At 70.4% G+C, this 57,671-nt stretch carries 45 protein-coding genes, 1 tRNA gene and 1 pseudogene (1 of these 47 only partly in view); 23 read left to right on the top strand and 24 right to left on the bottom strand.

The features are described from left to right. Window positions 1-1,604: the 5' portion of an acyltransferase family protein gene (locus tag AC4D12_RS04715; protein WP_490948733.1), read on the bottom strand. The gene continues 469 nt to the left of window position 1, outside the view; the window shows 1,604 of its 2,073 coding nt (coding positions 1-1,604); its start codon is at window positions 1,602-1,604; its stop codon lies beyond the left edge, outside the window. A 182-nt stretch (window positions 1,605-1,786) separates the two neighbouring features. Here AC4D12_RS04715 and AC4D12_RS04710 point away from each other — a divergent pair, with 182 nt between their 5' ends. Continuing rightward, window positions 1,787-6,103 carry an FtsK/SpoIIIE domain-containing protein gene (locus AC4D12_RS04710; RefSeq protein WP_490948732.1) on the top strand — a complete coding sequence of 1,439 codons (4,317 nt, stop codon included), beginning with the start codon at window positions 1,787-1,789 and terminating at the stop codon, window positions 6,101-6,103. On the opposite strand, the gene AC4D12_RS04705 is transcribed toward AC4D12_RS04710, so the two are convergent. Continuing rightward, window positions 6,066-6,488 carry a hypothetical protein gene (locus AC4D12_RS04705; protein WP_490948731.1) on the bottom strand — a complete coding sequence of 141 codons (423 nt, stop codon included), beginning with the start codon at window positions 6,486-6,488 and terminating at the stop codon, window positions 6,066-6,068. The two genes, AC4D12_RS04710 and AC4D12_RS04705, sit on opposite strands and share 38 nt — an antisense overlap. A 242-nt stretch (window positions 6,489-6,730) precedes the next feature. On the opposite strand from AC4D12_RS04705, the gene AC4D12_RS04700 reads away from it, so the two are divergent. Continuing rightward, window positions 6,731-6,979 (top strand): WhiB family transcriptional regulator, encoded by a 249-nt coding sequence (locus AC4D12_RS04700; RefSeq protein ID WP_055769355.1) that lies wholly within the window; start codon window positions 6,731-6,733, stop codon window positions 6,977-6,979. A gap of 151 nt (window positions 6,980-7,130) precedes the next feature. On the opposite strand, the gene AC4D12_RS04695 is transcribed toward AC4D12_RS04700, so the two are convergent. The 4 genes from AC4D12_RS04695 to AC4D12_RS04680 form a co-directional block, all read right to left on the bottom strand. Then, window positions 7,131-8,609, bottom strand: a complete 1,479-nt coding sequence (locus AC4D12_RS04695; protein ID WP_490948730.1) for a sensor histidine kinase — start codon at window positions 8,607-8,609, stop codon at window positions 7,131-7,133. 130 nt (window positions 8,610-8,739) lie between these two features. Beyond that, window positions 8,740-13,575 (bottom strand): NAD-glutamate dehydrogenase, encoded by a 4,836-nt coding sequence (locus tag AC4D12_RS04690; RefSeq protein ID WP_490948729.1) that lies wholly within the window; start codon window positions 13,573-13,575, stop codon window positions 8,740-8,742. 47 nt (window positions 13,576-13,622) lie between these two features. Beyond that, entirely contained in the window at window positions 13,623-14,951 is a 1,329-nt protein-coding gene (locus AC4D12_RS04685; RefSeq protein ID WP_490948728.1) for a CpaE/TadZ family protein, read from the bottom strand. Beyond that, window positions 14,948-15,601 (bottom strand): CpaB family protein, encoded by a 654-nt coding sequence (locus AC4D12_RS04680; protein WP_490948727.1) that lies wholly within the window; start codon window positions 15,599-15,601, stop codon window positions 14,948-14,950. The genes AC4D12_RS04685 and AC4D12_RS04680 overlap by 4 nt, the downstream gene beginning before the upstream one ends. A 189-nt stretch (window positions 15,602-15,790) precedes the next feature. On the opposite strand from AC4D12_RS04680, the gene AC4D12_RS04675 reads away from it, so the two are divergent. Next, a complete protein-coding gene (locus AC4D12_RS04675) occupies window positions 15,791-16,018 on the top strand; it encodes a helix-turn-helix domain-containing protein (RefSeq protein WP_490948726.1) in 228 nt (75 codons plus the stop codon). A 175-nt stretch (window positions 16,019-16,193) separates the two neighbouring features. Here AC4D12_RS04675 and AC4D12_RS04670 read toward each other — a convergent pair whose 3' ends face one another. Then, entirely contained in the window at window positions 16,194-16,754 is a 561-nt protein-coding gene (locus tag AC4D12_RS04670) for a hypothetical protein (RefSeq protein WP_490948725.1), read from the bottom strand. 121 nt (window positions 16,755-16,875) lie between these two features. Between AC4D12_RS04670 and AC4D12_RS04665 the strand changes: the two genes are divergently transcribed. After that, entirely contained in the window at window positions 16,876-17,727 is an 852-nt protein-coding gene (locus tag AC4D12_RS04665) for a LysM peptidoglycan-binding domain-containing protein (protein WP_490948724.1), read from the top strand. Window positions 17,728-18,288: 561 nt separating this feature from the next. Then, on the top strand, window positions 18,289-18,681 hold the full coding sequence (locus AC4D12_RS04660; RefSeq protein WP_490948723.1) for an Rv3235 family protein: 393 nt from the start codon (window positions 18,289-18,291) through the stop codon (window positions 18,679-18,681). Here the strand turns inward: AC4D12_RS04660 and secA are convergent, their stop codons facing one another. The 7 genes from secA to mtrA all read right to left on the bottom strand — a co-directional run bounded on the left by secA (window position 18,682) and on the right by mtrA (window position 29,246). Next, entirely contained in the window at window positions 18,682-21,390 is a 2,709-nt protein-coding gene (gene secA / locus AC4D12_RS04655; RefSeq protein ID WP_490948722.1) for a preprotein translocase subunit SecA, read from the bottom strand. 114 nt (window positions 21,391-21,504) lie between these two features. Next, on the bottom strand, window positions 21,505-22,710 hold the full coding sequence (locus tag AC4D12_RS04650) for a winged helix-turn-helix domain-containing protein (RefSeq protein WP_490948721.1): 1,206 nt from the start codon (window positions 22,708-22,710) through the stop codon (window positions 21,505-21,507). 152 nt (window positions 22,711-22,862) lie between these two features. Then, on the bottom strand, window positions 22,863-23,597 hold the full coding sequence (hpf, locus tag AC4D12_RS04645) for a ribosome hibernation-promoting factor, HPF/YfiA family (RefSeq protein ID WP_490948720.1): 735 nt from the start codon (window positions 23,595-23,597) through the stop codon (window positions 22,863-22,865). Window positions 23,598-23,716: 119 nt separating this feature from the next. Then, the gene (locus tag AC4D12_RS04640) at window positions 23,717-24,880 is read right to left on the bottom strand and encodes a ComF family protein (protein ID WP_490948719.1); all 1,164 of its coding nucleotides are present in this window, start codon (window positions 24,878-24,880) and stop codon (window positions 23,717-23,719) included. Between the two features lie 61 nt (window positions 24,881-24,941). Continuing rightward, window positions 24,942-26,693, bottom strand: a complete 1,752-nt coding sequence (locus AC4D12_RS04635) for an LpqB family beta-propeller domain-containing protein (RefSeq protein ID WP_490948718.1) — start codon at window positions 26,691-26,693, stop codon at window positions 24,942-24,944. Continuing rightward, window positions 26,690-28,597 (bottom strand): MtrAB system histidine kinase MtrB, encoded by a 1,908-nt coding sequence (mtrB, locus tag AC4D12_RS04630; protein WP_490948717.1) that lies wholly within the window; start codon window positions 28,595-28,597, stop codon window positions 26,690-26,692. The genes AC4D12_RS04635 and mtrB overlap by 4 nt, the downstream gene beginning before the upstream one ends. Next, window positions 28,569-29,246: an MtrAB system response regulator MtrA gene (gene mtrA / locus AC4D12_RS04625; RefSeq protein WP_490948716.1), complete on the bottom strand. Its 678-nt coding sequence runs from the start codon at window positions 29,244-29,246 to the stop codon at window positions 28,569-28,571. Before mtrA ends, mtrB begins: the two co-directional genes overlap by 29 nt. Before the next feature lie 189 nt (window positions 29,247-29,435). Between mtrA and AC4D12_RS04620 the strand changes: the two genes are divergently transcribed. The 7 genes from AC4D12_RS04620 to AC4D12_RS04590 all read left to right on the top strand — a co-directional run bounded on the left by AC4D12_RS04620 (window position 29,436) and on the right by AC4D12_RS04590 (window position 37,152). Continuing rightward, window positions 29,436-30,827, top strand: a complete 1,392-nt coding sequence (locus tag AC4D12_RS04620; RefSeq protein WP_490948715.1) for a DUF7847 domain-containing protein — start codon at window positions 29,436-29,438, stop codon at window positions 30,825-30,827. A gap of 46 nt (window positions 30,828-30,873) precedes the next feature. Further along, entirely contained in the window at window positions 30,874-31,536 is a 663-nt protein-coding gene (locus AC4D12_RS04615; protein WP_490948784.1) for a DUF4129 domain-containing protein, read from the top strand. Next, a complete protein-coding gene (locus AC4D12_RS04610) occupies window positions 31,533-32,834 on the top strand; it encodes a DUF4350 domain-containing protein (RefSeq protein ID WP_490948714.1) in 1,302 nt (433 codons plus the stop codon). Before AC4D12_RS04615 ends, AC4D12_RS04610 begins: the two co-directional genes overlap by 4 nt. After that, on the top strand, window positions 32,831-34,066 hold the full coding sequence (locus AC4D12_RS04605) for an AAA family ATPase (RefSeq protein WP_490948713.1): 1,236 nt from the start codon (window positions 32,831-32,833) through the stop codon (window positions 34,064-34,066). Before AC4D12_RS04610 ends, AC4D12_RS04605 begins: the two co-directional genes overlap by 4 nt. Before the next feature lie 148 nt (window positions 34,067-34,214). After that, entirely contained in the window at window positions 34,215-35,507 is a 1,293-nt protein-coding gene (locus AC4D12_RS04600) for a DUF58 domain-containing protein (RefSeq protein WP_490948712.1), read from the top strand. Next, complete coding sequence (locus AC4D12_RS04595; protein WP_490948711.1) at window positions 35,504-36,487, top strand: phosphotransferase family protein; 984 nt, start codon at window positions 35,504-35,506, stop codon at window positions 36,485-36,487. Before AC4D12_RS04600 ends, AC4D12_RS04595 begins: the two co-directional genes overlap by 4 nt. Next, window positions 36,484-37,152 carry a DUF4166 domain-containing protein gene (locus AC4D12_RS04590; RefSeq protein WP_490948710.1) on the top strand — a complete coding sequence of 223 codons (669 nt, stop codon included), beginning with the start codon at window positions 36,484-36,486 and terminating at the stop codon, window positions 37,150-37,152. The genes AC4D12_RS04595 and AC4D12_RS04590 overlap by 4 nt, the downstream gene beginning before the upstream one ends. A gap of 48 nt (window positions 37,153-37,200) precedes the next feature. Here the strand turns inward: AC4D12_RS04590 and AC4D12_RS04585 are convergent, their stop codons facing one another. From AC4D12_RS04585 to AC4D12_RS04570, 4 genes are all read right to left on the bottom strand, one after another. Further along, the gene (locus AC4D12_RS04585) at window positions 37,201-38,232 is read right to left on the bottom strand and encodes a uroporphyrinogen decarboxylase/cobalamine-independent methonine synthase family protein (protein ID WP_490948709.1); all 1,032 of its coding nucleotides are present in this window, start codon (window positions 38,230-38,232) and stop codon (window positions 37,201-37,203) included. Continuing rightward, window positions 38,225-38,617 carry a chorismate mutase gene (locus AC4D12_RS04580; RefSeq protein ID WP_490948708.1) on the bottom strand — a complete coding sequence of 131 codons (393 nt, stop codon included), beginning with the start codon at window positions 38,615-38,617 and terminating at the stop codon, window positions 38,225-38,227. The genes AC4D12_RS04585 and AC4D12_RS04580 overlap by 8 nt, the downstream gene beginning before the upstream one ends. Window positions 38,618-38,689: 72 nt before the next feature. Then, window positions 38,690-39,859: a tRNA 2-thiouridine(34) synthase MnmA gene (gene mnmA, locus AC4D12_RS04575; protein ID WP_490948707.1), complete on the bottom strand. Its 1,170-nt coding sequence runs from the start codon at window positions 39,857-39,859 to the stop codon at window positions 38,690-38,692. After that, window positions 39,856-41,082, bottom strand: a complete 1,227-nt coding sequence (locus AC4D12_RS04570; protein WP_490948706.1) for a cysteine desulfurase family protein — start codon at window positions 41,080-41,082, stop codon at window positions 39,856-39,858. Before AC4D12_RS04570 ends, mnmA begins: the two co-directional genes overlap by 4 nt. Before the next feature lie 103 nt (window positions 41,083-41,185). Between AC4D12_RS04570 and folP the strand changes: the two genes are divergently transcribed. Together folP and AC4D12_RS04560 are read left to right on the top strand one after the other, a co-directional pair. Continuing rightward, window positions 41,186-42,130, top strand: a complete 945-nt coding sequence (gene folP, locus AC4D12_RS04565; RefSeq protein WP_490948705.1) for a dihydropteroate synthase — start codon at window positions 41,186-41,188, stop codon at window positions 42,128-42,130. Next, window positions 42,127-42,918 (top strand): pyrimidine reductase family protein, encoded by a 792-nt coding sequence (locus AC4D12_RS04560; RefSeq protein ID WP_490948704.1) that lies wholly within the window; start codon window positions 42,127-42,129, stop codon window positions 42,916-42,918. Before folP ends, AC4D12_RS04560 begins: the two co-directional genes overlap by 4 nt. 61 nt (window positions 42,919-42,979) lie before the next feature. Here AC4D12_RS04560 and AC4D12_RS04555 read toward each other — a convergent pair whose 3' ends face one another. Further along, window positions 42,980-43,696 carry a hypothetical protein gene (locus AC4D12_RS04555; RefSeq protein ID WP_490948703.1) on the bottom strand — a complete coding sequence of 239 codons (717 nt, stop codon included), beginning with the start codon at window positions 43,694-43,696 and terminating at the stop codon, window positions 42,980-42,982. Between the two features lie 337 nt (window positions 43,697-44,033). Here AC4D12_RS04555 and AC4D12_RS04550 point away from each other — a divergent pair, with 337 nt between their 5' ends. From AC4D12_RS04550 to AC4D12_RS04525, 6 genes and pseudogenes are all read left to right on the top strand, one after another. Beyond that, a complete protein-coding gene (locus AC4D12_RS04550) occupies window positions 44,034-44,993 on the top strand; it encodes a J domain-containing protein (RefSeq protein WP_490948702.1) in 960 nt (319 codons plus the stop codon). A gap of 9 nt (window positions 44,994-45,002) precedes the next feature. Then, window positions 45,003-45,470 (top strand): tRNA (cytidine(34)-2'-O)-methyltransferase, encoded by a 468-nt coding sequence (locus tag AC4D12_RS04545; protein ID WP_490948701.1) that lies wholly within the window; start codon window positions 45,003-45,005, stop codon window positions 45,468-45,470. Between the two features lie 20 nt (window positions 45,471-45,490). After that, window positions 45,491-46,318: a class I SAM-dependent methyltransferase gene (locus AC4D12_RS04540; RefSeq protein WP_490948700.1), complete on the top strand. Its 828-nt coding sequence runs from the start codon at window positions 45,491-45,493 to the stop codon at window positions 46,316-46,318. A 182-nt stretch (window positions 46,319-46,500) separates the two neighbouring features. Continuing rightward, window positions 46,501-47,118 carry an ECF RNA polymerase sigma factor SigK gene (sigK, locus tag AC4D12_RS04535; protein WP_490948699.1) on the top strand — a complete coding sequence of 206 codons (618 nt, stop codon included), beginning with the start codon at window positions 46,501-46,503 and terminating at the stop codon, window positions 47,116-47,118. A 1-nt stretch (window position 47,119) separates the two neighbouring features. Then, window positions 47,120-47,266 (top strand): annotated as a pseudogene (locus AC4D12_RS04530) (RskA family anti-sigma factor); the annotation flags it as partial. Next, window positions 47,250-47,978, top strand: a complete 729-nt coding sequence (locus AC4D12_RS04525) for an anti-sigma factor (protein WP_490948698.1) — start codon at window positions 47,250-47,252, stop codon at window positions 47,976-47,978. The pseudogene AC4D12_RS04530 and the gene AC4D12_RS04525, both read left to right, overlap by 17 nt. A gap of 150 nt (window positions 47,979-48,128) precedes the next feature. On the opposite strand, the gene AC4D12_RS04520 is transcribed toward AC4D12_RS04525, so the two are convergent. From AC4D12_RS04520 to AC4D12_RS04505, 4 genes are all read right to left on the bottom strand, one after another. After that, the gene (locus AC4D12_RS04520) at window positions 48,129-48,887 is read right to left on the bottom strand and encodes a PIG-L deacetylase family protein (RefSeq protein WP_490948697.1); all 759 of its coding nucleotides are present in this window, start codon (window positions 48,885-48,887) and stop codon (window positions 48,129-48,131) included. After that, complete coding sequence (locus tag AC4D12_RS04515; protein WP_490948696.1) at window positions 48,884-49,831, bottom strand: electron transfer flavoprotein subunit alpha/FixB family protein; 948 nt, start codon at window positions 49,829-49,831, stop codon at window positions 48,884-48,886. The genes AC4D12_RS04520 and AC4D12_RS04515 overlap by 4 nt, the downstream gene beginning before the upstream one ends. 52 nt (window positions 49,832-49,883) lie before the next feature. Next, window positions 49,884-50,714 carry an electron transfer flavoprotein subunit beta/FixA family protein gene (locus tag AC4D12_RS04510; RefSeq protein WP_490948695.1) on the bottom strand — a complete coding sequence of 277 codons (831 nt, stop codon included), beginning with the start codon at window positions 50,712-50,714 and terminating at the stop codon, window positions 49,884-49,886. 162 nt (window positions 50,715-50,876) lie between these two features. Continuing rightward, window positions 50,877-52,484: a trypsin-like peptidase domain-containing protein gene (locus AC4D12_RS04505; protein WP_490948694.1), complete on the bottom strand. Its 1,608-nt coding sequence runs from the start codon at window positions 52,482-52,484 to the stop codon at window positions 50,877-50,879. A gap of 425 nt (window positions 52,485-52,909) precedes the next feature. On the opposite strand from AC4D12_RS04505, the gene AC4D12_RS04500 reads away from it, so the two are divergent. From AC4D12_RS04500 to AC4D12_RS04490, 3 genes are all read left to right on the top strand, one after another. Continuing rightward, complete coding sequence (locus tag AC4D12_RS04500) at window positions 52,910-55,036, top strand: TPM domain-containing protein (protein WP_490948693.1); 2,127 nt, start codon at window positions 52,910-52,912, stop codon at window positions 55,034-55,036. 66 nt (window positions 55,037-55,102) lie between these two features. Next, window positions 55,103-55,897, top strand: coding sequence for a PspA/IM30 family protein (locus tag AC4D12_RS04495; RefSeq protein ID WP_490948692.1), 795 nt, complete (start codon window positions 55,103-55,105; stop codon window positions 55,895-55,897). 103 nt (window positions 55,898-56,000) lie between these two features. After that, window positions 56,001-57,392 (top strand): cryptochrome/photolyase family protein, encoded by a 1,392-nt coding sequence (locus tag AC4D12_RS04490; RefSeq protein ID WP_490948691.1) that lies wholly within the window; start codon window positions 56,001-56,003, stop codon window positions 57,390-57,392. A gap of 162 nt (window positions 57,393-57,554) precedes the next feature. On the opposite strand, the gene AC4D12_RS04485 is transcribed toward AC4D12_RS04490, so the two are convergent. Then, a tRNA-Met gene (locus AC4D12_RS04485) sits at window positions 57,555-57,628 on the bottom strand. Window positions 57,629-57,671: the final 43 nt, after the last annotated feature.

The following is a 57,671-nucleotide window of genomic DNA, read 5'->3' as shown; positions in this document are numbered from 1 at the left end:
TCGGAACACCACTGTCCCCGTCCCTCGGCGCCGGTGCCGAACGGGCAGGCGCCCAGCAGGAAGAACGTGACCTTCCACTCCCTCTGCTGCGCCAGCTCGACCAGGGGGGTCGCCCATTGCTGCGCATGGGAGTCGCCGATGACGACCACATGACGGGCGGGCGTGTCGGACGTCCCGATCGTCGAGCACTCGTCGCGGATCTGCGAATCGGCGGGGACGTCGTCGCCCGAGCAGCGCGACCCGACATCGAGGTACTCGCCCTGCAGATCGGACGCCGCCGGGGCGAGCGGCACGCCCACCGGAGCGGTGATTGCCAGCCGTGGGTCGAGCACCAGCGCGCCCGGATTGTTCACGTCGGCGTTGGCGGCGATCTGCTCGCTCTGCAGGCGCAGACCCTGCTGCCACGCCGTCAGGGGCGTCGCCACCACGGCGACACAGACCGCGAGGACGACGGCGGCCCTCCGCCGTCGTCGGTCCGCCCACTGTGACGCGCGCAGGGGACGCTCGACGAACCGCATGGTCAGGTAGGCGAGGACGAGCGAGATGGCGATGACCACGAAGCCGCCCACCAGTCCGGGCTGCGCGGCGTCCTGCTGGACCAGGTAGAGCACCAGGACCGGCCAGTGCCACAGGTACAGCGCGTAGGACAGATCCCCCAGCTTCACCAAGGGTGCGGCCGACAGCACGCGGTCTGCCCCGATCCCGCTGCCGGTCTGCCCGGCGACGATGACGAGGGCTGCCGCGGCCAGGGGCCACAGAGCCATGTACCCGGGGAACTGGCCCTGCACGTCGAGGAGGAACCCGCCGCTGAGCATCATCGCGAGGCCCAGCCAGCCGGCAAGGATCCGGAGGAAGCGCGGCAGGCGGACGAAGGGCAGGGCGAGGGCGAGCAAGGTCCCGAACGCGAACTCCCACAGCCGGGCGCGGGTGTCGAAGTACGCGTAGGACTGGTCCGTGTAGGTCTCCCACACGGAGAAGGCGAGCGAGGCGACGAAGAGCGCCCCGAACACGAGGAGCACGACGCCCCGGAACTTCAGCCGGAACCGGCGGGCGAGGAGTGCACTGGCGAGGAACAGCAGCGGCCAGAGGATGAACACCTGCCCCTGAACCGAGAGCGACCAGAAGTGCTGCAGCGGGCTGGCCAGGCTGTGATCGTCGGCGTAGTAGTCGACGGCGTTGGACGCGAGGACCCAGTTCTGCACGTAGAAGAGGGAGGCCCAGGACTGCTCGATGATGTCCGGCCACCGCGACGCCGGTACGAGGACGTAGCTCGCGCCGAGGGTGGCGACGATGACGACGACGACAGCGGGCAGCAGGCGCCGGAACTGGTGCAGCCAATGGCGGAGCAGGTCGACGGGTTTCCCTGACTCGACCTTGCGCAGGAACGAGAGCGACAGCAGGAACGCGGAGATGAGGAGGAAGACGTCGACGCCGCCGGACACCCGCCCGAACCACACGTGGTACGAGACGACCATCAGAACGGCCAGTGCGCGCAGCCCCTGGACCTCGGGCCTGAACCCGCGCCCCGCCCCGTGTCCCCCATCCGGCGTCGATGCTGCGCGTCCGGCCTCACGACCGCCATCGCGGTTCAACAAGGTAGACACGACCGACCATTCTACCGGCCGACGCCGCGAAGACCTCGCAGGCGGTGTGCCCCGCGCGGGCGCCGAGCGGCCGGACGCAAGCCCGCGGAACGTCGACGCCACGGTTATCCACAGCCGCGTCAGCCCACCTGCCGTTGATCCGCGTGTAGCCCTACCCTCGGGAAGGACGAGGAGGAGGCCGTATGGACGTGCACCTGACAGTGGTCGGCGCGCCGCCGTCCGAGCGGGCAGCCCGCGACATCGTCGTGGACACCCGAGTGATCGACACCGGCGTCGTTCTCGCCCAGCGACTCGAGGCGGCCGGTTGGCGCGGCCCGTTCACGATCGACGGCGTCCTTCTGGACGAGCTCCATGCCCCGAGCACCCTGCACGACGGCGGGGTCGTCGTCGCGGGTGCCCGTCCCACCAGGATGCCCCCGCAGCCCGTGTCGCATCTGGCGCTCGTCGTCCATGCCGGCCCCGACGCCGGGCAGGTCTTCCCGCTCACGCGGGGTACCTACGCCATCGGGCGGTCGGCGGCCGACATCGTCATCGCCGACCCGTCCCTCTCGCGGACCCATGCCCGGCTCACCGTGACCGAGGACGCGATCCTGGTCGAGGACCTCGACTCCGTGAACGGCACGTTCGTGGACGGCGCCGCTGTCACGAGGGTCCCGATCACCGTCTCCGCGGAGCTCGTCCTCGGTTCAAGCCACTGCCGCATCGCGGTGTCCGACCGCCCCTCGTGGTCGGGGCCGGGTTCCTCGTCGTCGATCCTCGATCCCGTACCCGTCGGTCCCGAGCTCCCGCGAAAGCCCTCGCGCGTGCTGATCATGACCGCCTTCCTCCCCCTGGTGCTGGGCGTGGTCCTGGCACTGACGACCGGGATGTGGTTCTTCCTCGCGTTCAGCGCGCTTTCGGCGGTGACGGGCATGGTCCCGCTGCTCACCTATCGCCGCACGGCCAAGGCGTTCAGCACCGCGGTGCGGGAGGCCTCCGACGAAGATCAACGGCGGCGGACGCTGGCGGTACCCGACCTGGGAGAAATCGCACTCGGCGCCCTGCGGACTCCGGGTCAAACGTCGGACCCCGCCCATGCCGCACGTTCCGGCCCTCCGGCGGCGACCGCACGCAGCGACACCCCGGACACCGCTCCTCCCGGCGTGGTGCTCCTGAGACTCGGCACGGCGAATCAGCCCGCACACATCGCCGTCCGGACGAACGACGGCGACTTCACCGCCCCGGAGCTTCCGGGCGTACCGCTCCTCCTCGCCTGCGCCACCGGATCGGGACCCGGAAACGACACCGGAATCGACACCAGGATCGACACGGGGATGACCCTGTCGGGGGATGCCGACGCCGTCAACGGTCTGCTCCGCGCCCTGCTCCTGCACCTCACGCACCCGCGCGCGGCCGCAACGAGCATCCTGTGCTGGGGCGCTCCCGTGGATCAGCCGGTGGACGCCAGGTTCCTCCCGAACGTCCGCCTGACCAGCGATCCCGCGGTCCTCGATCGGTTCCTCACCCGGCCCGGCTTCCGCCTCGTCGTCGACCTCGCGGGTGATCTGCCGTCAGGGCCAGGCGTCGCGCGGGCCTTCGTCCTCCGGGTCAATCCGGATGGCAACCGCTCCGAGCCCGTCGCGGCGACAGGACACAGCGCGGTGGTCCTGTCGGCGAGCGGCGGACGAGCCCTCGTCAGGGGCGAGGTGTTCGACCTGTCGCCCGACGCCGTGTCGGAGAGGACGTTCGCCCGTACCGCCCGGGCGCTCGCGCGAGGAGCCGCCCACGTCTCGGCGCTCGGCGGGCGTGATGCTCCGTTGGGCACCGGATCGGAGGGCGACGCTCCCCCGGAGTCAGCATCCCTGTGGTCGGCGGATCTCGTACCGGACACGCTGGCTGCACACGCGCTCGAAAGATGGTCCTCGTCCGATCCGGACCGTCCCGCCGCAGTTCTCGGGGCCGGCCGGGATGGACCGGTGGCATTCGACCTGGTGAAGGACGGCCCCCACCTGCTCGTCGCGGGAACCACCGGCTCGGGCAAGTCGGAGTTCCTCCGCACTCTCGTCCTCGGGCTCGCCATCAACCACCCGCCCGCAGAGCTTGCTCTCCTGCTGATCGATTACAAGGGCGGCTCCGGACTGGGTGAGCTCTCCGCCCTCCCGCAGTGCGTCGGGAGCATGAGCGACCTGTCCACGGAATCGACCGCCCGCGCGCTCGTCTCGCTCCGCGCCGAACTCCGGCGCCGGGAGGCGTTGTGCGCGCAGTTAGGCGCAACCGACGTGGAGCAGCTCCGCCGCCTCGCTCCGGCCTCGTGCCCGCCCAGGCTCGTCGTGGTGATCGACGAGTTCCGCATGCTGGTCGACGACGTACCCACCGCCCTGCCCGACCTCCTCAAACTCGCGGCGCTGGGGCGTTCAATCGGGGTCCACCTCGTCCTGGCGACCCAGAAGGCCCAGGGCGCCGTTTCCCCGGACATGCGGGCGAACATCACGTCCGCAGTGCTGCTCAGGGTCCGCACCGCCATGGAGTCACAGGACCTGCTGGGTACGGCGGCCGCTGCCGACATCCCGGTGGACCTCCCGGGCCGCGCCTACCTCCGCCGGGGGAACGAGGCACCGGTGGCCTTCCAGGTCGCCTCCTGTTCGGCGCGGTCGGACTCCAGCGAGGCTCTCGGCTGGACCGACCTCGCTGCGCACATCGCCGGGTCCGCTCCTCGGTCCCGAACCGCCCTGTCCGTGCAGTCGCCCACCCTGGTACGGGAAGCCGTTGCTGCACTTGGTACCGCCGCTGGTCAGGCCATCGTTGCCGCCGCCCATCGACCCGTCCTCCCGCCCCTGCCCGTTCGCTTGATGCGCTCCGAGTGCGCCGCGTTCACACCGGCCGTGCTTGCAGGCCCTGCTGAGCGCCGGCCCCGGGGCGGCGCCGCTCATGACGGGGATGAGCGTGGCGGGGTCGACGCGCGATCGGTGGACCTCGGGGTGTCGGACGTCCCCGACCGTCAGGCGCAACGCCTGCTCCGGTGGAATCCAGCGGAGCACGGTCATCTCGCTCTCATCGGTCTCCCGGGCAGTGGCGGGCGTGAGGCCCTGGGGTCCCTCGTCGCCGCGCTGCCGGCAGCCGACCCGGACGTGCACCTCTACCTGCTCGACGGTGACGGGAGCCTCGGACACGCAACGGGCGCTGCGACGGACGACGCGCTCGGGGGAACCACGAGCTCTCACGTGGGCGCTCTCGTCGAAGCCCACGAGACGCGGAGAGCCGCCCGAGTCCTCGAGCGGTTGGCGAACCTCCCGATGTCACGGGGCGGTGGGCAGCCGATCGTCCTCGTCGTCTCGGGTTGGGGACGCTGGACCACCCAGTTCCGTGGCCTGCGGGGAGGACGCGCCGAGGAGGACCTGCAGGCGATCGTGCGGGACGGGGCGCTGAGCGGCGTGACCGTACTGATCCTCGGCGACCGGGAACTCACCGCGGCACGGTTCTTCTCCCTGATACCGAACCGCCTCTACCTGCCGGTCGGCGCTCATCAGGAGATCACTCTCACGTGGCCCAGGATGCCGCTGATGGACCCCGTGGCCGGACGGGCATTCGCCCAGGGTCGCATCACCGGCACGTGGGGCGACTCCGTCTGCCAACTCCTCCTCGATCCGCCCGTCCACAGCGTCGTGGCGGCGCCGTCGACGGTCCCGTTCCCGGTGCATGCCCTCCCGTCACTCGTGACGCTGTCCGATATCACCCGGCAGGCAGGGCCCGGGCCGGCGCAGCGGAAGGACGTCCAGGGTCACCTCGGGGTGGGCGATCGCTCTGATGCCTCCCGCGTCCCGGGCCGACGGAGCGAGTCGGTGACGCTCGGGGTCCACGGTGACGACCTCCAGCCGTACAGCGTGACCCCGACGCCGGGAGATGCGTTCCTCGTCCTGGGCCAGTCCTCCACGGGCCGTACGAACGTCCTGCACTTGTTCGCAGCAGCGGCAGCAGCGGCAACCGCTGCCGACGGTCCGCACGGTCCGCACGGTCCGCACGGTCGAGAGGTCAGGACGGTCCGGGCAGCACCTTCCCGGGCGGACACCGCCCGTGCGGCGTCCTACTGGCGTGAGGTCGGCGAGCAGCGGCTCTCGGTCGCGGAGGTGCAGCGCACCCTCCTCCTCGTCGACGACGCGGAACTGCTCCCCCCGGATGTGCAGCGCTTCCTGTCGGAGCTGGTGGCGGGCGGGGCCGCGGCCGTCCTCGCGGCGCGGCCGTCACCCTCGCTCGTCACCCGGGTTCCCCTCGCCCTCCAGGCGAGAGCATCAGGGAGAGGCCTCGTCCTCGGACCCAGGGCACCCGCCGACGGCGACCTGTTCGGCGTCCGGCTCGATGCCGATGGCGGGGCCGTCACGGGACGAGGGCACGCCGTCGACCCGTCCGGGACCTTCGAGGTGCAGATCGCCCTCGCGCCGAGCGGCCCGATGGGACCGCCGGATGACGACGTGTCCGCGCGGGGAGCTACAGCGTTCTTCCGTCCGCCGTCACTCGCACGGTGAACCGGACCACGGGCTGCGAGAAGAGGAGCACGATGACCACCGCCGCGGGAACGAGGAACGCCAGACCCAGCACGGGACTCCCCGTGCTGAAGTACGGGAACGCCAGGATCACGAGGAAGACCTGCAGGACGAGCGACGGCGTACGGGGCCAGCGCATCCCCGCTGTCAGCGAGCGCGCCATGGCGATGAGCGCTGCGGCGACGAGGGCGAGCAGCACGGCCATGAAGACCGATCCTCCGACGGACACCGCGGTGCCCCCGATGAGCGGGATCAGGGACAGGACCGCGAGGACCGCGATGGCGACGGCTTCGAGCACGAGGATCGCTGCGATGACGAGCACGCCGCGGGGTCGTACCGCGGGATCCTGAGCTGGAGGAGTGGCCACGGACGAACCCTATCGGACCGGACGACGGTCATGCCGAGGGGACTGGGGACGTGCCCTGTGATGAACCACTCATGGTCCTGCGTAAACTGGCGCCCCGGAAACCCTTGTTTACCTCCCGGTAACGTGACAGCCTTAAAAGCAGTGGATACCAGGGGGCCGGTCTCGGCCCCTTTACTATGAGCCCCTTCGTGAATGTTTTCACAAACACACGGACAGCGAGGCCGAAGGAGAATGTGATCATCATGGATTGGCGTAGTCGCGCGGCGTGTCTGGACAAGGATCCGGAGCTGTTCTTCCCCGTGGGCAACACCGGACCGGCTCTCCTGCAGATCGAGGAGGCGAAGAGCGTCTGCCGACGCTGCCAGGTGCAGGACACCTGCCTCCAGTGGGCGATCGAGTCCGGCCAGGACGCCGGAGTGTGGGGCGGTCTCAGCGAGGACGAGCGCCGTGCCCTCAAGCGCCGCGCTGCACGCGCACGCCGCGCATCCTGACCTGAGCAGTCGCGCGTCCCGATGGGAGCGCAGCCTAATCCTTCCCGCTGGCCGACCACCGGCGCGGAGGACGAACCACACGACGAGGGGCCGCTCCAGGGCGGCCCTTCGTCGTGTCCGGCCTGCTTCCGCCGGTGCGCGCGGAGGCCGCTCAGGCGCCGGCGGCCAGTCGTAGCGCGAGGTCGAGCGTGACGGATGTGCCGCCGCCCGGGCGCGTGGACCACTCGATCGTCCCGCCCAACTCGCTCGTCACCAGCGTGCGTACGATCTGCAGACCGAGCCCTTCCGCATGCCCTCCGGCCGGCAGTCCCACGCCGTCGTCTGCGATGGTCACGCGCAGGAAGTCCTCGCCCTCCGCCTCGGTCCGGCGATTGGCCATCAGCCAGACGGTCCCGGCCTTGCCTGCCAACCCGTGTTCCACAGCGTTCGTGACGAGTTCGTTGATGACCAGCGCCAGAGGAGTCGCGAGGTCGCTCGGCAGCTCACCGAAGTCGCCGCTGCGCTCGGTCCGGACGGCCTGAGAGGGGGACGCGACCTCCGCCGAGAGACGGAACTGACGTGCGATCAGCTCGTCGAAGTCCACGCTCTGCGCCAGACCTTGCGAGAGCGTCTCGTGCACCAGGGCGATGGTCGACACCCGTCGCATCGCCTGCTCGAGGCCGAGCTTGCCCTCGTCGCTCACCATCCGGCGGGACTGCATCCGCAGGAGCGCCGCGACGGTCTGGAGGTTGTTCTTCACCCGGTGATGGATCTCGCGAATGGTTGCGTCCTTCGACACGAGTTCCATCTCGCGCCGCCGCAGTTCCGAGACGTCCCGGCAGAGGACGAGCGCGCCGAACCGCTCTTTCTCGTCACGCAACGGGATGGCCCGCAGGGACAGACTCACGCCTTTCGATCCGATCTCCGTCCGCCAGGGCATCCGGCCGGTCACCACCAGGGGAAGGGTCTCGTCGACCATCCGACGGTCCTTGAGGAGCGCGGTCGTGATCTCGGCCAGCGGCCTGCCCTCGAGCGTCTCGACATCGCCGAGGCGGCGGAAGGCCGAGACGCCGTTGGGGCTGGCGTACTGCACGATCCCGTCGACGTCGAGCCTGATGAGGCCGTCCCCCACGCGAGGTGCACCGCGCCGTGACCCCGTGGGAGTGGCGAAGTCGGGCCATAGGCCCAGCGTCCCCATGCGCAGGAGATCGTACGCGCACTGCCGGTAGGTCAGTTCGAGGCGTGAGGGCATGCGGGAGCTCGAGAGGTCCATGTGGGTGGTGACGACGGCGAGCGTCCGCCCGTTCCGGACCATCGGGACGGCCTCGACGCGCATGGCCATCTCCGTGGTCCAGTTCGTCTCGCCGGAGCGCTCGATCCGCTGGGAGGACCAGGCGACGTCGACCAGGGGTTGCAGGTCGGCGCGGATGCGTTCGCCCACGAAGTCGCTGTGGAACACGGTGTGCGACGTCGACGGCCGGGCGTGCGCCAGTGCGACGTATCCACCGCCCTCAAGAGGGAACCACAGGGCGAGGTCGGCGAAGGCGAGGTCGGCGACCATCTGCCAGTCCCCCACCAGCAGGTGCAACCACTCCGCATCGCCGGGCTCGAAGCCCGTGTACTCGCGGATGGGGTCGGTGAAGATTGCCATGTGTCCCTCTGTCGTTGTGGCCCTCTGCTCCGGCAGAGTGCTGTGGACCTAACTGCACCGGACCACCGGGTGGTGGGCGCAGCAAACCCTTACGTCGGGCACCCAGGCCCCCGGTCCGGCGTCGCCCGCATCACCGCACGATCGCCCTGAGCAGTCTCAGCGCGACCGACAGGGAGGAGATGTCGTCCTTCTCCAGCTGGTTCACCTCGGCGAACATGTTGCCTGCCCGCTGCAACTGGTCCGCGTTCTGATCCTGCCACGCTTGGAGCCTCTCTCCGGCGTCGTGCTCCCGGAGGTCGGTGGAGGCCTGGAGGACGGCGACCGTGATGTCGGCGACGGTCGAGTACAGGTCGTCGCGCAGCGCCGCCCGCGCGAGGGCCTGCCACCGGTCCCTGCGCGGGAGCTTCGTGATCCGCTCGAGGAGGGCATCCACTTCGAAGCGGTCGTACACCGCGTAGTACACCGCGGCGATCCTCTCGACCGGCTCGTCGATCCGGCGCGTGCTGTGGGCGATGTCGAGCAGCGCGAAGGACTCGAACTGTTCGGCCCAGTGCCGGCCGAGCTCCTCGGGCAGCTGCCACTCGTCGGCGACGGCCATCTCCTTCCGCACCCGCTCGAGGTCGCAGCCGCGGAGGTACTCACTGAGCCGCGCGCGGAAGGGCTCCACCAGCGGCTTGAACGCCTGGATGTCCTCGGCCACGGACGTGCCCTGCTCCACGTGGTTCACGAACCAGCGCACCGCGCGGTCCAGCAGCCGGCGGAGGTCGAGGTGCACCGTGCTCCAGCGCCCCGTAGGGAAGTCCGCGGGAAGCGCGGCGAGGGCCTCGAGGGTGTCGTCCAGGGAGTAGATCTCACGCAGGGCGACGAACGCGCGTGCGATCACCGGCTCCGGGACGGAGGTCTCCTCGAGCACCCGGAACACGAAGGTGATCCCACCGAGGTTGATGATGTCGTTGGCGATGACCGTCGAGATGATCTCCCGGCGCAGCGGGTGGGTGTCGAGCAGGTCGTCGAAGCGTTCCACGAGCTGGCGCGGGAAGTAGCGCCTCAGGGTGCCGCGGAAGAAGGCGTCGTCCGCGAGGTCACTGGCGGACAGCACACGTGTGAGTTCGATCTTCGCGTAGGCCGCGAGGACCGAGAGCTCGGGCGAGGTCAGGCCCTGACCGGCGTCGAGCCGGCGGCGCAGCTCGGCCGTCGTCGGGAGCGCCTCCAGGCCGCGGTCGAGATCCACCTTCTTCTCGAGCCATTCCATCATCCGCTCGTAGCTCGGACTCCATTCGGTGACGCGCTGCCGGTCGTTGAGCAGGAGCACGTTCTGGTCGATGTTGTCCTGGAGCACGAGGTGCGCCACCTCGTCGGTCATCGACTGGAGGAACTCCGTGCGTTCCTCGGGCCGGAGCCGACCGGCGCGGACCATGCGGTCGACGAAGATCTTGATGTTGACCTCGTGGTCCGAGCAGTCCACGCCGGCGCTGTTGTCGATCGCATCGGTGTTGAGGACGACGCCGGACAACGCCGCCTCGATCCGGCCGCGCTGCGTCATGCCGAGGTTGCCGCCCTCGCCGACGACCCGCACCCGCAGTTCGTTCCCGTCGACGCGGATCGCGTCGTTCGCGCGGTCCCCGACGTCGGCGTGCGTCTCCTGCGAGGACTTCACGTACGTACCGATGCCGCCGTTGTAGAGCAGGTCCGCCGGTGCGCGGAGAATCGCGCGGAGGAGTTCGGGCGGGCTCAGCGTCGTGACGTCGCCGTCGAGCCCCAGCGCCGCGCGCACCTCAGGCGAGACGGGGACCGACTTCGCCTGGCGCGGGTAGACGCCGCCGCCCGCGCTGATGAGGCGGGGGTCGTAGTCCTGCCAGCTGGAGCGCGGCAGGTCGAAGAGCCGGCGACGTTCCGCGAAGGACGCCGCGGCGTCCGGAGCGGGGTCGAGGAAGATGTGGCGGTGGTCGAACGCCGCGAGGAGCCGGATGTGCTCCGAGAGCAGCATGCCGTTGCCGAAGACGTCACCGCTCATGTCACCGACGCCGACGACGGTGAACTCGTCGGTCTGGGTGTCGACGTCGAACTCGCTGAAGTGCCGTTTGACGGACTCCCAGGCGCCGCGCGCCGTGATGCCCATCGCCTTGTGGTCGTAGCCCACCGACCCGCCCGAGGCGAAGGCGTCACCCAGCCAGAAGTCGTACTCGGCGGAGAGTTCGTTCGCGATGTCGGAGAAGGACGCCGTGCCCTTGTCCGCCGCGACCACGAGGTAGGTGTCGTCGTCGTCGTGCCGCACCACGCGGGCAGGCGGTACGACGGCCTCCTGCACGCCGTCGGTCACGACGTTGTCCGTGATGTCGAGGAGGCCGCGGATGAACGTGCGGTAGCTCGCCTGCCCCTCCGCGAGCCAGGCACCGCGATCCACAGCGGCGTCGGGGAGCTGCTTCGCGAAGAAGCACCCCTTGGCGCCGGTCGGCACGATCACCGCGTTCTTCACGGTCTGGGCCTTGACGAGACCCAGCACCTCGGTGCGGAAGTCCTCGCGCCTGTCGGACCAGCGCAGGCCGCCGCGGGCCACCTTGCCGAAACGGAGATGCACGCCCTCCACCTGCGGGGAGTAGACCCAGATCTCGTACTTCGGCCGCGGCAGTGGCGCACCGTCGATCCGCGCGGTGTCCAGCTTGACGCTCACGTGCCGCTTGTCCTGGAAGTAGTTCGTCCTCAGGGTCGCCTCGATGAGGTTCGCGAACGTCCGCAGCACGCGGTCGGCGTCGAGGGTGGCCACGGCGTCGAGGCCCTCGTCGAGCGCGGCGCGCGCATCGCGCATCGCCTCCTCGCGGTCCCCGACGAGGTCGGGATCGAAGCGCGCCGTGAACAGGGCCACCAGCGCCCGCGTGACCGCGGGGTTCAGCAGCAGCGTGTCACCCACGAAGCCGTAGGAGTTGGTGTTCCCGAGCTGCCGCATGTACTTGGCGTAGGTGCGCAGCACCACCACCTGGCGCCAGTGGAGCTGCTCCCGCAGGACGAGGCGGTCGAAGGCGTCGGACTCGCCGGCGCCCGTCACGGCCGCCCCGAAGGCCTGCTGGAGCAGATGCGCGGTCGCCACGGGAGAGACGCCGTCCGGGTACCGGACCCCGAGGTCGTACAGGAAGAACGAGGTACCGTCCGACCGGGTGATCTCGAACGGACGCTCGTCGAGGACCTCGAGGCCCAGGTGGTGGAAGTACGGCAGGATCTGCGTGAGGCTCTTCGCCTCGGTCAGGTAGAGCTTCAGGCGGGCGTGTTCGACGCCGTCGGGCTCCCGCCGTCGCGGCACGTAGACGTGCAGTCCCGGGACCGACCCGCCGGCGGCGGCGAGCTGCTCGAAGCGGGCAATGTCCTCGAGTGCGTCCTCGACCTCGTAGTCGACGCGGTAGCTCGGCGGGAAGGACTCCCCCCACTCGCGGGCCAGCCGGCCTGCGACATCGTGCTCGAACCGGTCCTGCGCCACCTCGGCGATGCCCTCGGACCACGAGCGCGCGGCGCGGACGAGTCGCTCCTCCAGCTCGCTGGCGTCGAGCTCCGGCACCTCCGCTCCGCGCTGCAACCTGATGCGGAAGAACAGTCGCGCGAGGGCCGACTCGCTCATGCGGGCCTCGAAGTCGATCGAATCGGCGTCGAGCGCGGCCCGGAGCTCCTCCTCGATCCGCAGGCGCACGCTGGTGGTGTACCGGTCGCGCGGCAGGTACACCAGTGCGGACATGAACCGCCCGTAGACGTCGGGACGCAGGAAGAGGCGCGTGCGGCGTCGTTCCTGCAGCCGGAGGATGCCGAGCGCGGTCGCCACGAGATCGGGGACCTCGATCTGGAACAGCTCGTCCCGCGGATAGGTCTCGAGGATGGACAGGAGGTCCTTACCGGAGTGGGAGTCGGACGGGAAGCCGCAGAGGCGCAGGACGTCGGTCACCTTGTCGCGGACGAGGGGGACGTTCCGGACGGAACCCGTATACGCACTCGTGGCGAAGAGGCCGATGAAACGGCGCTCGCCGGCGACGTTGCCCTGGGCGTCGAAGCTCTTCACGCCGATGTAGTCCAGGTAGGCGGCCCGGTGCACGGTGGAGCGCGAGTTCGCCTTCGTGATGACGAGCGCCCGGCGCTCGCGTGCCTTCGCCTTCCCCGCCGCCGTCAGCTGCTGGAGTCCGTGTCCGCTGGCCTGGCGCAGCAGCCCCAGTCCGCTCCCCTCCCGCGCGGAGAGCGCCTCGGCGCCGGACTCGTCGGTCACGAGGTCGTACTCCTTGTAGCCGAGGAACGTGAAGTTGCCCTCGTCGAGCCACTGCAGGAGCTCCTGCGCCTGCCGGAGATCGGGGATGTCGCCGGAGCCGGCGATGCTGCCGAGCGACGCGCTGATGGATCGCACGGTGTCGCGCATCGCGGGCCAGTCCTCGACGGCGGCCCGCACGTCCTGCAGGATGCGCAGGAGGCCGTCGACCACGGACGTCCGCTCGTCCTGATCGGCGAGGCGTGAGACCTCCACCGAGATCCAGGACTCGATGTGGGTACTGCTGTCCGGCCCGCCCGCGAGCCCGCGGAGACTCGGCAGAGCCGCGGTGTCACCGCTCGACGCTCCCGCCGTCGACGGCACGCGCTTCAGCTCGAGGAGCGCGTGGGTGTCCGCCGTGCGCGAGGCGAGGAAGGTGGGATGGACCACCAGCTGGATGGCTGCGCTCTGCCGCACCAGCTCGGCCGTGACGGAGTCCACCAGGAAGGGCATGTCGTCGGTGACGATCATGACGATGCTCGAGGCGCCCTGATCGAGGACGTCGACGACGGCGGTGCCCGGTTCGCGCCGCTCCGCCAGGTCGCGATGTGCGAGCGCTCGTTCCCGGAGGTCGGCGTCGAGGTAGCCCGCGGCATCCTCGTCGGCGAGGTGCTCGAAGTAGTGCCCTACGAAGTCCTCCCGCGCGGTGTCCGACTCTGATTGATCCGTCGACCTGGATCCAGACGACATGGGGGAAGCCTCCGTAACGAAATGAAAGGCCGCTCCGTTGCGGCCTCTTACCCGGGAAGCCTATCGGTGTTCCGGGCAAACTTCACGTTGCCCGGACGGCCCCGCAGACCACGTCGCCGCCGGTCCTGCACGGGCACCTCCGCGAGCTCTGCGATGGCGAGGCGGAGCGGTGACGTGGCGGCGGTCTCGAGCAGGGCGGTGCCTGCGAGCAGGGCCTGGTCCGCAGCGGCGTAGTCGGCCGGGAGGAACGCCGAGATGGCCGCAGCCGGGCCGAATCGCTCCCACGCCTCGCGCAGCTGGGTCTCGGGGGCACGCCCGACGGCGGAGGTCCGGACCTTGTTGAACACGACCTGCGGGGTCGCGGTCGGCACGGCATCCGCCAGCTCGGTGAGTGCCTTCACCATGCGCGGCACCCCGATGGCGTCGGCTGCACCCACCGCCATCACGGTGTCCGCCAGCTCGAGGCACCGCAGGGCGGCCCCGTTCCGCCTCGGTGCGAGCGTGTCGAAGCTGAGCTCCTCGTCGGCCTCCAAACAGAACCCGCAGTCGACGACGGTGACGTCCGCCAACGCCCTGGCCGCGTCGAGCACCTGCCCGAGCGCCGCCGGCCTGAGTTCCGGCCAGCGGTCCGGCCTGGTGATCCCCGTCAGCACACCCAGCTGCCCGCCCTTGATCGCGACACGCACGGCGACCCGGCCGAGAGCCGAGGAGGTGAAGCCGCCCTGGTCCGCGATGCGGCAGGCCTGAGCCAGCCCGGCCGATTCGTCGAGCAGCCCGAGGGACGCCCCGATACTCGCACCGTAGGTGTCCGCGTCGACGAGCAGCACCGATGAGCCGGACGCCGCCAGTTCGGCCGCCAGGTTGATCGCGACCGTCGTCCGTCCGGGCGCACCGGGCGGGCCCCAGACGGCGATGATCCGCCCCGCGCCCGGACCGTCGGGAACGTCGACGGGCGGCGGTTCGATCGTCGTCAGCAGATCCAGCGGGTCCGCGTAGGCGAGCGAGCCGCGCCCCTGGCGGTCATCGGTCTCGAGCCGCTCGACCGCCCGCGTCACCGCAGCGGCGAGGACGGCGGGTTCCGCGTCGGCGTCGACGTACTCGATGCCGTCGAGCACCACCTCGCCCGTGCCCGGCGTCCCGTCCGAGAGCGCGATGACGGCGACCCCTGCGAAACGCAGGCGCTCGACCAGCGACGCCGTCAGGTCCACCGTTCCCGGGGTCAGGATGGCCGCGCGCGCCAGTCCGGTCTGACACGCCGCGACGAGCTCGGTGAGTTCCTCGCAGCGCCGCACCACGGTCACGGGCCCGCGCAGCTGTTCGAGTCCCGGGACGTACGCGCTCGCGACGGGCCCCAGGGTGATGACGGGAATGCTCACGAACCGGCACCGGGATTCAGGACGACGGCGATCCGCGCGTCGTTGGACAGGGCATCGAGCAGGTCGGGCATCGTGTCGTCGTCGACCAGCACCTGGACCAGCGTCGACGCGGTGGCTCCGAGCGCCGACTCGTCGACCGTCACCTCCGAGATCTCCGCGGCTTCGAGGAGGAGCTGCGGTTCCTCGTAGGTGTTGGTGTCCGTGCGCAGGGAGACCCATACGTCGACGCGATCGCCCGCCACGGTTCCGGTGGGGAGGGGGTCCTCGACCGTGAGCCCCACAGGCTTTCGGTCGAGATCGTCAGCGGCGCCGATCGCCGACGCGGGTACGAGTTCGCCCTGCGTGATCAGCCGCAACGCGACGCCCTGCTCCGGCACGCCGTCGGACACGGCGAGGTAGGACCCCGCGGCGTCGCCGAGCCGCACCGGGACGGCGACGAGATCGTCAGCGGTGATCAGGGTACCGACGGCGATGTCGTCCCGCGCGCCGTAGACCTGGACCGTCGTGTTCTGGCTGTTGAGGAGCGCGATCACGCCGGCGGTGGAGGCGAGGACCAGGAGGATGCCGATCAGCAGCCGTGGATCCCGCCACGACGGTTTCTTCAACCGCGGTGCCTCGGCCGTCTGCGACGTGCGTGTATCGATGCTCATGTCCTGTCCCCCAGATGTCGACGACCGGCCGCCGCCCGTGCGGGCGACCTCCGTCGGTAATTGTGGTGCACGAAACACCTCAAAGGAACCGATCGTCCACAGAAGACGTCCAACTGTGGAAATCGACGTCATCCAGCGGCGACGATGGCAGACTGGTTCCACATCCCATCCATCAGGAGAGGCGGTCCCATGGCCGAGCGGCGGTTCCTCACTCTCGCAGACGTCGGCGAGGTGCTGAACATCAGTTCCTCACAGACGTATGCACTGGTGCGCTCGGGCGAACTCCCCGCCATCCAGGTCGGCGGCCGGGGGCAGTGGCGCGTCGAGACCCGCGTCCTCGAGGAATACATCGCGAAGGCCTATGAGAAGACGGCCTCCGCCCTGAAGAGCGACACCGGGATCAGCCCGCTCGCCTAGGCTGGCGTTCCGCCGGCGTGTCCGGCTCCTCGGCAGAGCCCGTCAGCACCGCCCGCGGTACTCCGGCACCGTGGGCGCGACCCCATCTGCGCACCGTCGCGAGCGGCGGTCAGGACACGACGGCGGGATCATCACCCCGCGGGTCCCCGACGACGCGGTGGTCCTACCGGTGGTCCTACCCGCTCATGAGTGCGGCGTCGATCGAGTCGACGGACGAGAACGGTACCGTCACGACTTCCCGGGTCGTCGTAGCACGCCGCTCCTCCCCCGCGGGTGTCACACCCAGTTCGAGGAAGTCGGCGCCCACCCGGTCGATCACGCCGGCCAGCCGAAACGCCGGCGCCGAGAGCCAGACGACGACGTGCGCGCGGTCCCGGGACAAACCCCGAAGAGCGGAGCCCAGACCGAGCTTCGCCTGCACCCCCGACAGTGGCTGGCCGACACCGCGTCCCAGGCCGCGCAGAAGGTGGAGGGACTCCAGCGGGACGACGGAGAAGCGGCCCTCCACCTCGAGCGCGATCCACTGCGAGCCGACGGTCGTCAGGACACCGGATAACTGCCTGCCGCCGGTGGTGGTCAGACCGATCCGCGCCCCGCGTTGTCCCTGCAGGCGCTGCAGCAGGGTGAGCCTCGACTGCTCCGATCGGGTCCTGTCCCTGATCTCGCTCTCCTGCAGCGTGACCGACGCCGAATGGAGTTGTGCTTCGAGGTCGTCGAACAGGGCATCCCAACGCATCGCCTCAATGTAGGGGTGCCCGAGACCAGCGTCAAGCTGCAGCTCTTGCCATCTAAACAGTTCAGGGTAGACAAACTGCATCAAACTGCATCAAACTGTTTCCATACCCACGAGAGGAACGATGATGCGGCGCAGCGTGATGCAGGACGGACTGCAGGTACTGATGGTCCTGGCGTGTGCCGGTGCACTGACGCTGGCCGGGCAGGCCCTGCTCGCGCCTCAGCGCTCCGGCGCCTGGGGAATCGAACAGTTCCTCGGCGCGGGTTTTTCCCTCGTCGGCGCGGCCCTGAGCATCCTGTGGCTGCTCGCTCTCGGGCTCGCCGTCGTCGCCGCCGTCCTGCAACGCAGCGGCCGGTCGGCTGCTGCCCAGTTCGCGGCACGGCGCACTCCGGCGGTGATGAGGCGTCTGGCGGCGGCTCTCCTCGGGGTGAACCTCCTGGCCGTCCCGACTCTCGCTCAGGCAGCTCCGGACGGCGGGAGTTCCACGTCCCAGCACAGCGTCGCCAAGGCGTCTGCCACCCCCTACTGGACGGTTGGGACCGAGACGGCACCGGGCCCGGAGGATGAGCGGGGTGCCGTATCGTCCGACGACACCGCCCCGACGGACACCCCGGACATCGACACCGCGGACACCCCGAGCGCAGGGCTCGACGAGAACTCGGCATCCACCGCGTCGGACGCGACGCCGCAGTCACCCGCCACGGTGAGTCCCGGCTGGAAGCCCCTGCCGATGCCTGCGGACGGCGGACTGTTGCTGCGTCAGGAGCTGCGCGCTCCATCGAACGCCGGCGAGGTGGTGGTAGCGCCCGGGGACTCGCTGTGGTCCATCGTTGCCACCCACCTCGGGCCTCTCGCGACCGCCTCCGAGGTCGCCGAGCTGTGGCCCGCCTGGTTCGACGCCAATCGCGCAACCATCGGCGATGACCCATCGCTCCTCATCCCGGGACAGGTGCTCACCCCGCCGCCTCCCTGATGGACCGCGCTCGTCCCCCGGCGTGAACAGGCCTGCACGAGCACCAGCCGGCACCCGCCGAGCGGCGCACGGTCATCACCCGAGCGACGCCCCGTCATCCGGCGCGCCCTGAAACGGCTCCCACCCGGTCTTCCGGAGGCCGGTCAGGTCGGATCCGCCGCCCACTCGATCGACCGCCTCACGACATCGCATGACCGGTCGCTCAGCCGACCGCCCTGACCGATGGCCTCGTCAATGGCCCTGAGAACTCTTCCCGACCCTTCGTTCGACCCACCCTCCGACATCGCACCACCGACCCGGATTGGACCCGTCATGACTTCCGTCGCTCAGCTTCGCCGCCCCTCCACGGATCACCTCGCCGCCGTCAGCGGAGCACCGAGGCCTCTGCTCCCGGCCGCTCTCCGCCCGCCCCGGACGGAATCAGCTCTTGTCATCCAGCTGCACCCCGTGCGGGACCTTGAACCTGCAGCAAAGCCGCACGACACGACCGTCCAGCCTGATGAACTCGTCGGAGACCCGGGAGGTCGGGTCGGCCCGCCGGCTCGGGGCGGTCTGGGACGTGTGACGTCGGGGTCCGAGGACGCCGCGATCGAGCGCATCTCGGGAATCGCGCGCTCCGTCGCGCAGGGAGCACTCGAGGTGCTCGCGGGAACGCGTCCGCTCCAGCAGCTGGCGCGTTGGCTCGACCCCGACAACTACGAGCGCCTGCAACTCCGTGCCAACCTCGTCCGCTGCATCTCCTCCGCACCCGGGGCATCGTCGGCGACCCAGCCGTCCCACTCCCCCAGCGCGCGCCGCCACGTTGTGGTGCGGTCCGCCCGGGTGTGTCCCGTCGACACCGGGGTGTACGAGGCGTCCGTCGTGGCCTACGACCAGAAACGCGTCCGCGCCGTCGCTCTGAGGATCGAGCAACGACGCGGACAGTGGCGGGTGACCGCCCTCGAGATCGGGTGACTACTTCTTGCGGCCCTTCTTGGCCGACGGCGGGGCAGCCTGCGTCTTGTTCCGCTCGACGTGCATCTCCGCCTCACCCTGGGCGTTGGGCGCCGAGAAGTTCAGCGTCGCGGGCTTCGCCGGAGCCTCCAGCCCGGCGGCCTTGATGGTCGGCGTCTGCACCACGCTGCGTCCGTCGGTGACGCCGGGCAGCCCGGTCCGCGCGGGAGCGGAGACCTCGACCTCGAGGTTGAACAGGTACCCGATGCTCTCCTCGCGAATGGCTTCCATCATGGCCTGGAAGAGGATGAAGCCCTCGCGCTGGTACTCGACGAGCGGATCCCTCTGCGCCATGGCGCGCAGCCCGATGCCCTCCTTGAGGTAATCCATCTCGTACAGGTGCTCCTGCCACTTGCGTCCGATCACGGACAGCACCACACGACGCTCGAGCTCGCGCATCGACTGCTCCCCCAGGGCCTCCTCACGGGCCTGGTACGCCAGTTTCGCGTCGGAGAGGATCTCGCTGTGCAGGAAGTCACGGGTGATCTTCGACGTGCCTCCCGCTTCCTCGATGACTTCGTCGGAGGTCAGCGTGATGGGGTAGAGCGTCTTCAGGTTGGTCCAGAGCAGGTCGTAGTCCCAATCGTCCCCGTGACCCTGGGCCGTGGCCTCGTCGACCATCGCCGTGATCACGTCCTCGAGGAAGAACTGGACCTTCTCCTTGAGATCGCCACCCTCGAGGATGCGGCGCCGGTCACCGTAGATGGCCTCGCGCTGGCGGTTGAGGACGTCGTCGTACTTCAGGACGTTCTTCCGCTGCTCGGCGTTGCGCCCCTCCACCTGACCCTGTGCGTTCTCGATCGCCTTGGACACGATCTTCGACTCGAGTGCGACGTCGTCGGGCATGGTCGCGCTGTTCATGATGCGTTCCGCACCGCCCGAGTTGAACAGACGCATGAGGTCGTCGGTCAGCGAGAGGTAGAAGCGTGAGCGGCCGGGGTCGCCCTGACGCCCCGAGCGGCCGCGCAGCTGGTTGTCGATACGCCTCGACTCGTGGCGCTCCGTCCCGAGGACGTAGAGCCCGCCCAACTCGCGGACCTCCTCCTGCTCGGCCTTCACCGCTTCCTTGGCGGCCTCGAGGGCCTCGGGCCACTTGGCCTCGTACTCCTCCGCGTTCTCCGCGGGATCGAGCCCGGTCTTCTCGAGGGCGGCGACGGCGTTGAACTCGGCGTTGCCGCCGAGCATGATGTCCGTCCCTCGGCCGGCCATGTTGGTCGCGACGGTGACCGCGCCCTTCCGGCCTGCCTGCGCGATGATCGCGGCCTCACGCGCGTGGTTCTTCGCGTTGAGGACCTCGTGGCGCACTCCGGCCTTCGCCAGCTGCTTGGAGAGGTACTCGCTCTTCTCCACGCTCGTGGTACCGACGAGGACGGGCTGCCCGGTCTCGTGACGCTCCACGATGTCCTTGACGACGGCGTCGAACTTCGCGACCTCGTTCTTGTAGATGAGGTCCGAGAGGTCCTTGCGTGCCATCTCCCTGTTCGTCGGGATGGGCACCACGCCGAGCTTGTAGGTGGACATGAACTCGGCGGCCTCGGTCTCGGCGGTACCGGTCATGCCGGAGAGCTTCTCGTACAGGCGGAAGTAGTTCTGCAGGGTGACCGTGGCGAGCGTCTGGTTCTCCGCCTTGATTTCCACGCCCTCCTTGGCCTCGATGGCCTGGTGCATGCCCTCGTTGTAGCGACGTCCGGCGAGGATGCGGCCGGTGTGCTCGTCGACGATCATCACCTCGCCGTTGAGGACCACGTAGTCCTTGTCGCGCTTGAAGAGCTCCTTGGCCTTGATGGCGTTGTTCAGGAAGCCGATGAGCGGCGTGTTGGCCGACTCGTACAGGTTGTGGATGCCGAGGTAGTCCTCGACCTTCTCGATCCCGTCCTCGAGCACGCCGACCGTGCGCTTCTTCTCGTCGACCTCGTAGTCGGTCTCGACGGAGAGTTTTTGCACCACCTTGGCGAACTCGTTGTACCAGCGGTTCACGTCGCCCGAGGCCTGGCCGCTGATGATGAGCGGCGTCCTCGCCTCGTCGATGAGGATGGAGTCCACCTCGTCGACGACGGCGAAGTTGTGGCCGCGCTGCACGAGCTCGGCTGCGCTCCAGGCCATGTTGTCGCGCAGGTAGTCGAAGCCGAACTCGTTGTTCGTGCCGTAGGTGATGTCGGCCGCGTACTGCTCACGGCGCGTCGCAGGATCCTGCTTGGAGAGGATGCAGCCGCTCGTCAGGCCGAGGAAGCGGTACACGCGCCCCATGAGGTCCGACTGGTACTCGGCGAGGTAGTCGTTGACCGTGACCACGTGCACGCCCTTACCGCTGAGGGCGTTGAGGTAGGCGGGCGCGGTGGCGACGAGCGTCTTGCCCTCGCCGGTCTTCATCTCGGCGATGTTGCCGAGGTGGAGGGCTGCACCGCCCATGAGCTGGACGTCGAAGTGCCGCAGACCAAGGGTGCGGCTGGAGGCCTCCCGGACGGCGGCGAAGGCCTCGGGGAGCAGTTCGTCGAGCGTGGCGCCGTCGGCGTGGCGCTTCTTCAGCCGGTCGGTCTCACCGCGCAGCTCCGCGTCGGACATCTCCCGGAACTCGTCCTCGAGGACGTTGATCGCGTCGGCGTAGTTCCGGAGTCGCTTGAGGGTCTTCTTGTCCCCGGTGCGGAGAACACGTTCAAGAAGTGATGGCACTGATATTCGCTCCCAAGTCGATGCTGCCGAAGATGGCGTCCCCAGTCTATGTGAGGACGTGTGGGGCTCGGCGTGCGTTCCCGTGCCGAGCGCGGCGGCGGAGGCCGGCCGGGGTCAGACTAGCCTGCCGACCTCCACGTCGAGCCCAGGCGCGAGGTTCCCGCGGTCCTCGACCACGACGTCGTCGAGCCCGAGCCACCGCGCGAGCAACCTCAGCTCGGCGGCCAGTTCGACGGCGGTGTCCGCGGGAGCGCCGGGCTCGGCGTGCGCCGCCCTCACCAGCAGGAGCCCGGCCGCGCGGTCGGCCTTCAGGTCCACGCGCGCGGCGATGCCGTCGCGGAGCAGGAACGGCAGCACGTAGTAGCCGTGCACGCGACGGGCGGCCGGGGTGTAGATCTCGATGCGGTAGTGCACCCCGAAGAGCGTCTGCAGCCGATCGCGATCGAAGACCATCGAGTCGAAGGGGCTCAACAGCGCGCGGCCCCGCGCGTGTCGCGGAAGCACCGCCGCCGGGTCGAGGTACCACGGCTCCGGTGCGCCCCCGACGGTGACGGTTTGCACCTCACCACGCGCGACGAGCAGGTCGAGCGCGAGTCTTGTCTCCCGGACGGGCGTCCTGAAGTAGTCGGAGACCGAGCGGGCGGGAGCGACGCCGAGCGCGGCCAGCGACCGCCCGGCGAGCACACCCAGCGACTCCATCCGGTCCACGGGCTCAGCCTCGGGCTCTGGCAGGACGCGCTCGAGTGGCGAGTACAGGCGCTCGAACTGCGCGGTCCGCCCAGCCGACCCGATGACGCCGCGCGCGAAGAGATCCTCGAGGACGCGCTTGGAGGCCGTCCACCGCCACCCCCAGCCCTCCGCGGGCCTGTCCCCCTCGACACCGAGAGCACGCTGGACCGCGGTGGCCGTCAGGGGGCGGTGGCGGGAAAGCACCTGCAGGACGTTCTCCTCGAGGGTCGTCCGGGCCTCGGTCGGCATGGCGCCCGCCCCCATCCAGGTGCGACGCTGCCAGGACCTGAGATGCGGCAGCAGGTCGGGCCGGACGAGGCTCGCCTCGTGGGCCCAGTACTCGATGAGGGTGCGCGGCGCCCTGGAGGACATGCGGTCGAGGTCGGCGCGATCGTAGTCGCCCAGCCGCGAGAACAGGGGCAGGTAGTGGGACCGCACGAGGACATTGACGGAGTCGATCTGCAGCACCTGCAGTCGCCGCACGGTCGACGTCAGGGCGCGGCGCGACGACGGCGCCTCCAGACGGGGCCGATGGAGCCCCTGGGCTGCGAGCCCGATCCGTCGTGCCTGCGCGATCGACAGTCCTGTCATGCAGCTCCTCAAGACTCGTGCCGTGCTGCTGCGGTGGCGTCCGGCACCGGTCGGTCCGCCGAGCGCGGTCGTCATGGAACTGCCCCCGCCTGGTGGCGGGGGCGGCTCGCTGGACGGTTGTGCCGGCGCGAAGGCGCCGGCTGGGGCGGCGGCTAGGCCGAAGCGGCTTCCTTGGCGCGGTAGGCGAGGAGCTCCTCGTGCGGCTCCTCGGTACCTTCCGCGCACTTCGCGTCGAGCGTGATCACGCCGTAGGTCCAGCCCTGGCGCCGGTACACCACGGAGGGTGTCCCGGTGGTGGAGTCGATGAAGAGGTAGAAGTCGTGGCCGACCAGCTCCATGTTGTCGACGGCGTCGTCGAGCGTCATCGGGACGCCGGAGAACACCTTGCGGCGGATCAGCACCGGCGAGTCACCCGCCGGGATGTCGTCCGGACTCGAGTAGGCGTCGACGTCCTCCGTCGGAGGAGCGGGCTCGGACGCCGTCGGCTCGATCACCGGGGTCTCGAGATAGATGGGCTGTGCGGGATCGGCCGGCTCGAGATCCGCCGTGGCGATCCGGACGGCGATCGGTGTGTGCCGACCGTGGTGGACCTTGCGGCGGTCGCGCGCCCTGCGCAATCGCTCGAGCAGCTTGCCGTAGGCGAGGTCGAAGGCGGCGAACTTGTCGGCCGCCGTGGCCTCGGCGCGGACGACCGGCCCTTTGCAGAGCACCGTCAGTTCGACGGTGAGTGAGGTGTCCGCCATCCGGGCGCTGGCTTCCTTGGTGATCTTGGCATCGACGCGCTGTACCTTGTCGCCGAGCTGCTCGATCTTGTCGATCTTCTCCGTCGCGTACTCGCGGAAGCGGTCAGATACCGCCAGGTTGCGACCATTGATCACGAATTCCATGGAGCCCTCCACATCACTAGATGACACGGCGGCGGCCGGGATGGGTGCAGAGCCACCGCCGACGGATACCTGTCTTCTTTGGGTGGTACCCGTACTTCACGGTAGTTCACCCCTCCCCGTTATTCATCCCTTGACGCACTCTTACTTCCGGCAGTTCGCTGGATGTCCGTCGGGCGTTCCCCGTGAACGGGTCGCCCGGTGGCCGGTGGCGTGCCCGCTCCCGACGAGGACGCCGTCGAGCCCTCCGGAGGTCCCGCCGGAGGTCCCGCCGGAGGTCCCGCCGGCGACCCGGCCGGGGAGCGGGTGGCGGCCACGACGACGGCGCCCACGACGGTCGCGTTGGCGGCGACGAGCGCCCGGTGCGCCTCGCCGATCGTGGCGCCGGTGGTCAGGACGTCGTCGATGACGAGGCACCGATGTCCGGCGAGATCGTGTTTCCTCCCGTCGCGAACGGTCATGGACCGCATGACGTTCGAGCGCCGTCGTCGTCGGCCGGCTCCTTTCTGGCCCCCGCTCATCCGCGACGTGAGGGCGTGCCGGAGGAGCCGGGCAGCGGACATCGCCGGGTCGTCGCGCAGCGCCGTGATGATCCGCTCCGGCAGCGGCACGTGCGCGAGCCACGGGGCGAGTGCTGCACCGGCGGGCAGCTGCCCGCGACGGTCGAGGTGGACCAGCAGGACCATCAGGGGGTCGTATCCGCGGCGTCGACGGGCGGCGCCGCGGGTGGGCACCGGGACGAGGAGGACGCGCCCACTGTCGATCCCACGACCGAGCCCACCGCCGAGCCCCCCGCCGAGCCCACCGGATACCCCCTCGTGCAGCGCTCCGGCGAGTGCCGCCGCGACGGGTCCTGCGAGATCGAGGTGTCCGTGGTTCTTGTAGGCCAGCAGCACGGCGGACACCGCACGGCCGTACCGACCGGCGGCGAGGACCGGAAGGGGCCCGTAGCCGTCCGGTGTCGCCGGAAGGTCGTCGCCGACCGCCGCACCGGTGCGCTGCGCCGATCGGGAGAGGAATGTCGGAGGTACGACGACGTCCGGCAGGGCCTCCGCCGCGCCCTCGGCCCGGAAGGGGCGGGCCGTGGCGGAGCGGAAGCTGCGGGAGCATCCGCGACAGAGCGAGGTGTCCCACCGGCCGCACACCACGCACGCCGACGGGAACAGGAGGGCGGCGAAGGCCGTGGCAGCCGCCCCGATGGTCAACCCGGTCCGGCCGAGGGCCAGGCGGTCGAGCGCGGTGTCGACGCGGGACCGGAGGCCGGGGACGACGGAGGAGGAGTGCATGCCACCATCGCATCACCGGCTCGACGGCGGCAGCGGTCCTCTCCCCCGTATGTGGACGACGTCAGCCCGGGAAGGCGATGTCGCGGACGTCGATCTCGACGTCCAGCCAGCTGTTGTTCCCGATGCGCCGGAACAGGGTGGACCCTGCCTGCGCGTAGAAGGTGTCCTCGGCGTCGGAGCCCGCACTGATCGACAGCACGCCGTCGAGCTCGGTCATCGACTCCAGCGTCCCGTCCAGCTGCAGGACCACCGGCGTGGCCTCGACGTCGGCGCCGACGGTGGACGCCACGATGGTGCTCTGGCCTGCCCAGACCGCGGTATCGACGTCGCCGGCCGTACGCAGCGCGAGCGGTGTGGTCAGTGACTGCGGTGCACCCTCGGCGGAGCGGGTGATACCCGAGATCAGCAGTTCGCTCTCGCCGTCGCGCTCGGTGACCACGAGGACGCGCGAACCGTCGCGGGACACACGTACCTCCTTCACCAGCCGGTCGGCCAGCCAGGGAGCCGCGACCAGGACCGCGTTGGCCTCGGACCCGCCCGGCGGAACGGCGAGGACCTCGCTGCGGCCCTCCGTGATCCTGCCCGTCCAGACCCAGTTCTCGGGGTCGAAGGAAGGACGGGTCAGCGAGCCCCCGGACACCACCCCGCGGGCCTGGCTACCCGGCGCCGTGACGTACAGGGAGGAGCGGTCGCCGGAGAGGAAGGCGTAGGCGCTGCCGGAGAGGGAGGTGGCAGGCATCCTGGGATCGAGCGCCGCGACGGACGCCAGCCCCTCGACGGGGGCGATCCCCCCGGTACGCACCCGCACGAGTTCGCCGTCGACGATGGCCACCTGTTCGCCCCCGATGTCCGGGGCGAGTTGCGGCACCACCAGCTCGGGCGAGTCCGCGCCCAGCTGGATCGGCTGCCCGCTGGACATCTCGACCGTCGCGACGTCGTTCAGCCCGGTGAGATTGACCTCCAGCTGCTGGTTCATCTGCTGCAGCCCGAGGTCGGTGGCGCCGTCCAGCACCTCCGCCGAGAGTTCCACGGACGCCGTCCCCGAGGTGATCGGCACGGAGTCGCGTGCGAGCGTGACGCCCTCCGGGAAGGCACTCGTGACCGAGCCCTGCAGGTATGGCGCCGGGCCGGCGAGCATGGTGCTCACGACCCGCGCCGCCACGCCGGCCCTCCGCACGAACCAGCGGGCATCCGGCACCCAGTACCGGTAGTTGCTGCTGTAGAAGTAGAGGCTGTGGGAGATGAGGAGCTCCTGGGCGGCACTCTGGGCGAGCATGATGCCGTCGGGCACCTCCGCGATACGCCACTGGCCGTCCACCTGCTCCATCCTGACCCCGAGCGTCTCGGCGACCGGGACCGGGAGGTCGGTCCGGACACCGCGCGCGTCGACCGTCCCCGTGGTTTCCAGCTGGATCTGGAAGATGCCCTCGGTCTCGCGCTGCTCCACCCGCGGCTCGCTGCTGAACAGGACGATCCGCTCCTCGGGTTTCCAGCTCTCGGCGAGTTCCCTGGTCAGGAACTGCCGGGCGACGCTGTACCCGTCGCCTGCACCCGTGCCGGCCGTGATGAACCCGCGGAGGACGAGTTCGGGCGCCGCGCCGGGGGCCGGGCCCTCGGGCGAGAAGGCGGGCGCGTCGGCGTCGGGATCGCCCGGCGCGGCGGAGATGACGCCCACGGGACCCTTGGTGGGGATGGCCGAGCAGCCGGTGAGCCAGACCAGACAGAGGGCGAGCACGGCAGCGATGACGACCGTCGCGCGAGGCCTGCGCCGCGGAGGATTCTCGCGGGGACGCCCGCGCCCTGCCGACGTCATCGCTCGACCTCCCGCGTCACGCGGGTGGAGCCGGTGTGGACCGACTCCGTCCCGGGCGCAACGCGGCCGGACTCGGTGGCAGGCGCCATCGACGACGGCGGCAGGGCGAGCGGCGACGCCGTCAGGTTGCCGCCCTCGTGGCGAGGGAGTGTGAGGCGGAAGCAGGCGCCGTCGCCCGGCGTACCCCAGGCCTCCAGCCAGGCGCCGTGCAGTCGTGCGTCCTCCAGGGCGATCGACAGCCCCAGCCCGCTGCCGCCCGTGGTGCGGGCTCGCGCGGGATCAGCTCTCCAGAACCTGTCGAACACACGGGTGGCCTCTTCCCCTGCCATTCCGATCCCGTGATCACGGACCGCCACCGCGACGGCCTCCGGACTGCAGGCGATGTGGACGTCCACGGGCCCCCCTTCGGCGTGCTCGAGTGCGTTGACGATCAGGTTGCGAAGGATACGGTCGATCCGGCGGGCATCCGCATCGACGATGCACCGCGACTCACCGGTGATGATCCTGAGCTCGGACCCGAGGCGATCGGCCAGCGGTCCAGCCCCGTCGATCGAATGCTGCACCAGCTGCACCAGATCCGTCGGCTCGGCCTCGAGCGTGGCTGCGCCGGCGTCGAACCGCGAGATCTCCAGGAGGTCCGCGAGGAGTGCCTGGAACCGCTCCACCTGGTCGAAGAGGATCTCCGCCGATCGCTTGTTGATCGGGTTGAACTCCTCCCGGGCGTCGTGCAGCACCTCGGCGGCCATACGGACGGTGGTGAGCGGGGTCCGCAGCTCGTGCGAGACGTCGGAGACGAAGCGCTGCTGCATCTGCGAGAGCTGTGCGAGTTGCGTGATCTGGTCCTGGAGGCTGCCGGCCATGTGGTTGAAGGACAGCCCGAGTCGGGCCACCTCGTCCTCCCCGCTCACCTCCATGCGCTCCTGCAACTGACCGGAGGCGAGCTTCTCGGCCACCGACGCGGCGTGACTGACCGGGCGCACGACGCTGCGGGTCACGTACCAGGTGATCCCCCCGATGACGAGCAGGAGCACGAGGCCCACGAGCCAGAGTGTGCGGTGGATGTCGTCGAGCGTGGCCTGCATCGAGGAGAGGTCGTAGTAGACGTACAACCCGTACGCGGTGCGCTCGGGCGGCAGTTGCACCTGCGTGCCGAACACCACACCCGGTGCGTCCTGCTGCGCGTCCTCCGTCACCGGGATAACGGTGGGCGCCCAGTAGATGTCCTGGCCGGACTCCACGGCGCCCTTCAACTCGGGCGGGAGCATGCTGTCGGTGACACCCTGCTGCGTCACGGTGGTGGGGATCAGCAGTCCCCCGCCCTCGGACATGGGCACCAGGATGGCCTGCCGGGGGGCCTCCGTCTCGTTGCCCACGAGCGCGTTCACCGAGTCGATCACGAGGCGGTTGGTCGTGTCGGCGTCCGTGGCCGACGAGTCGCGGAACACGGCCTTCGTCGAGATCAGGGCGCGTCCCGCCTCGGCGCTGAACTGGTCGAACCGCTCCTCGTACAGCGCGTTGGCGATCTGGTTCGAGAGGAACCCGCCGACCGCGACGAAGGACACGGAGGTCAGGAGCATGGTGGCGACCACCGTGCGGAACTGCAGCGATCGGCGCCAGCGGCGACCGATGTCCTCGCCGACCCTGCGTGCGCGGGCGACGCGCGAGCGCCCGTCGGACGCGGGGGTCACGGGGGACGCCCCACCACCGGCGAGCAGGGCCGGCCCCTGAACCGCGGGGAACGCGCCGGTGCCGGGCGCGACGTCGTCGTGCGGACGATCGGCGTCACCGCCGCGAACCACGGCGGTGCGGTGGTCGACGGCGCCGTCGTGGTCGTGGGCGGAGACAGCGGGAGCGCCGTGGTGGGCGCCCCCCGCGTCAGCCCTGTCCGGCCTTGTAACCGACACCGCGCACCGTCAGCACGATCTCCGGGGCTTCGGGATCGCGTTCGATCTTCGAGCGCAGCCTCTGGACATGCACGTTGACCAGGCGTGTGTCCGCGGCGTGCCGGTAGCCCCACACCTGCTCGAGCAGCAACTCCCGCGTGAACACCTGCCACGGCTTGCGGGCGAGCGCGACGAGCAGGTCGAACTCGAGGGGCGTGAGCGAGACCTTCTGGCCCGAGCGCGTCACCTCGTGACCGGCGACGTCGATGCTCACCTCGCCGATGCGGAGCGTCTCCGGCGCCTTCGACTCCGCGGGCCTCAGGCGTGCACGCACGCGCGCCACGAGCTCGGCGGGCTTGAACGGCTTGGGCACGTAGTCGTCGGCCCCGGATTCGAGCCCGCGCACGACGTCGGACGTGTCCGACTTCGCGGTCAACATCACGATGGGGAGGTCCGATTCCTCACGGATCTGACGGCACACCTCGATACCGTCCAGACCCGGCAGCATGAGATCGAGCAGCACGAGGTCGGGATGGCTGGAACGGAAGACGCCGAGGGCGGCTGCGCCGTCGGCGCAGAACACGGGATCGAATCCGTCGTTGCGGAGAACGATCCCGATCATCTCGGACAGTGCCTCGTCGTCGTCGATGACCAGTATGCGAGCCTTCATACCCCCATAGTGTCGTATCGGGCACGCAAAGTCCCACCGCCGGGAGCGCGCGCCGCGGCCCGCGGCGGCGCCGGCACGTCCGCAGCGCGGCCTCTTCCGACCGAAACCGTGCGACGCCTCACTATGATGCAGGAGGGGACGCCGATCCACGCCTCCCCTCGGTGCGACGGAGGGGACGCGAGGGACGCGATGAGTGATCAGCGCAGTGACGGACCGGGCGAGGGGCCCAGCGACACACCCGACGGCTCGACGCCCGCCAACCCGTGGGCGAACCCGGGCGCACCGGCCGACAGCGGCTCGTCAGGTGGACCCGGTGGTGGTGCGGCCGGCTGGGGTGCGCCGTCGACCTTCGCGCAGGGGAGCCACCCTCCCCAGGGAACAGCGGCCCCAGTCCCCCAGGCCCCGTGGCAGGGCCCCGCGCGGCCGCCCGGTCCGCCCACCGGCCCGCAGGCGCATGCGCCCCGGCAGGGCGGCACCGCATCAGGGCCGTACCGGGCGCCGCAGTATCCGGCACCTCAGCACCAGTCGGCGCAGTACCAGGGGAACCAATACCAGGGAAACCAGTACCAGGCCCCGCCGAAGCCGGGGGTCATCCCCTTGCGTCCCCTGGGTCTCGGCGAGATCCTCGACGGCGCGTTCCAGGCCTGCCGGAGGAACCCGATCGCGACCTTCGGCAACGCCATCCTGTTGCAGGCGGTCGTTACCCTCGTGACGATCCTCGCGCTGGGCAACGTGCTGTCCTCCTTCGAGGCCCTCGAGTCCCAGAGCGCGTCCTTCGGGGACTTCGTCGGCGCCGTGGCGAGCTTCAGTGTGTTCGCGGCGATCGCGGGCATCCTCTCCGCCGTCGCCCTCCTGGTCCTGCAGGGGATCCTCGTGATCCCGATCGCGCGCGCCGTCATCAATCAGAAGACGACCTTCGGGCAGTCCTGGCGGCTGGCGCGCGGCCGCCTGCTGCCGCTCCTGGCGTTCGGCGTGCTCGCCTTCCTCGCCGGCCTGGTGGCTTTCGGACTGGTCGTCGGTCTGTCGGCACTCGCCATCTACGCCCTCGAGGAGTACTCGGCCTTCCTGGTGGTTCCCCTCGTCCTCGGCGCCGTCGCGGCCCTCGTCTGGGTGACCACGAAGCTGGTCGTCACCCCGGCTGCACTGATGCTCGAGCAGCGCGGCCCCCTAGCGGCGGTCAAGCGCTCCTGGGTCCTGACGCGCGGCAACTGGTGGCGCACCTTCGGCATCGTGCTGCTCACGGCCCTGATCGTGTCGATCATCGGATCGGTGATCTCCGCGCCCCTCACGTTCGCGGTGACACTCATCTTCGGGTTCAGCACCAGCACGTCCGCGACGCCGGACGCCCTGGACTCCCTCCCCCTGCTCGCGGCGACGCAGGCCATCACGGCCCTGTTCACCGCCATCGGCTACGCGTTCCAGTCGGGCGTGACCTCGTTGCTGTACGTGGACCTGCGGATGCGGCGCGAGGGTTTCGACGTCGTCCTGATGAAGGAGCACGAGCAGGCTCAGGCCGGACGTCCCGACGTGCTCCCCGGCGGCACCAGTTCCTTCGGTCACGGCACGGGCGGGCCGCGCTGATGCGCCACCACCGAGCCGGGCACACACCCTGTCCGTCGACGCCGTGATGCTCCCCTCGGTCCCACGGCTGGCCCCCGACGCCGACGAGGCACGCCGGCTCCTCGAGGAGGAGCTGAGGAAGTCCGGGTACGTCGAGGCGCAGCCCAACATCTTCGAGCGCATCATCGCCGACGTGCTCCGCAGTCTCGCGCGGCTCGCGGACGGCGTCGGCGCCCTCGGACCCGGGCCGGGCACGGTGGTGCTCGCCGTCGGCGCAGCGCTCGTCATCGTGGTCGCGATCGTGCTGATCAAGCCGCGCCTGAACGCCCGTGGCCGGAAGCAGGAGGCTGCGGTGTTCGACGACGACGAGCGCCGCTCCGCTCGGGAGCACCGCGCCCGCGCGGACGCCCTCGCGGCTGCCGGCGACTGGAACGGGGCGGTCGCCGAACTGCTCCGCGCCATCATCCGCGGGGCGGAGGAACGCGTGATCATCGACGAGCAGCCGGGCCGGACGGCGACGGAGGCCGGTCTTCACCTCGGATCCGCCTTCCCGGGCGCGGCTCGGGACGTCACCCGGCTGGCGGACGTGTTCAACGAGACGCACTACGGCAGCGGACGAGCCTCCGCCGGCGACCACCGACGCGCGGCCGAGCTCGACCTGCGCCTCACGGGGGAACGGCCCGAGCGCGATCGCCCGGCGTCGTCGGCCCTGCCGGCGGCTCCCCGATGAGCTCACCCGTCGGCTCCAGGACTCCCGCCGGGACACCGGACGAGGAGACCGGTGGCGCACCGCGCGTTCCGACGGACACGTCCCGCTCCGCATCCTCGGGCACGTCCGTCGAGGTGATGGGCGACGGCGGCAGTGCCGGCGCGACCGCGCGCGCACGCCTCCGCCGCTCGATCCCCCTGCTGATCGGCGCGCTCGTCCTCGCGGTGGTCATCATCCTCAATCTCCTTCCGGGGGACGAGGAGGACGGCGCGCCCCTCTCGCCCGGCAATGCGGCGCCCGCGGGTGCCCGGGCGGTCGCACAGGTGCTCGAGGCGCAAGGCATCGACGTCGTCCGCGTCTCTTCCTATGAGGACGCCCTCGATGCGCTCGACAGTGCCGGCGCCACGCTCTTCCTGAACGACGACGCGCAGTACCTGAGTGCCTCGCAGGTGGAGGAGCTGACGGACAGCTCCGCCCGCGCCGTCCTCGCGGCGCCCGGCGAGCGCCAACTCAGTACGCTGTCGAGCGACTTCGGCGTCGTGGGTCCCGTGCCGCTCGACATCGGCGGGGACGCTCCGGCTCTCGCCGCCGATTGCCCGGACGCCGATGCCACGGCGGCGGTCTCCGTGCCTGCCACGGGCATCCTCTACTCGGGTGACGTCGAGTGCTTCCCGGCCACGATCGACGACACCACGGCCGAGGACACCACCGGCGGCCTGTATGTGACGGACGAGGACGGCAGCGTCGCGATCCTCGGGGCGCCGTCCATCCTCTCCAACGAGTCCATCGACGAGGCCGGCAACGCGGCCCTCGCCCTGCGGATCCTCGGCTCGTCGCCCACTCTGGTCTGGTACGAGCCGACGGGCGCCGACGTGGTGTCCACCGGGGAGGGCGTGGACCCGTTGACGCTGCTGCCCGGGTGGGTGAACACCCTGCTCGTCTGGCTCCTCGCCTGCGCCGTCCTGGCCATGGTGTGGCGCGGGCGGCGCCTCGGACCGCTCGCGACCGAGCCCCTTCCCGTGGTCGTGCGTGCGGCGGAGACCGCCGAGGGCCGTGCGCGGCTGTACCAGGACTCCCGCTCCGTGGCCCATGCCGCGGCCAACCTCAGGGCCGCGGGTCTCGCCCGCATGGCGCGTCGCCTCCGGGTGGACCGGTCGGCGTCGCCGGTCGAGGTCCTGGAGGCCGCGGCCCGACACACCGGACGCCCGCAATCCGACCTCGAGCGACAGTTCCTCGAGCGCACACCGACCACGAACCGCGAGCTTGTGCTCTGGGCACAGGACATCCTCGACCTCGAGAAGGAGATCACGTCATCATGAGTCACTTCGACGACCGGCAGGACGAGCGCGCGGCGCCCACCGAATCTGCGACCGGGCCGACGGGCGCACCGACGGGCGCACCGGCGGGCCGGGGCGCGTGGCCCACGTCCGGAGGCGGCGCCCACGAAGCCTCCCGCGACGGCTGGACGGGGCAGGCGACCCCGCGGTCAGCGCCGCCTGCAACGTCGCCTGCCGCACCGCCTGCCGCACCGCCTGCCGCACCCTCCGCCTCCTCTGCCGCGCCGTCGGCCGGTGTGCTCGATGGTCGAGCGGCGGAGGACGCCGCGTCGGCCAGGGCGGCCCTGCTGCGGGTGCGAACGGAGGTCGGCAAGTCGATCGTGGGTCAGGACGCCGCGGTGACGGGGCTCCTGATCGGGCTGCTCGCCGACGGGCACGTGCTGCTCGAGGGCGTGCCCGGTGTTGCGAAGACCCTCCTCGTCCGCACCCTGGCGACAGCACTGAGCCTGGACACGAAGCGGGTCCAGTTCACACCCGACCTCATGCCGGGCGACATCACCGGATCGCTCATCTACGAGTCGAAGACGGCCGAGTTCACCTTCCGCGAGGGGCCGGTGTTCACGAACATCCTGCTCGCCGACGAGATCAACCGCACGCCGCCGAAGACACAGGCCTCCCTCCTCGAGGCCATGGAGGAGCGGCAGGTCTCCGTGGACGGCGTGTCCCGGCCCCTGCCCCGCCCCTTCATCGTCGCGGCGACCCAGAATCCGGTGGAGTACGAGGGCACGTACCCGCTACCCGAGGCGCAGCTCGACCGATTCCTCCTGAAATTGACCCTCCCCCTGCCCGGGAGGGAGGACGAGATCGAGGTGATCCGCCGCCACAGCGTCGGCTTCGACCCCCGCAACCTCGCCGGGGCGGGTGTCAGGGCCGTGGCCGGCGTCGAGGACGTCGAACGTGCCCGCGCCGCGGTCGCGCGCGTCGCGATCGCACCCGAGGTCCTCGCCTACATCGTGGACGTGGTCCGGGCCACGCGCACGTCGCCGTCGTTCCAGCTGGGCGTGTCCCCTCGCGGGGCCACCGCGCTGCTCAACACGTCACGCGCCTGGGCGTGGCTCTCGGGTCGGTCCTTCGTGACGCCCGACGACGTCAAGGCCCTGACGCTGCCGGCGCTCCGGCACCGTGTGGCCCTGCGGCCCGAGGCGCAGATGGACGGGGTGAACGTGGACGACGTCCTGGTGGGGATCCTCGGGACGGTGCCCGTTCCCAGGTGACCGGCATGTCCGGTCCATCGACCACCTCGGCCACGTCGGCGACGTCGGCCCGACCACCGCGGTGCGGCGCCGACCTCGCTGAGCCCCGCCCCGTGTCCACGCGACATCGCCCGGCCGCCTCCCACGGGCGGGCACGAGAGGAGCACCCGTGGTGATCACCGGACGCCTGGTCCTGCTGGCGCTGCTCGGCGTCGTGCCCGTCATCGTGTACCCGGGCGCCACGTCGGCGCTGCTCTGGGCCCTGCTGCTGGCCGCGGCGGTCGGCGTCGACCTCGCCCTCGCGGCCTCCCCGCGGCGCGTCGGCGTCACCCGCACGCTGCCCGCGAGCGTCCGTCTCGGCGAGGACTGCCGCAGCACGCTCGTGGTCCGGAACGATTCCCCGCGCCCGCTCCGGGCGACCGTCCGCGAGGCATGGCAGCCCTCCGCCGGTGCCGCCGACCCCGAGCAGACCCTCCGTGTCCCGCCCGGTGAGTCCCGGCGCATCGCCGTGTCCCTGCGCCCCACGCGGCGCGGGATCCGCCGCGTGGACACCGTGACGATCCGCAGTGCAGGCCCGCTCGGGCTCGCCGCACGGCAGGTGAGCCTTGGCGCGCCGGGGGTGCTGCGCGTGCTGCCACCCTTCAACTCCAAGCGGCATCTGCCGTCCAAGCTGCGCCGCCTCAGGGAGCTCGACGGCCAGTCCGCCGTGCAGATCCGCGGTTCCGGTACGGAGTTCGACTCACTCCGCGACTACGTGCGGGGCGACGACGTCCGCTCGATCGACTGGCGGGCGACCGCGCGCCGGAGGGACACCGTGGTGCGGACCTGGCGGCCGGAGCGCGATCGGCGCGTGGTGATCGTCCTCGACACCTCCCGCACCTCCGCGGCACGCGTCCTGGACGAACCCCGCCTCGACACGGGGATCGAAGCCGCCCTGCTCCTCGCGGTCCTGGCCGAGCGCGGCGGCGACAAGGTGCATTTCCTCGCCTTCGACCGGAGGCTGCGGGCGCGCGTCGATTCCACCGCGAAAGGGAACCTCCTCAGCTCCCTGGTCACCGCGATGGCACCGCTCGACGCCGAGCTGATCGAGGCGGACTGGTCCCGTGTGCCCGCGCAGGTGCGGGCCGCGTCGGCGCATCGTTCGCTCGTCGTGTTGCTGACCTCGCTGGATTCGGGCGCCGCGGAGGAGGGCCTCCTGCCCGCGCTCCCGGGACTCACCGAACGGCACGTCGTCGTCGTGGCGTCCGTCCTCGACCCGAAGCTCGAAGAGCTGCGTGCCGACCGGTCGACGGCGGCGGCCACCTTCCGCGCCGCCGCGGCCGAGCGAGCCCTCCTGGACCGCGCCGCCATCGCCGACCAGATCAGGCTGCTCGGCGCGGAGGTCGTGGACGCCGTTCCCGCCGACCTCCCGCCCCTGCTCGCGGACACCTACATCAGGCTCAAGGCCGCCGGCCGGCTGTGACGGGCTTCGACTACACCTCGACGGCGCGCAGGCCGCCGTACCCGGGCCTCCCGCCCGGGGTCCGGTCAGCCGTCGCGAACGCCGTGGGCGGCCGACCCGAGGCCGTGCGGTCGGCCGGCGGAAATTTCACCCCGGGCTTCGCAGCCGGGATCCGCCGCGGAGACCGCACCGTGTTCGTCAAGGCGGCACCGAGCACGGAGCCGTTCGCCTACCCCGCCTCCGTCCGCGAGGCCGAGGTACTCGCGGTCATGCCCGAGGGCCTTCCGGTACCCCGCCTCCTGGACAGCGTGCACCTCGAGGCCGGCCCCGGAGTCCGGTGGGTCGTCCTCGTGCTCGAGCACATCGACGGGCACATGCCCGGTGGGCCCTGGACCCGCACGCAGGCCGATGCCGTCCAGGCGAGCCTCGTCGAGCTGAGCGCCGGCCTCGACGGTCTGCCGGCACCCATGGTGCGCGGCTCGTTAACCGACGGACTGGTCGATGACGAGAACCTGCTCGGCACGTTCCGGCGATCCTCCGAGGATGCCTCGGGTACCCAGTTCCTTCCCCTGCTCACACCGGGCGCAGTGCGCGATCTCGAGGGGCTCCTCCGGGCCGCGCCCACTCGACTCGCAGGCTCTCGGGTGGTCCACAACGACCTGCGGCCGGACAACCTGATGATCGAGCGCCGGTCGGGACGCGCCGTGGTGTGCGACTGGAACTTCGTGACGCGTGGCCCCGCCTGGTCCGACTGGGTGGGGCTGCTGGCCTACCTGCGCCATGACGGACTGCCCGCCGAGGATCTGCTCCGCGCCTCACGGCTCTCCTGCGACGCCGACCCCGAGGCGGTGGACTCCTGGCTCGCCGTCCTTGCCGCCTACATGGTGACCAGCGGTGCGTCCGCGGAGGTCCCCCACAGCCCGGCCCTCCGGGGGCACGCCCGGTTCACGGCGCGCATCATGATTGACTGGTTGTCCGAGCGACGGAAGTGGGCGGCATGACTTCGATCTACCAGCAGGCGATGGGCACGGAGTTCGGGCGTCTGCAACCCGAACTCCGCGAGTACTTCGGCCTCCACGCCGACAGCGGTCTGTCCGGCCATGGCCGCGGGGTGTTCGACGTCGCCGGGTGCCCCGCATGGTTCGCCCGGCCCGCCTTCCGGCTCACGGCCCTCGAGAATGCGTTCTTCCCGGAGTACAACACGGACGTCCCGTTCGAGATCAGGAACTACCCGCACGTGGACCCCTTCGGCCGGCCCGCCCTGACGGCGCGCCGCGAACTGGACTTCGGGACCGCGCTGCGCGTCTTCGAGGACACCACGTCGCTGCAGGACGGCGTGCTGACGGACTACGTCGGCCGGCACCGCCGGATGGCCACGCTCCTGACCTGCACGGCGACCGAGAGCGGACGGATGCGGATGCTGTCGTCGCAGACGCGCGTGTTCGCGGGGCTCACCCTTCCCGTACCCGACGCCCTGGGCGCCCTGGCGTACGTGGAGCAGTGGTGGGACGACGACGCCGAGGCCTTCCGCATCTCGACCAACGTGGTGCATCGCCAGCTCGGCACGCTGCTCGTGTACGCGGGGACGTTCCGGTACGAGCTCGAGGAGTTCGACGGCGTCCTCCCGGCGGACGCGACCCCTCGCCGTTTCGAGCAGCGGGTCTGATCCGCGGGTCTGATCCGCCGGTCGTCAGGCCGCCGGTCGTCAGGCCGGTCAGCCGTCCGTCCGGACCTGGTCCAGCGCGTCGGCGACCTGCGCGAGTCGGGTGAGCACGCGCACGGCCTCGGTCGGGGACGTCGCCGCCAGTCCGGGGGTGGTGGTGATGGTGAGGTGCGCCAGGGCACCGACCGGTAGGCCGACCCGCCGCCAGGCGGAGAGGACCGATTCCGCGAGAGCCGTCACCTGCGGGAGCGCCCCCGTGGGGTCGAGGACCGCGAGGACAAGCCGCCGGCCGGATTCCACGTCCTCCGCCAGCGACTCCCAGCGCGCGTCCGTGATGTCGGGCAGCCCGAGGGACAGCACCGGGTCCGACGTCGCGCGGGCCGCCTCGAACGCCGTGTCGCCCGCCCCGGGAACCAGGACCGTGCCGGTCGCACCGGCCGCCATCACGGAGGCGGTCACGAGGTCCCACGCCTCGGTGGCCTCGCGCCGATCGACTGCTCGGAGTGTGCGGTAGCCGCTCGCCGTCGGGACGCGCCCGGTGAGGATCTGCTCCGCCGAGGGTTCGTCGAGCTGCACCGTGATCCCCGCTCCACGGGCCACCGAGGAGACGCGACCCACCAGGTCGGCCGCCCCCACGGCCAGCGAGGCGTAGAGCTCGCGCCGGGCCCCGTGATCCACGAGGACGCGTTCGCCGCCGTGCAGCGAGACCGCGGCAGCCAGGGTCAGGGGCCCGCACAGAGGCAGCTTCAGCCGGCCGGCCGGGCTCTCCTCGGCGCCGGCCACGTCGCCGAGTGCGTTGATGTCGGAGGACAGCGCGGACTCCGCCCGCCGCTGGTCCTTGCCGGGCCGCTGCACGAGCCGCCAGCCGTGGGGTTGCAGATCGAACGGCATTTCCACGAGCACACCGAGGGTGCGGCCCACGGCGTCGCTGCCCGGTCCGCGGGCGGGCAGTGACGGGAGGAACGGGAGGTTGACGCCGCCGAGTTCTCCCCGCACTGCACGGTGGGCCTCGTAGGGGTCCGTGCCCGGCCAGTCCCCCGCCGCGGTGGCGCCGACGGTCGGCAGATCCTGCGCCTCACTCATGCGGTCCGGCGCTCCTGGGTGCTTCTCCGGAGCCCGGCTTGCGGTTCTCGGAGATGGCCTGATGGTGGCGGATCACCTCGGAGATGATGAAGTTCAAAAACTTCTCGGCGAAGGCCGGGTCGAGCTGCGCCTCCTCGGCGAGCGTCCGCAGCCGGGCGATCTGCGCAGCTTCACGCTGCGGGTCCCCGGCCGGGAGATCGTGTTCCGCCTTGAGGTGACCCACCCGCTGTGTCGCCTTGAAACGTTCGGCGAGCAGGTAGACGAGCGTGGCGTCGATGTTGTCGATCGAGCTACGGACGGACAGCAGCTCCGTCATGACCTCAGGTGCCACGTCTCCCGCGAGCGAGCTGGCCGCCGGATCGAAACCGCTGCGTGGATGCGTCATTCCTCCAGTCAAGCAGACGTCGGACGGCCGCCGTGAACTGCGACGGGCGCGCGGGTCGACGGCGGACGGAACCTAGGTCCTGCTCTGCGGGCCCCCGGCGGAGACTGCCTCCACGGCGGCCACCTCGGGGCGCAGGGCGGAGCGTGCGGAGTCGATGGTGGCCTGCCCGAGCACGCGCGTGCCCTGGTACAGCACCACCGTCTGGCCGGGGGCGACACCCCGCATCGGCTCGACCAGCCGCACGACGAGCTGCCGGGCGCCGTCGGACTCCTCCACCCGTGCACGGGCGGCGACCGGATCACCGTGCGCGCGCACCTGGGCCATGCAGTCGAACTCCTCGCCGGTCGCCACTTCGGTGATCGGCAGGCCCGCCCAGGAGAGCTTGGTGCCCTTCATCTCGTCGATCGCGAGCAGATGCTCAGGCCCCACGATCACCTCGTTCTGCTTCGGACGGATCTCGAGGACGAAGCGGGGCTTGCCGTCCGCGGCCGGGGTGCCGAGCTTGAGCCCGCGCCGCTGGCCGACGGTGAAGGCGTTGGCGCCGGGGTGGCTGCCGATCTTCTCCCCGTCCACGTCGAGTATGTCCCCCTCGGTCATGTCGATGCGCTCCTCCAGCCAGCCGCGGGTGTCGCCGTCGGGGATGAAGCAGATGTCGTGGCTGTCGGGCTTGTTCGCCACGGAAAGCCCGCGCCGCTCGGCCTCGGCGCGGACCTCGGCCTTCGAGGGCGTCTCGGCCAGCGGGAACATGGAGTGCCTGAGCTGCTCGTGCGTGAGGACGCCGAGCACGTAGGACTGGTCCTTCGCCCAGTCCGCGGCGCGGTGCAGTTCGGGGTTCCCGTCGGCGTCCTCGAGGACCTTCGCGTAGTGGCCGGTGCAGACGGCGTCGAACCCGAGGGCCAGTGCCTTCTCGAGCAGGGCGGCGAATTTGATGCGCTCGTTGCAGCGCATGCAGGGGTTCGGGGTGCGGCCCGCGGCGTACTCGGCCACGAAGTCGTCCACGACGTCCTCCTTGAACCGCTTGGAGAAGTCCCACACGTAGTAGGGGATCCCGAGGATGTCGCAGGCGCGCCAGGCGTCCCGCGAGTCCTCGATGGTGCAGCAGCCACGGCTGCCGGTGCGCAGCGTGCCGGGCATGCGGGACAGGGCGAGGTGCACCCCGACGACGTCGTGCCCGGCCTCGACGGCGCGTGCCGCCGCCACGGCGGAATCGACGCCGCCACTCATCGCTGCCAGTACCCTCATGATGAAAAACCCGTTCCTGCCGTCTGGATGGTCGATGCGTGCCCGGCCATGCCGGCCTTTCGGGCTCGCGCGTACGCCTCGCCGATGGCTGCGACCACGGCGTCGACGTCCCGATCGGTGGAGGTGTGTCCGAGGCTGAAGCGCTGCGCACCGCGTGCCTCCTCCTCCGTGAGACCCATGGCGAGCAGCACGTGCGAGGGCCGCGGGACCCCGGCGGTGCACGCCGAGCCCGTGCTGGACTCGATCCCCGCGAGGTCCAGGAGGAACAGGAGCGAGTCGCCCTCGCAGCCGGGGAAGGTGAAGTGGGCGTTGCCCGGCAGTCGCGCGCCCTCGGGTGCCGGATGCGCCACACCCCGGAGGACGGCGTCGGGCACCTCCTGCAGGATGCCCTCGATCAGCCTGTCGCGGAGGCCTGAGAGGCGTGGTGCCTCGACGGCGAGGTGCGCGACGACGTCGTCGGCCGCCGCCGCGAAGGCCGCGATGCCCGCGCCGTCCAGCGTGCCCGAGCGGATGTCCCTCTCCTGTCCGCCGCCGTGCTGCGTGGGAGTGAGCGTGACATCGCGGCGGACGAGGAGCGCTCCTACTCCCACGGGCCCGCCGATCTTGTGGGCGCTGACGGCCATGGTCGCGAGACCCGACTCGCGGAAGGAGACGGGAAGGGACCCGAACGCCTGGACGGCGTCGCTGTGGACGGGGACGCCGTACCGGGCGGCCTCCTCGACGACGACGCGTACGGGCTGCACCGTCCCCACCTCGTTGTTGGCCCACATCACGGTCACGAGGGCCGTGCGTTCCGGGGCGTCGGCGAGCGCGGTACGCAGCGCGTCGAGGGACACCACACCGGCGGCGTCGACGGGCAGCCAGACGACCTCCGCACCCTCGTGGCGCTCGAGCCACTCCACGGTGTCCTGCACGGCGTGGTGTTCGATCGAGCTGCAGATGATGCGCGTACGGGTGGCATCGTCCGCGCGCCGCGCCCAGTAGAGGCCCTTCAGGGCGAGGTTGTCCGCCTCGGTGCCCCCGGACGTGAAGATCACCTCCGACGCGTGCGCACCGGCTGCCGCTGCGAGGGTCTCGCGGGCGTCCTCGACGGAGCGCCGGGCACGGCGGCCCGAGCCGTGCAGGGAGGACGGGTTACCGCTGCGGCTGAGTTCGTGGGTGAGGGCGGCGAGCGCGGGCGCCGAGATCGGCGTGGTCGCCGCGTGATCGACGTACACGGGCATGGTCCAAGACTACCGGCGCGCGCCGACCAGCCCCATTCGCGTGGTGGCCGGCACCCGCTCTCCCTCCCAGGGCGCCGCTGGGCGCCGATGGTATGAATGCACCATGGACAGTCATGCAGCGGCTCCTCCCTCCCCGGGCACCTTCCGCCCGAGCTTCCGTCACCCCGTGCACTCCTTCGGCTCACGAACGGTCGACTTCGACCGGCAGGTGGCGCTGATGGCGGTCATCAACCGGACGCCGGACTCCTTCTACGACAATGGAGCCACCTTCGCGTTCCAGTCGGCGGTCGACGCCTCGCTGAGGGCCGTGGAGGACGGCGCGGACTGGGTGGACATCGGCGGCGCTCCCTTCTCCCCGGGCGTTCCCATCCCGGCCGCGGAGGAGATCGACCGGATCGTCCCGGTGATCAGCGCGGTGCGGGCCGTCTCGGACGTCATCATCTCGGCGGACACGTTCCTTCCGGAGGTGGCGCACCAGGCCCTCGCCGCGGGGGCCAACGTGGTCAACGACACCACGGGCCTGCGGGATCCTGACATGGCGGCCGTGGTCGCCGAGGCCGGGGCGCACCTGATCATCACCCACAGCCTCGCGGAGCCCCGCACGGTCTATCCGCGGCCCACCTACGGCGACGTGGTGCGCGAGATCTCCGACTTCCTGCTCCGCAAGGTCGACGACGCCGTCCGGCTCGGTATCCGGGAGGACCGCATCCTGCTCGATCCCGGTCACGACCTCAACAAGAACACCCTGCACTCCCTCGAGATCACGCGACGCTTCGCCGAGATCGCAGGCATGGGCTTCCCGACGCTCGCCGCGGTGTCCAACAAGGACTTCATCGGCGAGACCCTCGACCGCCCCAAGCGCGAACGCGTCGAGGGTTCCCTGGCAGCGGCCGTGATCTGCATCCTGGGCGGTGCCCGCGTGGTCCGCATGCACAACGTCGCCGCGTCGCGTGCCGCCATCTCGCTCACCGAGGCCGTCCTCGGCTGGCGGCAGCCCGCCTACCTGCGCCACAACATGGGCGACGTCAACGAGCCGGTGGCGCCGTGATCACCTCCCTGGTCCCCGCCGCCGCCGGGGGCGCTGCACCAGCGGTGGACGACGCCGACCTGCACCGCATCTACGCCTACCCCGCAGGCGGCTCCGGTTCCGCTGCGCAGGCGCCCTACGTGCGCTTCAACTTCGTGGCCGCTGCGGACGGCGCGGCCACGAGCGGAGGCTTCTCGGCCGGGCTCGGGAACGACGGCGACAAGCGCATCTTCGACGTCCTCCGCAGGCTCGCGGACGTCGTGCTCGTGGGTGCCGGTACCATCCGGGCGGAAGGGTACGAGGGCGACCTCGTGGACGACGACGCCCGGTCGTGGCGCTCGACGCAGGGCCTCGCACCGCACCCGGCCGTCGCTGTCATCTCCGGCAGCCTGGACCTCGACCCGGACAGCGGATTCTTCACGGAGGCGCCCGTCCGCCCGATCGTCTTCACCTCGCGGGGCGCGGACACCGGCCGGCGCGAGGCGCTCGCCGCGGTGGCCGATCTCGTGGACTGCGGGGAGGACACCGTGGAGACCGGGCCGCTCCTGGAGGAACTCCGTCGGCGGGGTCACCTGAAGGTCCTGTGCGAGGGCGGGCCGGCCGTGCTGGGCGCGTTCACCCGCTCCGGAACCGTGGACGAGCTGTGCCTGTCCGTCAGTCCCCTCCTCGCCGGTGGTGACGGCCCGAGGATCTCCGTGGGCGAGAGTCCCGAGGATGCCGTGCAGCTGACGCTGACCTCCCTCCTCACCGAGGACTCCGCGCTGTACTGCCTGTACAGGACGAAGGGAACGGGCCCCACACCTGCCTGAGGGGCATGCCTGAGCGTCGTGTCGTCCCGGTCCTTCGTCGGCGATGAGCACCGGGCCGGGCTCAGGCGCGAGGCGGTACCACCGAGATGCGGCTCCTCACGTCGCCGATGGCGCCGTCGAGCACTTCGTCGGACGGGCAGGAGATCGTGACGCCGAGCGCGGTCTGCGGCTGGTTGAACAGCCTCAGGGAGACGGAGCTCGCGGGCGAGGAGTCCGTGGCCGGTTGGCGGAAGGTGAGGAACTCGATGGATGCCAGCGCCTCCGCCGGATTCTCGCCCCAGAGCCAGGTCGACGACGTCAGGTACTCCGGCAGGATGCTCGGGTCGAGGAAGGCGAAGAGCGCCTCGGTGGACGCGCGATCGTCACCCTCGACGACCAGGGGCGTCTGGAGTCCGGTGTACCGCAGCGAGGTCCGGCAGCCCGCCGCGTTCTCGTACACGGACTCGCCGTTGACCATCATGACCCGCAGGGTCCAGCCGTCCGACCGCGTCATGCCGTCCGCGAAGGCCACCGGACCCTCGGTGATGTAGCTCCCGCGGTCGAAGGTCATGTCCTCCCCCACGATCTGCGCGCGGGTCAGGGGCGGGAGGACCGCCGCCGAGGGATCCGCGGTCGGCTCCTGCGGCGCCCCGGGTGTGGACACCGATGTCGGCGGGGCGGAAGCCGGAGGGATCGGCACCTCGATGGTGCAGGCTGTCAGCGCGAGGACCGGTGTCAGCAGCAGCACGGTCCTCGTCAGCCCGGCGAGCGATCCCGCCGTCCCACGCCTCCGCCCCATGCTCGACCGTCCTGTCCTGCCGCTTCCACGACGCCCGGCGGACGCCGCTCCCACTGTAGTGCGGCGGCTCCGCAGCACCATGGGTAGCAGTCCCCATCCTGCTGCCGCCGGTGTCGCCGGGGTCGGATGCGCCCGTCCGCAGCCGTCCGGCGAACTTCCGCTGCCCCTGCTCCGTTGTACGGAATGGCCTCGGCGGTCCCGTACGGGTCGTTTCCCGGCTTTGGAGCCGACGAGCCGCTGCCTCTAGTCTCGGATGACGGGAGTCGCTCGCGAACGACGCCGGGCGGGACGCACCGGCGGAGGCCCGGGACGCGCAGCACACGAGAAGGGTCGGTTCATGGCAGAGACACCACGGAGGTCGTACTACGACGTCCTCGGCGTGTCCCCGGAAGCCGACCCGAAGGACATCAAGGATGCCTACCGCCGCGCCGCCCGCGCCGCCCACCCGGACCTCGGGGGAAGTGCCGCACGCTTCCACGACGTCACCGTCGCCTACGAGACCCTCGGTGACCCGCAGCGGCGGGAGCGGTACGACTCGGACACGGGACGCCGTCGCCCCACCCCGAGCACGGCACCCGCCGCGGCTGCCGGCGCAGGTCGGCGCGCCACGCCGCCGGGCACCACGCGGACGAGTGTCGCGGACGAGGACGCGGCGTCGTCCGCTCCCCTGTACCTGCCGCCGTTCTCACCCTCCGCCCCGCCCGCCGTCCCGCTGGTGCTCGCCGGTCGGCAGGTCCACGGATCGCCCCGCCGTCCGGGCGTCTTCGCCCGCATGTCCGGTGCGGTGCGCTCGCGGATCGACGGCGAGCTCCGCACCGCGGCGCTGCTCGAGCGCGCGCTGATCCCGACCTATCCCGCCGCCCGGCTGGTGAACGGGATCGAGCTGGACGACGCGTCGTCGACCACCGCGGGTCATGTCCTGCTCGCCGGGTACCGTTTGGCCGTCATCGATTCGTTCACCGCACCGCCCGGGAACTTCTCGTGGGACGGACGATCCCTGAGGCACCAGGGGCGGCTCGTCGAGGTTGACCTGTTCCGCACCGTCAGGACGGTGCAGGAGCTCTTCCCCGACTGCAACGTCGCCGGTTGGCTCGTCATCCACGGGGCGCCCGACAATCCCTTCGCCCCGGTGATCGATGTGCCGCCCGCCTTCGACAGGTCCTCCATGACCGTGCCGCAGGTCGTCAACGCGGGCACCGCCGTCCGCACGCTGCGTCAGTTCCTGGCGTCGGGCCCCACGCCCAACGTGGTGCAGCTCCCAGTGCTCGCGCGCTTGCTCGCGGCCGCCGGAAGCTAGGATGGCGAGGTGTTCCGCATCCTCTTCCACACCCCCGAGATCCCCGGTAACACCGGAGCGGCGATCCGCCTCGCCGCTGTCGCGGGTGCGGAACTCCACCTCGTCGAACCGCTCGGATTCAGCCTCGAGGACTCCAAGCTCAAGCGGGCCGGCCTCGACTACCACGATCTGGCCACGCTTCACGTGCATCCGACGCTCGACGACGCCCTCGGCGCCCTCGGACCCGCGCGGGTCTACGCCTTCACGTCCGACGGCGACGTCTCCTACACCGACATCACGTACCAGCCCTCCGACGTCCTCATGTTCGGGCGTGAATCGGACGGCCTCCCCGCCGAGGTGAAGCACGATCCCCGCGTGACGGCGCGTGTCCGCGTACCCATGCTGCCGTCACGGCGCTCACTCAATCTGGCGAACACCGCGTCGATCGTCCTCTACGAAGCCTGGCGGCAACAGGGTTTCACGGGCGCGCAGCGGTGAGTGCCGTTCCAGGAGGCCCTGTGCCCGCCCGTCATCCCGAGTCCACGACCGACAACGCCGCGGAGGACTACGACCTGCTGGCGCCGGCCGTCTGGAACCCTGTGAGCAACGCGGTGGTCGCCGCGGCCGACATCCTTCTCGGTGAGCGCATCCTCGACGTGTTCGCCGGGACCGGCGCGGGCACCATCCCGGCCGCCCAGCTCGCCGGCCCGGACGGTCGCGTCGACGCCGTGGACCGATCCTCGGCGATGCTCGCCCTCGCTGAGGGGAAGGCAGAGGCGCTCGGCCTCGACAACGTCGTGTGCCACCGCCTCGACCCTGCGCGTTGGGTCGCCGACGAGGACTACGACGCGCTGATCAGCTCCTACGGGATCTTCCTGCTCGACGACATGGACGCCGACATGGACCGTCTCGTCCGGCTCCTCCGTCCGGGAGGGCGGGCCGCGGTGAGTGCCTGGGACGACGGCGCCCTCGAGCCGTTCGGCAGCCTGCTCCTCGAGAGCATCGCAGCGGCGGCACCGGTGGGTGGAGCGCCCTCGGACAGCGAAGCGTCGATACCGGCCTTCGTCGAACACTGCAGGAGGGTCGCCTCCGCAGAGAGACTGCAGGTGTGGCTCGAGGGCCGCGGACTCACCGAGGTGTCGGTCGAGAAGCTTGCCCTCACGGTTCCGCTCGATCCGCACCACGCCTGGTCGCTCGCCCTCGGCAGCGGCTACCGGGGCCTGCTCCCCGACGGCCCCGAGGATCGTCGACGTGTGCAGGAGACCTTCCTCGACCTGCTGGGCGATCACTTCGTGCTCAACGCCGACACCCTGATCGGCGTCGGGGTGTTCCAGCCCCTCAGTTAGGTCTCCCGGCGAACCATCCGTCCGACGAACTGCTCCGAATTCAAGGTGGCAGACACTGGGCAGAAGGAACATGAAGGGGTGGTGGAATGGTCACGATGCAGTCGGTCGGCGTCCGCACACCACGCCACGAAACCGCGTATCCTGTTCGGTTTGCGACGGGTGGCGGCCTATGCTGGAGCCCTATGGAAACGCCACGAGCACGACGGGTCAGCGCCATCGCTCCCGCAGCCGACGAGTTGGACGTTGATCCCGATGTCGGGCCCACACTGACCGACCTGCTGCTGCGCGTCGCCCAGCAGGACCGCACTGCGTTCGCGCTCTTCTACGAGCAGACGTCCAAGCGGGTCTACGGTCTCGCCCGGCGGGTCCTCATCGACCCGGATCTGAGTGAGGACGCCACCCAGGAGGTGTACCTCCAGGTGTGGAACACGGCGGACCGGTTCAATCCGGCGTTGGGCAGCCCGATGGCATGGCTCATGACTCTCGCCCACCGTCGTGCCGTCGACAAGGTCCGCTCGGAACAGAGTGCCACGGACCGCGAAGCCCGCTACGGAGCGGCGACGCAGACCATCGACCATGACGACGTCGTGGACACCGTGACGCAGCGCCTGGAGGCCGAGGGCGTGGTGCGGTGTCTGGAGACGCTCACGGCGACGCAACAGGAATCCGTCCGCCTGGCTTACTACGGCGGACTGACGTATCGCGAGGTTGCCGAGAAGCTCGGCGTCGCGGTACCGACCATCAAATCAAGGATCCGCGACGGATTACTTCGCCTCAAGACATGTTTGGGGGTGACCTGAGATGCAGGACAAGGAAATGAACAGACAATTCGCAGACGACCTCGACACGGACCTGGCCCGCGGCCACGTGCTCGAGTGGGCTGAGCTGTACGCGCTCAACGCGATCAGTGCAGACGAACGGCGCGTCATCGATGCGTTCATCGAGAACGCCGACTCGGCGATCGAAGCCACGTTCGCCGAGCGTGTGCGGACGTGTCGCGAGACGGTCACCTCCGCCTACGCGACCGATCAGGTCGAGCCCCCGGGCGATCTCTTCGAGCGCATCGTCGCCCAGCTCCCCGGCGCCGCGCGGCAGGAGCACGGGCAGCAGGGCCCCCTGCGCCTGGTCCCGACCTCGCCGGCCGGCGACGGCCGTGGGGCGGGTGTCGTGCAGGACGACCTCGCCGAGCGACGCAGCGTCAAGGCATCGCGGTCCTCCAGGGCTTCACGCTGGATCGTCGGGGCGGCCGCCGCCGTCGTCATCGCCGTGGGTGGAGTCACCATCGCTCAGAACCTGCAGCCGTCCTCGCTCGAGCAGCAGGTGCTGCTCGAGCGAGGACGTCCGTACGGAGCAGCTTTCCCTCGACCCGGGCGGACGCGCGGAGATCGCCGTCTCCGGCGAGGAGGACGCCGCCGTGGTCACCCTGACCGGCGTGCCGTCGCCGGCGGAGGGCTACGTCTACCAGATGTGGCGCATTCCCGCCGATGGTACTGCTCCGGTGTCCGTGGGGCTCATGACGGGCGACGACGTCGCTGGGACGAGGGTCACCGAACTCGGCGACATCAGTGGCTTCGTCGCCGTCGCGCTCACCGTCGAGCCCGAGGGCGGGTCCGCCACGCCGACTCTTCCCATCGTCGCCGAGATCCCGCTCGGGGCCTGAGCAGCCGAACCACCTCCGGCTCCGGAGACACAGCCCGACCCGGACGGTCCCGTCGCATGAGCGACGGGACCGTCGTCGTGCGGGGTCACTGCCGGGTGACGGCGACGCCGCGGGCGGATGTCGGTGCATGTCGGAGGAGGAGCGAGCGGTTCAGAAGCCCGCGATGGTGCTGTCGGTGTTGATCCCGACAGTATGGAATGACTCCGCGCTCCGGCCGGCGGGCAGCCCTCCACGCACGGCGTTGTCCATGAGGAAGCTGCGGACACGCGTCTGCATGCGCTCGACGTCGGGGTGCTGGCTCTGGTGCGCGGTGATGGCGCGGATCTTCAGGTCCTCGCGTCCGGTCACATCCACGAACCGGTTCTCGAGGTGGGCGGGGCCGCCGTAGAACCACAGCCACGGCACACGGTAGCTCTGCAGGCCCGCGGCCTCGAGCTCCGGATAGGCGAACGGATTCTCGACCGCGGGGTACACGGCCCGCGTGACGGCCTCCCCGCACGCCAGATGGTCGGGGTGGCTCTTCTGGATGCGGTCCCAGCTCCGCTCGGGATGCATCGACAGGACGACGTCGGGGCGCATCCGCCGCATGTGACGCACGATCTCCCGGATGAGGTCGTGATCGACCTCGAGGTGACCGTCGGGTTGGCCCAGGAAGCTGACGTCGGACACACCGACGATGGCCGCGGCCGCCCTCTGCTCGTCGCGGCGGAGTGCAGTCACGCCCGGTCGGTCCTCATCGGAGAAACCCCCGGCGTCGCCGTCGGTGAGGATGCAGTAGCTCACCTCGACCCCCGCTGCCGTCCAGCCCGCCACGGTCCCCGCGGCGCCGAAGTCGATGTCGTCGGGATGAGCTGCGAACACGAGGACCCGTTCGGGCAGGTCCCCCTCGGCACCGATGTCCGCGGTCACAGTCCGCGCTTCCGGATCTCCTCGGTGGCCTGCGGCAGCACGGTGAAGAGATCACCCACGATCCCGAAGTCGGCGATCTCGAACACCGGCGAGTCGGCGTCCTTGTTGATGGCGACGATCACCTTCGACGTCTGCATCCCGGCCTTCTGCTGGATGGCACCGGAGATGCCGACGGAGATGTACAGCTGCGGCGAGACCGTCTTGCCGGTCTGGCCGATCTGCGCCGAGTGTTCGATCCACCCTGCATCCGTCGCGGCACGTGACGCTCCGACCGCTCCTCCCAGCGCGTCCGCGAGGTCCTCGAGGGGGGCGAAATCGCCGTCGACGCCTCGACCCCCGGCCACGATCACCCGGGCCTCGGTGAGCGCAGGCCTGCCGCTCACCGGCTTGTCCACGCGCCCGGTGATGCGTGCGACGGAGGCGGGGAGATCCACGGGAATGCTGGTCAGTCGTGGGGAGGAGGGCACTCCGGCCTCCGTTGCCTCGATGCTGTTGGGCTTGACGGTCAGGATCGAGATGTCCGTGGTGGCCGTGCACCGTACGGTGTAGGACCCCGCGAAGTCCGCCTTCACCGCGGTGAGCCCTTCCTCGAGCCCGACGACGTCCGTGATGACCCCGGCGTTCAGACGGATACCCGCACGCGCCGCGATCTCCTTCGATTCGTACGAGTTGCCCAGCAGCACGACGGTCGCTCCGACGTGTCGGACGGCTGCCACCACGAAGGCGGCCTTCCCGGCGACGAGCACGTCCGACACGTCGGCGACCTCCGGGCGGAGGCATTCCTCGACCCCGTAGGACCCGATGCCGTCGAGGTAGGCCTGGTCGGCCTCGCCGGCGAGTGCAACGGTCACCGTGCCGAGGCTCGCGCCGAGGGACAGGAGCTCCCGCTCGCTCTTGGCGAGGCTCGCTCCGGCGTGGTCGAGGACGACGAGGACGCTGGTCATGATGGTTCTCCTGAGAATACTTCTCGGCTGGGGCGGGGGACTGGCGCGAGCGCTAGAGGAGCTTCTGGCCGGCGAGGAAGTCGACGAGCCGGACACCCGCATCGCCCTCGTCCGTGATGACCACTCCCTGTGATCGTGCAGGCCGCGGCGCCGCCTCCTCGACCCTCGTCCAGGAACCGGCGAACCCCACGTCCGTCGGCGCGAGGCCGACGTCGGCCAGCGAGAGCACGCGGATCTGCTTCTTCTTGGCCGCCATGATGCCCTTGAAGTTCGGGTACCGGGGATCGTTGATCTGGTCCGTCACCGACACGAGCGCGGGCAACGATGCCTCGATGGTTTCGGCGAACGTGTCGTTGTCGCGTCGCGCAGTGACCGTCCACCCCGCGGTGCGGTCCCCTGCGACGTCGAGCGACGCGGCGAACGTCACCTGGGGGAGGTCGAGGCGCTCGGCCAGCTGGGCCGGGACGATCGAGGTCTCGCCGTCGGTCGAGGCCATACCGGTGAGGATCAGGTCGAAGGGCCCCTCGTGGGCGAGGAGCGACGCGAGGGCGCGCGACGTGGCGGAGGCGTCCGAGCCGTGGAGGGCGTCGTCCGTGAGGTGGACGCCGTCGTCGGCGCCGATCTGCAGCGACTTCTTCACGGCCGCGACCGCAGCCGCCGGGCCCATGGTGAGAGCCGTGACGCGGTGTCCTGCTGCCGAGCCACCCTTGGCCTCCACGAGTTGCAGCGCGGCTTCGAGGGCGTACTCGTCGAGCTCGGAGAGGATGCTCTCGGTCCGCACCGTCGTCAGGTCGTCGCCACCGATGTGGCGGTCGAACTGAGCGTCGGGAACATGCTTCACCAGGACCGCGATGCGCAGTCCTTCCAGCGTGGCCTCGTCCATTGATGACCTTCCTCGTCGCGGGGATCTTCCCGGGCACTAGCTAACCACAGGGCGGCGACACTCCCGGAGCAGTCCCGCCGAGCGCGCGAGGGGCGGTCCCGGATGGGACCGCCCCTGTTCGTCACATCGCCGGTCGCGGACCTCGCGCCCGGCGTCGGACCGTTACGGCGTCGGCGCCTGCGTCAGGGTGACGTCGATGGTCCGGGCCTGTCCGTCCCGGAGGATCTCGATCGGCACCTGCTGCCCCACGGTCTGGATCCTCACGGCGGCCGTGAGCGACTGCGGGTCGGTGACCGTGTACGTGCCGACCTTCGTGATGACGTCCCCCACCTGCAGTTCGGCCTGTTCGGCCGGCGAGCCCGGCTCCACGGAGCCGACCAGCGCGCCCGACGAGAAGGTCGATTCGCTCTGCGTCCCTTCATCTGAGGCGGCCGTGACGCTGACCCCGAGGAAACCGTGGGTCGCCTCGCCGTCGGAGATGATCTCGTTCGCGATGCGGCTCGCGTAGTTGATCGGGATGGAGAAGCCGACGCCGATATTGCCCGTGGATTCGCCCGAACCTCCGGAGGCGATCGCCACGTTCACACCGATGATCCGCCCGTCCGCATCCACGAGGGCGCCTCCGGAATTACCCTGGTTGATCGCGGCATCCGTCTGGATGACGTTCAGGTAGATGGACCCCTGCGGCTGCGGTTGCTGCTGTCCCGAACCTCCCGGCGGCAGGAAGTTGAAGCCTTCGCCGTCGTCGGACCCGCTGTCGTCCGTCTGCTCCTCGGGAACCGCGGAGGAGGCGACGCTGATGGTGCGGTTGAGTGTCGAGACGATGCCGTCGGTGACGGTCCCGCTGAGGCCGAGCGGCGCGCCGATGGCGATGGCCGTGTCCCCCACGTTGAGCTCGTCCGAGTTCCCGAGTGTCGCGGCCGTGAGATCCGGCGCGTCGATCTTGATCACCGCGAGGTCACTGAGCGGATCGGTTCCCACGACCGTCGCGGGGAAGACCCGGCCGTCGTTGAGCTTGACCTCGACCGTCGGGTCTGACACCTGCCCGCCGAGGGTCACCACGTGCGTGTTCGTGAGGATGTGTCCGTCGGTGTCGAGGATGATGCCGGAACCGGATCCACCCGATCCCCCGCCGCTCACCGCGATGGTCACCACGCTCGGCGAGGCGGTGACCGCGGCGCCCGTGATCGTGTTCACGTCGTCCGTGTTGTTGACGACGATCGACTCGGGTGCGGCCTGCGAGGAACCGGAGGGCGCCGAGTCGTCGAAGGCGCTCGTCGCCGCTCCGGCGACGCCGCCGCCGATCAGTCCCGCGACGAGGACGCCTGCGGCGAACGTCCCCAGACCGACCCTCCTGCGTTCCTTCGCGGGCGCGGCCCCTGGGCCCTGTGACGACGCGCCGTAGCCGCTCTGTCCGCCGTAGAAGGGCTGGTGGCCTGCGTAGGCCGGGTGCGGCGTTGCCGCGTCGTGATCGTGAGCGGACTGCTGACCCGGCTGCTGACCGAACCTCTGACGATCGTCGCCGTGATCGGGCGTCCGCTCGACGGCGGACTGCTGCGCGGTCGGGGCGCCCGTCGTCGGCTGGGCCGTCGTCGCGGGGTAGTCGTCCGAGCCGGGACCTCCCGGACCCTGCGCCCCGCCGCCGTCGGGCGTGCCGCCCTGGCCGGCCGCCGGCTGGGAACCCCAGCCGCTCCCCCACGACGGCGGATTCTGCGGTTGCGGAGGAAGCGGGCGATCGCTGTTGCCCTGAGTACCTGGCTGCTCGTTCATCGGAGGTCCTTTCGTTGCTGTTGACCACAGCATGGCAAGCTTCGCTGGGCTTCGAGCACGTGTTCGCTGAACGCATTCTGGGAGGTCGCTGGGTTGTCCCCGGACGAAGAGGTGACCGTTCGCCGGTTCTCCAGTATCACCCGCAGCGCCGACGGCCCGTTGAGTTCGGTGCGGCGGGCACAACGGCTGCGACCGACGACGCCGAGTGCCAGCCGGAGCGCGAACGCCCGGCGGCACGGCGTGCGGCGGAGCCGACGACGCCGCACGCCGCCGGCCGCGGTGTCGTCAAGCGTTCGCTGGTGGCACAGCGGTGACGGTGGACGCTCCAGGAGGCCAACCATAGAATCGGGAACACGGAGCCTCCGGCGTCCGCCTGACCCGATCCGGGACCGGCGCAGTCCGGAGGGCGTGCTGAAGGGTCGAGAATGCGAATGTTGAGCGGGCGCGCGAGCGTCGCCACCGTCCTGGGCGCCCTCGTGGCCCTGCCGCTGATGACGAGCACGGCCGCCGCCGCGGACGAGCCGGTGACCTTCCCGTCCGGTGACTACGTCGTGGACACGGCCGGCGTTCTCTCGGACCGCGAGGAGAGTGTGCTCGAGGCGGAGATCGAGCAGTTGCGCTCCGAGGACGACTTCACGCTGCGCATCGCCTACGTGAACACCCTCGAAAACCCGTCGGATCCTGATGCGTGGGCCCGGAGCACCTTGGACCTCAACGCGTCCGACCCCCAGTCCGCCCTGCTGGCGGTCAGGCTGCAGCCGGGGACGGCCCGCTTCGGAGCAGCGGAGGGTTCAGCGCTCGCCGACCAGGACGACGCGATCTACAACCGCTACATCGGTCCCGAGCTGGAGGCCGGTGAGTTCGGCACCGCAGGCCTCGCCGCCGTCGACGGGATCCGTGCGGCGCTCTCGGGGTCCGGCGGCGCGGGCACGTCGAACGGCGGAACGTCCAGGGGCACTACAGATTCCACGGCTGGAAGCGGCCTCGGTGGCCTGGTGCTGGTGGGCGGCCTGGTGGCGGTCGCCGGGGCCGGCGGTTACCTCCTGCTGAAGAATCGCAGCAGCGGCCAGAGTAAACGGGAGCAGTACGGGTACGGCCCCACTTCCCCGCCGGGCGGCGGTGAGCCCGTCGATCCGCTCGCGTCCGTGAGCGTGGAGGATCTCCGCAAGCGGGCGGGGAGCCTGCTCGTAGCGGCCGACGACGCCATCAAGTCCAGTGAGCAGGAGCTCGGGTTCGCCGAGGCCCAGTACGGCAGTGACGCGATCGCGACGTTCTCCTCCGACATCGCCGCTGCCCGTCAGCACATGAGCGAGTCCTTCAAGCTCCAGCAGCAACTGGACGACCACACCCCCGACACCGAGCAGCAGCAGCGCCAGTGGCTCGGTGAGATCATCCGGCGGTGCGAGGACGTCAACGCGTCGCTCCAGGCCCACAAGGCCGATTTCGACGCCCTGAGGGAACTCGAGAAGAACGCACCGGAGGCCTTGAGCCGCGCGCAGGCCGCCGCCGACGCCGCCGGTACGCGCTTCGCCGATGCCGAGCGGTCGTTGCGGACACTGCAGACCCGTTACCTGGAGACCGCCACCACCCAGGTGGCCGACAACATCGACCAGGCGCGCGAGCGGCTCAGCTTCGTGGGCAGCGCGTCCACCGAGGCGCAGGCGCGCATGGCCGAGGGCGACACGGGCCGCGCCGTCATCGCCGTCCGTGCGGCCGAGGAAGCGGTGCACCAGAGCACGGTGCTGCTCGACGCCATCGACAAGCGCTCCGAGGAGCTCCGGGCAGCGGAGGCCGAGCTGGAACGGGCGCTGCCGGAGGCCGAACAGGATCTCGCGCAGGCCCAGGCCATGGACCGGACCGGGCAGTACCACGACCTCGCGGGTCCCATCGCCGCGATGCAGTCCACCGTGACGACCGTCCGTCAGGAACGGCAGAGTGCCCGGAGCAACCCCTTGGCGCTCCTGCAGCGCCTCGAGACCGCGCACAGGCAGCTGGACGCGGCACTCGGAGGCGTGCGCGACCAGGAGGAGAACGCGCGACGGGCCCAGGGCGCCCTCCAGCACGCGATCATCGCGGCGCAGTCGAGCATCTCGGGAACGTCCGACTACATCCGCGCCAGGCGTGGCGGCGTGGGCAGCGAGGCGAGAACACGTCTCGCCGAAGCCGAACGGAACCTCGACCACGCCGTCCAGCTGCAACGGACCGATCCGGTGACGGCCCTCTCCCACGCGCAGCAGGCCTCCGCCCTCGCCGACCAGGCGGCGCAGCTCGCGGAACAGGACGTCGACGGCTTCGGCGGCCGCGGCCTCGGCGCCGGAGGAATGTACGGCGGCCGTGGTGACGGCATGGGCGGGGCGCTGCTCGGCGGCATCCTGCTCGGCTCCGTCCTGAACGGCGGCGGCTTCGGTGGTGGCTTCGGCGGCGGCTTCGGCGGCGGAGGAGGCGGCGACGGGGGCTTCGGTGGTGACGGCGGAAGCTTCGGCGGAGGCGGTTTCGGCGGGTTCGGCGGAGGGGACTTCGGCGGCGGCGACTTCGGCGGCGGCGACTTCTGATCGTTCCCCCGCACCGGCACGGCCAGCAGGACCACAGACCAGCACGAAGAATCGAAAGGGAGATCAATGGTGAAGCAGTCAATTTTCGGCAGGATCGCACAACTCACACGAGCGAACATCAACTCGTTGCTCGATCAGGCCGAGGACCCGCAGAAGATGCTCGACCAGATGGTCCGCGACTACACCAACAGCATCGCCGAGGCGGAGAGCGCGGTCGCCCAGACCATCGGCAACCTGCGGATGATGCAGGACGACTACAACGAGGACGTCGAGAACGCGCGTAGCTGGGGCAACAAGGCACTGGCTGCCTCCCGGAAGGCGGACGAGTACCGCACCTCGGGTGACACCGCGGACGCGCAGAAGTTCGACAACCTCGCGAAGGTGGCGATCCAGCGTCAGATGGCCGCGGAGAACGAGGCCAAGGGTGCCGAGCCCACGATCGCCTCGCAGACCGAGATCGTCGACAAGCTCAAGGACGGCCTCAACCAGATGAAGGGCAAGCTCGGTGAGCTCACGGTCAAGCGGGACCAGCTCATCGCCCGCGCCCGCACCGCGCAGGCGCAGCAGCAGGTCCACGACGCCGTCAAGAGCATCGACTTCATGGACCCGACCAGCGAGGTCGGCAGGTTCGAGGAGAAGATCCGGCGCGAGGAGGCCAAGGTCCGCGGTCAGCAGGAGCTCGCGTCGTCGAGCCTGGACTCGCAGTTCGAGAGCCTCGAGGATCTCGGCGAGCAGACGGAGATCGAGGCCCGGCTCGCCGCGCTGAAGTCCGGGACCGGCGGGCAGTCCGCCATCGGGCAGGGTGCGCAGGGTGCGGCGCCGACCGCCTCGCCCGCGACGAGCGGCGAGACGACCTACTGAGTTCTCGACGTACCCGACGGAGGGGACCGTGGCCTTCTCGGCCGCGGTCCCCTCCGTCGTCAAGGCTCCCCCTCTGTCAGAGGTCGCAGGTACATTGATCGTCATGGCTGTAACTCTGATGTGGTTCCGGGACGACCTGCGTATCTCCGACAATCCCGCCCTGATCGCGGCGGCGGAGAGCGGTGACGACGTCGTCGCCTGCTACGTCCTCGACGAGGAGACGGACGGCATGAGACCGCTCGGCGGGGCGTCGAAGTGGTGGCTGCACCATTCGCTCGCAGCGCTCGCCGAGGACCTCGAGGACCTCGGTATCCCGCTGGTCCTGCGGCGAGGACCTGCCGGCGATGTGCTGCCCGGCATCGTGGAGGAAGCATCGGCCCACGCCGTCGTGTGGAACCGCCGCTATGGCCTGGCGGAGCGCACCATCGACGCGACCCTGAAGGGATCCTTCGGTGAACAGGGCATCGAGGCCACGAGCTTCCAGGCCAACCTGATGTACGAACCGTGGGAGGTCACCTCCGGCGCAGGCGAGGCCTACAAGGTCTTCACACCGTTCTGGCGGGCCTGCCTGGCCTCACGCACACCCCGCAAGCCCCTCTCGTCGCCCACGGCGCTCCACGGCCCCCGTCTCGCCTCCGACGACCTCGCGTCCTGGACGCTGCTGCCGACCACGCCCGACTGGGCGCAGGGTCTGCGGGACACTTGGACCCCCGGGGAGTCGGGTGCGCACCGGCGGCTCGATCTGTTCCTCGAGTCCGCCGTCCACGGCTACAAGGACAAGCGGAACCTCCCCGCGGTCCAGGGCACCAGCATGCTGTCCCCGCACCTTCGCTTCGGCGAGATCAGCCCGTTCGAGGTGTGGCACGCCGCCCAGGCCCACAAGAACAGTGCGACGGCCGAGGACATCCGCGTGTACGGCTCGGAGCTCGGATGGAGGGAGTTCAGCTGGCAATTGCTCTACTTCAATCCGGAGCTCGCCACGGTGAACTACCGCCCCGAGTTCAACGCATTCACCTGGGAGGAATCGACCGAGACGGAGCTCGAGGCGTGGCAGCGGGGCCGTACGGGCTATCCGTTCGTCGACGCCGGCATGCGCCAGATGTGGGACATCGGGTGGATGCACAACCGTGTACGGATGGCGACGGCATCCTTCCTCATCAAGAACCTCATGATCGACTGGCGCATCGGCGAACAGTTCTTCTGGGACTGCCTCGTCGACGCCGACGCGGCGAGCAATGCGGCGAGCTGGCAGTGGGTCGCCGGATCGGGTGCGGACGCGAGCCCCTATTTCCGCATCTTCAACCCTGTGCTGCAGAGCAAGAAGTTCGACCCAGATGGCGCGTATCTCAGGCGTTTCGTGCCCGAGCTCGCGAATGCGGAGAACATCCACGAGCCCTGGAAAGGATCGGCTCCTGAATACCCGGACCCGATCGTGGATCTCAAGGAGAGCAGGGAGCGCGCCCTGAGCGCGTACAAGGCCCTCTCGGGGAGCTGACCGGAGCCGTCCCTCTGCAGCTCCCGTCCAGGAGCCGCAGAGGGCCTCCGGCTCGTCGTCGTCGGCCTTCGTCCACGGCGCCGGGCGGTCACCGATCACCTCTCGACCGCAGACCACGAAAAAGTCCGGCTCACCCTCAGGTGAACCGGACTTTCTCTTCCGTTGCGGGGACAGGATTTGAACCTGTGACCTCTGGGTTATGAGCCCAGCGAGCTACCGAACTGCTCCACCCCGCGGCGTGAATACAACGTTACCGGGTAGTGGGCGGGGAGGCAAATC

The organism is Arthrobacter sp. TJ-266 (assembly GCF_058269115.1).
This window is presented reverse-complemented; position numbering and strand designations above follow the sequence as displayed.

Coding starts and splice junctions, on each gene's coding strand:
- AC4D12_RS04710 (WP_490948732.1), top strand. CDS start 1,787: ATGGACGTGCACCTGACAGTGGTCGGCGCGCCGCCGTCCGAGCGGGCA.
- AC4D12_RS04700 (WP_055769355.1), top strand. CDS start 6,731: ATGGATTGGCGTAGTCGCGCGGCGTGTCTGGACAAGGATCCGGAGCTG.
- AC4D12_RS04695 (WP_490948730.1), bottom strand. CDS start 8,609: ATGGCAATCTTCACCGACCCCATCCGCGAGTACACGGGCTTCGAGCCC.
- AC4D12_RS04690 (WP_490948729.1), bottom strand. CDS start 13,575: ATGTCGTCTGGATCCAGGTCGACGGATCAATCAGAGTCGGACACCGCG.
- AC4D12_RS04680 (WP_490948727.1), bottom strand. CDS start 15,601: ATGAGCATCGATACACGCACGTCGCAGACGGCCGAGGCACCGCGGTTG.
- AC4D12_RS04675 (WP_490948726.1), top strand. CDS start 15,791: ATGGCCGAGCGGCGGTTCCTCACTCTCGCAGACGTCGGCGAGGTGCTG.
- AC4D12_RS04670 (WP_490948725.1), bottom strand. CDS start 16,754: ATGCGTTGGGATGCCCTGTTCGACGACCTCGAAGCACAACTCCATTCG.
- AC4D12_RS04665 (WP_490948724.1), top strand. CDS start 16,876: ATGATGCGGCGCAGCGTGATGCAGGACGGACTGCAGGTACTGATGGTC.
- AC4D12_RS04650 (WP_490948721.1), bottom strand. CDS start 22,710: ATGACAGGACTGTCGATCGCGCAGGCACGACGGATCGGGCTCGCAGCC.
- hpf (WP_490948720.1), bottom strand. CDS start 23,597: ATGGAATTCGTGATCAATGGTCGCAACCTGGCGGTATCTGACCGCTTC.
- AC4D12_RS04640 (WP_490948719.1), bottom strand. CDS start 24,880: ATGCACTCCTCCTCCGTCGTCCCCGGCCTCCGGTCCCGCGTCGACACC.
- AC4D12_RS04635 (WP_490948718.1), bottom strand. CDS start 26,693: ATGACGTCGGCAGGGCGCGGGCGTCCCCGCGAGAATCCTCCGCGGCGC.
- mtrA (WP_490948716.1), bottom strand. CDS start 29,246: ATGAAGGCTCGCATACTGGTCATCGACGACGACGAGGCACTGTCCGAG.
- AC4D12_RS04620 (WP_490948715.1), top strand. CDS start 29,436: ATGAGTGATCAGCGCAGTGACGGACCGGGCGAGGGGCCCAGCGACACA.
- AC4D12_RS04615 (WP_490948784.1), top strand. CDS start 30,874: ATGCTCCCCTCGGTCCCACGGCTGGCCCCCGACGCCGACGAGGCACGC.
- AC4D12_RS04610 (WP_490948714.1), top strand. CDS start 31,533: ATGAGCTCACCCGTCGGCTCCAGGACTCCCGCCGGGACACCGGACGAG.
- AC4D12_RS04605 (WP_490948713.1), top strand. CDS start 32,831: ATGAGTCACTTCGACGACCGGCAGGACGAGCGCGCGGCGCCCACCGAA.
- AC4D12_RS04590 (WP_490948710.1), top strand. CDS start 36,484: ATGACTTCGATCTACCAGCAGGCGATGGGCACGGAGTTCGGGCGTCTG.
- AC4D12_RS04585 (WP_490948709.1), bottom strand. CDS start 38,232: ATGAGTGAGGCGCAGGATCTGCCGACCGTCGGCGCCACCGCGGCGGGG.
- AC4D12_RS04580 (WP_490948708.1), bottom strand. CDS start 38,617: ATGACGCATCCACGCAGCGGTTTCGATCCGGCGGCCAGCTCGCTCGCG.
- mnmA (WP_490948707.1), bottom strand. CDS start 39,859: ATGAGGGTACTGGCAGCGATGAGTGGCGGCGTCGATTCCGCCGTGGCG.
- AC4D12_RS04570 (WP_490948706.1), bottom strand. CDS start 41,082: ATGCCCGTGTACGTCGATCACGCGGCGACCACGCCGATCTCGGCGCCC.
- folP (WP_490948705.1), top strand. CDS start 41,186: ATGGACAGTCATGCAGCGGCTCCTCCCTCCCCGGGCACCTTCCGCCCG.
- AC4D12_RS04555 (WP_490948703.1), bottom strand. CDS start 43,696: ATGGGGCGGAGGCGTGGGACGGCGGGATCGCTCGCCGGGCTGACGAGG.
- AC4D12_RS04550 (WP_490948702.1), top strand. CDS start 44,034: ATGGCAGAGACACCACGGAGGTCGTACTACGACGTCCTCGGCGTGTCC.
- sigK (WP_490948699.1), top strand. CDS start 46,501: ATGGAAACGCCACGAGCACGACGGGTCAGCGCCATCGCTCCCGCAGCC.
- AC4D12_RS04525 (WP_490948698.1), top strand. CDS start 47,250: ATGCGTTCATCGAGAACGCCGACTCGGCGATCGAAGCCACGTTCGCCG.
- AC4D12_RS04515 (WP_490948696.1), bottom strand. CDS start 49,831: ATGACCAGCGTCCTCGTCGTCCTCGACCACGCCGGAGCGAGCCTCGCC.
- AC4D12_RS04510 (WP_490948695.1), bottom strand. CDS start 50,714: ATGGACGAGGCCACGCTGGAAGGACTGCGCATCGCGGTCCTGGTGAAG.
- AC4D12_RS04505 (WP_490948694.1), bottom strand. CDS start 52,484: ATGAACGAGCAGCCAGGTACTCAGGGCAACAGCGATCGCCCGCTTCCT.
- AC4D12_RS04500 (WP_490948693.1), top strand. CDS start 52,910: ATGCGAATGTTGAGCGGGCGCGCGAGCGTCGCCACCGTCCTGGGCGCC.
- AC4D12_RS04495 (WP_490948692.1), top strand. CDS start 55,103: ATGGTGAAGCAGTCAATTTTCGGCAGGATCGCACAACTCACACGAGCG.
- AC4D12_RS04490 (WP_490948691.1), top strand. CDS start 56,001: ATGGCTGTAACTCTGATGTGGTTCCGGGACGACCTGCGTATCTCCGAC.